Genomic DNA, 56796 nt, shown 5'->3' on the forward strand with positions numbered 1-56796 from the left:
TCCGATGACGATGCAGGATCTGGTCGACCGGGGGGCGCTGAGCGACGAGACCTCCGAGCTGCTCATCGGCTGGGTCAAGGCCAAGTTCAACATGTTCATCTCCGGCGGGACGGGTTCGGGGAAAACCACATTTCTGAATGCGCTGGCCCAGTATGTGCCGGCGGACGAACGCATCATCACGATCGAGGATTCGGCGGAGCTCCAAATCCGCGGCGTGCCGAACCTGGTCAGCCTGGAGACGCGCAATGCCAACACCGAAGGCAAGGGAGAGATCACTATCCGCGATCTCATTCGTTCCTCGCTGCGGATGCGGCCGAACCGCGTCATTGTTGGGGAGGTGCGTGGGGCAGAGGCGCTTGACATGCTGCAGGCGATGAATACCGGGCATGACGGCAGCTTATCGACCGGGCATAGCAACTCGGTGACGGACATGCTGAGCCGTCTGGAGACAATGGTGCTCAGCGGGGCCGCCCTGCCGGTCGAGGTTGTCCGCAAGCAGATCGCCTCTGCGCTGGATCTCATGGTCCATCTGCAGCGCCTCAGGGACCGCTCCCGGCGGGTGACGGAGATCAGCGAGGTGGTCGGAATGGAGGACGGGGAAGTGAAGCTCAATCCGCTGTTCCGCTTCCGAGAAACCGGCGAGACGCCGGAGGGGCGCATTCTGGGAAGCCTCGTACCGACCGGCAATCCCATGATTCATACCTGGAAACAGCAGATGGCGGGACTGCCGGGCAAGCCGGCGGCCACAGGACCTGTATTCCCGTAAGGAGGTGACAACTACGAATATTCTACAACATGCAGCGGTTCGAAGCCGGGCAGACATCGTACTCGGACCGTTTCGCAAGAAAGCATCCGGGCAAGGAAGCGTCCCTAGGCTGCCCGATTACAGCGAATACGAGATGAGCATCGCGCAGGTGCTCGGATCCGCCTGTATCGGAGCCGGCTTGATGTGCCTGGTCGGCTTTATTTTCTTCAAGTCGCCTGCGGCGGTGTTTATGCTCGGAGCGGCCGGGCTGTACGCCCCCCTGCTGCGGCACAAGCAGCTCATCCGGGGACGCAAGGCCCAGCTCAAGCTGCAGTTCAAGCAGATGCTCGCCGCCCTTTCTTCCTCGCTGGGCGCCGGGCGCTCCGTTGAATCGGCCTTTGCCGAGGCACTGCAGGATCTGGGGCTGCTGTATCCGGACCCCGAGACGATGATCGTGAAGGAACTGCGGATGATCCTCCGCCGGATGGAGAACGGCGAGACGGTCGAGAGCTGTCTGCTGAACTTCAGCAGCAGAGCCCACGTGGACGAGATCAGCCAGTTCACGGAAGTCTTCGTTACCTGCAAGCGGACGGGAGGCAGCCTGGTCCAAGTGATCCGGCGTACAGCGCTGGTCATCCAGGACAAGCTGGATATCGAGCAGGAGATCGGCGTGATGCTGGCCCAGAAGCGGTTCGAATCGCGGGTATTGTCGGCCGCACCTGTTGCTTTCATTGGTTTTCTGGTGTGGACAACGCCCGATTATATGGAGCCCCTGTATCACGGCGGCGGTGTGCTCATCATGGCGGCGGCTCTGCTCGTTCTGTTCGGATGCTATCTGCTCACCCAAAAAATCATGGATATAAAGGTGTGACTTCGGACGTGTGGATGTTACTGCTTTTACTGGCGCTGCTCGCCGCTGCCGCCGGCGCTGCCCGGGCTGGAAGGCCGCTGTACGGAACCTGGGTCAGCGAACACCGGGGGCTGAAGCCCTCGGAGCTCATGTACTGGGGAAGCCTCGCGGCGCTCTGGCTAATCGACCGGACGCGGCTCAGCGACAAACTGTCGGAGCCGCTCGGCAAAGTATTCCAGATTATGGTCGGGCTGCACGGGGCTAGGCCGGCGCTTGCTCATACCAAATGGTTCGCAGCCAAAGCGGTGGTGCTGGCTTACGCCATGTTCTGTCTGTCGGTGCTCGGGGGTTGGGCGGCGGGCGGCAATGCCGAGATGCTCATATACGGGTTCGTCCTCATGCTGTTCGTGCCGATCATGATGTACCGCGGGGCAGCCGGAGAACTAACCGCCCGCAAGCGGCAGATGCTCATGGAGCTTCCGGAGCTGCTGAACCGCATTATGCTGCTGGTTGGGGCTGGAGAGACCGTACCCCAGGCCTTGGTACGCACGGTCGAAGCCAATAGGGAGAAGAACAGCCCCCTGTATGAGGAACTGGGACAGACGGTGCAGGCACTCAAGATGAATGCCTCGTTCGCCAAGGCGATGGAGGATTTCAGCAAGCGGTGCCGGATGCAGGAAGTGTCGCTGTTCACGACAACGATTCTGCTGAATTACAAGCGGGGCGGAGACGAGCTGGTGATGACGCTCAAGGAGCTGTCCTTGACGCTCTGGGACAAACGCAAAGCCCAGGCCCGTACATTGGGGGAAGAGGCCTCCTCCAAGATGGTGTTTCCGATGGTCTTGATCTTTTTTGTAGTGATGGTGTTGGTTGCGGCTCCGGCCTTGTTCATGATGCAAAGTTAAGGACGATTTATAAATTACTGGAGGTAATGACGATGTTGACAACGATGAAGAACGCTTGGACCCGGTTTTGGAAGGAAGACGAAGGATTAGGGACTTTGGAAATTCTGATGATTATTGCAGTGCTTCTTATTATTGCAATAGCGTTTCGTAAATGGATCATGAAGTGGATGCAGTCCCTGTTTACAGCGGCCAATGGGCAAATCGATACCGAAACGGGCAGAATCGGATCGGATGCCACCCAGCTCTCCCCAGGCGCATCCTCTCATTAATCATCTATGAAGAGAATGCTGCGGGTGCTCATACGGGCGTTCATACCGATCCGCGCCGTTAACAGCCTCAAGCTTCACCGCCTCCTGAAGGACACTAGGGGACAGTTCACCATCGAGGCATCGCTCACCCTGCCGGCAATCCTGCTCGCTACGGTGCTGCTGATCTTCCTGGCGCTCTACGTCTACCACCAGGCGAATTTGTACCAGACGGCCGCCGTATCGGCGAACCGTACAGCTTACATCTGGGACAATTCCAGCAAGGATTACAGGACCGGCGCAGTGGCGAACGGACAGACGGACGGGCTCTACTGGCGGCTGACGAACGATCATCTCTCGAATCTGTTCAGCTTCATGCTGCCGGTCAGGCCGGCATCGGTCGCACTCCCCGGCGGAGGTGCTGCGGGTGGCAGCTCTCCCGAGAACAAGCTGCAGCGGACGGCAGGAGAGCTTCCTTCTACAGTGGGCGGGGAGCTCTCGTACAGCAACAAGGGGCTGCTGCGCTATGTCGAAGCTTCGCTGCAGAAGGCCGCCCACCTGCCGGGCTTCGCGGTGAAGCTGTGGGGCGAGGACGAAGTGCAGGCGGGCGCCCAGTCGTTCGTGGTCGATCCGGTGGAGACGATCCGGCTGACGGATCTCACCCGCACGTTCATCAGCGAGGTGCAGGGCCGCATCAAGCCCAAGGCGGCGCTGGCGGCCATGGTGGAGCCGAAGGGCGAGCCTAAGGAGCCGGTGCGGATTACGTCTCACGCCCAGGCGGCGAATTATCTGCGGCTGCTCGTAACAGGGGCCGAGCAGGTGATCCAGGTCGATCCGCAGACGAAGCGGACGGTGGATGCATTGGATGCAGGCGGGGTCGCTCACCAAGCTTATTACACCTTCAACGAGAAAAATCTGCGGGAAGTCCAGATGCCGAAGGACGCCGAGCTGCTAAAGCAGGGTACGCAGGTGCGGGGTGTTGTATGGCACTTTTTCAAACTGTCCAAAGCCGACAAAGTCAAGCTGTCCGGCGGGCTGAAGGCGGAGCTGGAACGCCGGGGGATTGTGGTGGTACTGCATGAGTAGAGACGGAGGAGAAAGGGGAGAGAGTGGATGGGGTGGTGTAACAAGCTGTGGAAAGATCAATCGGGGGCCGTATCGACTTATCTGATCCTGATTCTCATTCCGGTATTTCTGCTGTGCGGTCTCCTGATCGATGTCGTCCGGTGGAAGACCGCACAGAAGGAAGCCGAGAATGCGGTGAAAGCGGGCGTGCGATCTTCCATGTCGGCGTTCTCGCCGGCTCTGCAGGCTTACGGATTGTACGGCTTGCCTGAGGAGAGCAAAGCGGGCGATATCTTCGCGCGGACAGTGATGGGCAATCTGACTACCGCAGGAGAGTCGGGCGGCTTCCGGTTCGTGGACCAGCGGCTGGAGGAGGGCTCGGCCAAGGTGACGCCGATGTATTCGCTGGCGAGCCACCAGCAGCTCAAGGGGCAGATCCTGGAGGAGATGAAATACCGGGCTCCGATGATCTATTCCCTCGAAATCAGCGACAAGCTGAAGAAAACGGGCATGGCGGGCAACCTCGGACAGGCAGCGCAGTTTACGGAAAATGCCGCCCATATCGAAAAGGTGCTCAATGAGCGGGACGGTAAGCTGGAGGACGCCTGGAGCCAGTTTCTGCGGATCCGCCAAATGTCGCTTGATGCGCATCCGTTCTATACCGCGCAGCTGCGTGATTTGAACGAGCTCAGCGGCCGGATCGGTATCCATACGATTGAGGAAGTGCGGCAGTCGCTCCAGAATGTGAAGGCGGAGATCGCTTCGCTCAAGGGACAGATTGCATCCATCAACGGTTCGATCGCCTCGCTCGCCATGGCCGGCCCGGCAGCCGCCCAGTCGATTTCGGCGCTGATCCAGGAGAAGGAAGCGCTCCAGATGCAGGTGACGGAGGCGGCTGCGCTGATGGCCGATCTGGAAGCGCTGGTCAAGGATATTCTGCGATATGCACAGCTGATCGCCATACTCAAAGTAAAAGCGCAAAAGGACTATGAGGACCTTGCCCAGCGCAAGGAAGTGTTCCTGACCGCCATGAAATCGGCCAAAGCGTCCAACGACCAGTTGAATACGGAGCTCGGAGGCGTCACGGCATCCGGAGGAGGTACGACATCCGGCGGGGAAGCGGTGTTCGCCAGCGTGCAGCGGTTCGACCGGCAGGAGCTCGAGACATGGGAGGCGGGCGTCAGTGGGGCCATCTCCATGTTCGCCGGACTGAACGCGCAGATCGGGGACGGTCTCATGTTCACGCAGCAAAAATACGCGACGACGACGGCCAGCCTCGACGGCTTCCACCAAGAGGTGGGGGCGCTGTATGCCAAGCACAAGGCTTCCCAGGAAGAGCGGATCGGCCGGACCCAGCGGACCGAAGCGGCCAAGCGGGAAGAGAGAACGAAGACGGGCCAAGTGCTCGACAAAGTCAAGCGGGGCATCGGCGCGTGCAGCGTCATGACTGGCGTCGACCCTCATGAGGTGCAGTATGACTCGCTGCTCGGTAATCCGGCGAAGGCGGGGGATACCGGCTTCTACGGCGCCTATATGGCGCTGAATCAGGCGGGCAGCCCCGACACGTCGGTCCCGGCGGTGGACCTGGATTCCGCCGACGGCGCGGGCCTCAGCGCACTGAAGCTGGTCTCATCGCTTGGGGACCTGCTCACCGATGTCCGCGATGAGTTCTATATTGACGAGTATGCCGTCAGCAAGTTCAGCTACCGGACGCTCGGGCTGCACAAAGACCCGCATGGCCGGGTCATCGTGTCGAAGGAGCTGTCCCAGCCCGAGCAGCATCCGCTGACGAATCAGGAGGTCGAGTATCTCCTCTACGGGGCGCATTCCTGCGCAGGCAATTACTCGCTCGCCTATGCCGAGCTGTTCGCCTTCCGGCTTGCCGTGGGCACGGCAGAAGCGCTGACGGAGCCGCGCAACGAGGCGCTGGCCGCAGGATCCCCGATGCTCGTCGTGCTGGCGGCGGTGACCGAAGGGGCTCTTCGGGCGCAAGAGGATCTCGAGAAGTTGATCCACGGGGAAGCCCTGCCGCTCTCCCGCAAGTTTACGAAGGAATTACTTACGCTGAACTACAAGGACTATATGCGGATCTTTTTGCTCCTCCACAGTAAGGAGCCGGTGCTGCTGTCCCGCATCCAGTCGCTGCTGCAGCTCAACACGGAGCTGGATTTGGCTTCCGCGAGCACTTATGTGTCGGGGAAGGCGGCCACATCGCTGCGTCTCTGGTTCCTGCCGTCGATCATGAAGACGCTCGGGCAGGACGAGTTCGGCGGATGCGTGCCGAGCGGCAGCCGGTGCCTGCTTACGCAAACGGCAGATTTTGCTTATTAAGCCGGAGTGCCATGCAGTGAAGTACAGAAATAGGGAATGGGAAGAGGGAAAAGAGATGAAGAGCTGGAAGAGGCTGGTTCGGGGGGATAAGGGGAGTATGGTGCTGGAGGCGGCGCTGACCTTGCCGTTCTTCCTTGCTTTCGTGATGCTGCTGGTCGGATTCATCCGGATCTCGCTGGCCGAGATGGCGCTGCAGTCGACCGTATCGGAAGCGGCCAAAGTCATGGCTGCGAACATGTACCCTATGCGCCAAATGTACCTGCAGGGCCAAGCCCAGTGGCAGAACTCCCCGACCAGCGCCTGGCTCGACAATGTGGTCACACAGGCGAACACGGCGACTCAGACGGTGACTGACACGGAAGCCTTCGTGGAGAATTATGCCCAGTGGATTCCGGCTCCGCTGGTGCAGCTCGTGGCTTGGGAGAAATCGAAGCGCGAGCAGGTGCAGTCGTGGGGCACAGATAAGGCGGGGGAAGCTAAGGAAGCGGCCCAGCGCCGGATAGCCGAAGGCGCCTCGCCCATTATCGCATCCTTCGCCGATGAGGGGCGTCTCGATAAGGAGCGGATCAAGGTTACGGCACTGCAGTTCCCGAACCTCGAGAACCTGGAGGAGGCTTATATTACCATCGAAGCCGAGTATCCGTATACGTTCCAGGTCCCGTTCTTCAAGAAGACGGTGATCCTGAAGAAAAAGGCGACCGAGCGCGCTTGGGTGGGAGGCGGCGTATGATCGGACTTATCGCAGGGAGCGTGTTTCTTGCCGCAGCGTTCTGTACGGATGTGACCCGCAGCCGGATTCCGAATGGCCTTACGGCCGCGGGCGCGGCGGGCGGGATGCTGCTGCACCTGGGCCAAGACGGTTTCGGCGGTCTCGGGGCGGCGCTTCTCGGGCTGGCCGCCGGATTCCTGCCGATGCTGCTGCTCTATGCGCTGGGGGCAGTGGCTGCCGGGGATGTGAAGCTGTTCGGCGCGCTCGGCGCCCTGACCGGTGCGGCCGTAACGCTGCAGACGATGACGGCCTCTCTGCTGTGTGCGGGAGTCATAGGCGCAGGCATTCTGCTTGTCCGTTCCGACGGCATGTCGCGGCTGAGGACCATGCTGTTCGGCCTGTTCCAGCTCGCTTTCTTCCGCGACTTCGGCCTGCTGCGGCCGGATCAGGGGGAGGGCGGCGGACGGCTCAGGTTTCCGTTTATGTGGGCTGTGCTGCCTGGAGCGGTCTATACGTTCTGGCAGGTCACGCTCGTATGAGAGGAAGCCATAAGTGTGCGGGTTAATACACAAGCCGGATTACCGGGATGAAAGGGGTATACGAGTAATGAACTCCGTATTGTACGGACTGCAAGTCGATTATGTGAGCGAGCACGGGCATTATATGGTCATCAGCTCTCCGGGAGGACTGCAGCAGGAAGAATTGTCTTCTTTCCAGCTCAGCATGCTGTCGGCCAACCGCATTCCAGGTCTGCTTCCTCTCCAGCTCGAAAGCAGGGACGGCCGGGTCTCGCTCTACTACAACATGACGGGCAAGCGTATGCTGACACAGTCGCTGCGCACCGAGAAGCTGACGCTGCGGAGCTACTACCGGCTGCTGCTGGCGATTGTGGAGGTGCTGGGTGATTCAATGGTATACATGCTGCAGCCGGGGCGATATGTGCTGCAGGAAGATTTCATCTACTGCGGCAGCGGTCTGCATGATCTTCATCTGACCTACCTGCCCAAGGAACAGCTGGAAGGCAAAGGAACCGTCGCGGGGGATCTCCGGGAGCTGGCCTCCCGCTGGATCCACCGGGTGACAGAGCTGCAGGGCGGCGGATACCAGGAACTGATGCGTTACCTGCAGCGCGAGGATACATTCTCGCTGGCAGAGCTCAGGGAACTGCTGCTCCGGCAGGCGGGCTATTTGGAAGATGAGCCTGCGATCCAAGCGGAGCCAAGCCGTCTCGGGCGGGAACGGGCAGCCATACCGGCCAGTACTCCGGCATCGGGAGCATGGGGTGGAAGTGCCTTCCAGGCCCCATCAGCACCTCAGACAGGGCCGGCTGGCCGTGAGCGCGGGGCAGCCGGTGGCGCAGGAGCCGAACGGGCAGCGGCTGCCGTGCCACCGTACGGGGGCGGGGATACGCCCGGGAAGATGCCCGACTGGCTCGGCACCCGCAGCGACCCGGATACGGCCTCTAATGCAGGGGTAGACGCCTTGGCAGCTGAGCAGGAAGCCGGTACCAAAAGCAAGAAGCCCTTCTATGTTGCCATGATGGCTGTACTTGCATGGGGCATGGTGTGGAAGGTATATGCGGACGCACCCGGCGAAGCGATGCTCTATATGTGCGGGGGCGCCACGCTGCTGATAGCGGCTGCTGCCCTGCTGCTCATCGGGCGGCTGCGAAAGGCAGAGGCGGAAGGCACGCCTGAAGGGGAGCTGTACTCCCGCACCGGTGAAGCGTTCATCGGCGCTCCGGCGGCAGCGCCGGCAGGCGGCGGCTTTTTGGAGGGGATCGGGCTGGGGACCGGAGTTTCCGCGAGTTCCCGGAGCTCCGTGGGTGATCACGCTTGGGGAGTTCAAGCGGATGCTGCTGTATCCGGCGGAGGATCACCGCTTCGCGAAGCAGGGCGTCCGGCTGCGGGGCAGGTTCGTTCGGCGGTGCCGGCAGGTTTGGAACAGAGGGATACTGCACCTGCGAATTCCCTTATAGATACCTATTTCGCGGCCACGACGTCTCCTTCAACGCTATCTCCTGCTTCGCCCGCCTCGGCTCCTCCTGCTGCGCAGGACTTTGCAGCGCGGACTACGCTGCTTCGTCCTTCCGATGCGACGGTCTTTTTGGGCGGCGCCCAACAGCAGGCTGCGGCGGAGCCGGCCGTACCGAAGCTGGAGTGGGATCGGGAAGGCGCGCGCGAGCAGATCCCTCTGACGAAGACGAGCTTTGTGATCGGCCGGGCGGGCGGCGAGGCGGACTGGGTCCACGATGAACTCGGCGTCTCGCGTCTGCATGCCGAATTCGTGAGGGAAGAGGGAGGCGGCATCGCCATCAAGGACCTCGGTTCGCGCAACGGAACCCTGGTGAATGGGGAAGCGCTCGTACCTTACAAAACCCACGCCCTCAAAGAAGGCGACAAAATCAGGATCGTTTCCGCCGAATTTACTTTCGTTTCCGCCTGACCCAGGGAGCCCCTGGGTTTCTTTTTGCTGCCGTGTAGATTACGTGGGAGTAGAAATGATATAATAAAGCGTCCGTTTTGCCCGGGAGTCTTCCGCGGGGAGCGAAGCCTTCAATCTCGGCTGCTCAAGCTCTATATACAGGAGCGGTCCGTACAACCATTACCTGCCAAAAGGGGAATGTTCCGATGCTAACTCATATTGTTCTGTTTAAGCTGAAAGACCGTCAGCCGGAAGCCGTCGAAGCGACTGCGGCCGTCCTGCGGAACATGGAAGGCAAGATCGATGTTCTTCGCAGCATCGAAGTCGGTATCGATGTCCTGCATCTCGACCGTTCCTACGATATCGCGCTCCTTACGAGGTTCGACTCGCTGGAGGATCTGCAAACGTATAACACGCATCCGTTACATATGGAAGTGCTGGCCCACATGAAACAGGTGCTCGACGGTACAAGCATCTGTGTCGACTTTGTGTCCTAAAGGCTCCCCTGCACCTTCCTGAACGGAAAAAAAGCGTCCTGCGCAGGACGCTTGCAGCCTTCGCCCGGCCAGGCAGACGGCTTACGGTGTTAGGTGGTCAGAAACTCAAACTGCGGCTGTGTAATCATCATCCACAGCATGATGAACAGCACCGTCAGGTAGATGTACAGCGACCGGGTCAGCTTCCGCAGCAGAGGAGCGCGGTCGCTGCCTTCCTGTCTCAGCTTGCGGATCGTGGGCGAGAATGCTCTTGCCATGAAGACCAGCGAAGCGACCAGCACCGCGAACGTGCCGGTGATCCAAGGGGTAGTCCACGGCCAGTCTCCAAGCCACATCAGGAGCACTCCGGAGCCCACGAGAACATGCCCGGTGTGCTTCGACAGGCGGACGACAAAATGAAAGGAATCGAGATACGATTCTTTCAGCGGACCTTCGGCCGTGCGAAGCTTCCGCAGCATGGGAATGAGAACGAAGAACGGGCCGATGGAGACCATGGCCGAGACGGCGTGAATGAAGACAAGCATATCGTACCAGAACATGGGGCGGTGCAACCTCCACTATCGTCAGTAAAGCAAAAACAGTGCAGCCGGTTATTCGCTGCAGGCGTCCCGGCATGATGCGGGGCAGCCGCGAGCGGATGTGCCTGGGCTACACTGTTTTTCCTTGAAAAGCTCCCTAACCACGAACCAAGCTTGTCCCCCTGCAGGGCAGAGGGAGCAGAACCGGGCTTGGTTTATACTTCGCGGAATTCATGGACCCAGACACGCATTTGCGGAAGCCAAGGCATGCCGGCGTGCATGGACATGATATAGTTTTTGTACTCATCGACAGAAGCGTAGCCTTCGGCTTGGATGTTCTCGTCGGTCAGTTCGCCGAGGGACTGGGAGTACACGTTGGTTACTTCGAACTTGCGGCCTTGGAGCTCCATCACTTCGCCGATATCGGCGTAACGGCCGTTGCGGCGGGTAGCGGTTTTTTCGCCGCTGAGCACTTTGGCAACGTCGGCATCAAGGGTAACCAAACGTTCGATACTACATGTTTTCGGTGGCAATGCTTCAGACATGGGTTGACCTCCTAGAATAAAGTTCCAAATGTAGCTTACACGAAATAAGACCGAGAATCAAATAGAAGGAAGGTGTTCCCCGTGCCGCAAAACATCGACAAAGAGTACGTTCTGAACGTCCTGCAGCTGCTTCTCTCAACGCCCAGCCCAAGCGGCTACTGCGGTGAAGTGATGCGCAAGCTGGCGGAGGAGACGCGCCGCCTCGGGTATGATATGACGCTGACGCCCAAGGGCTGCGGCATCATTACCGTTCCGGGAGCGAACCCGGGCCGGGTCATCGGCCTCTCCGGACATGTCGATACGCTTGGCGCCATGGTGCGCTCGGTGAAAAGCAGCGGCATGCTGCGGTTTACTCTGGTGGGCGGCTTCATGCTGGGTGCTGTAGAGAACGAGTACTGCCGGATCCACACGCGGGACGGACGGATCTACGAAGGCACGATTCTGACAAACAAGCCGTCCGTTCACGTCTATCCCGATGCCAAAGAGCTCAAGCGGGAAGAAGCGGTGATGGAGATCCGCCTGGACGAGTTGGTGTCGAGCGCGGAAGATGTGCGGCGCCTTGGGATCGAAGTCGGAGACTTCGTCTCGTTCGATCCGCGGACGCGCGTCATGCCGAGCGGGTACGTCAAGTCCCGCCACCTGGACGACAAGGCGGGCGTCGCGGCGCTGTTCGGCCTGCTCGAGCTGTTGAAGCGCGAGTCTATCGTGCCTGCCTTTACGCTGAAGCTGCTGGTCTCCACTTATGAAGAGGTCGGACACGGCGCCGCCTGGATTCCGGAGGATATCACGGAGCTGATCGCCGTCGATATGGGAGCGATGGGAGAAGACCTGCAGTGCACGGAAGAGGATGTGTCGATCTGCGCGAAGGATTCGAGCGGGCCTTATGACTTCGCGATGACCTCCAAGCTGGTCGAGCTCGCGAAGCGCGAAGGCATCCGGCACGCAGTCGATATTTATCCACAGTACGGTTCAGATGCATCCGCGGCCCTGCGCGGGGGAAGCAATATCCGTGCGGCCTTGATCGGTCCGGGCGTGCATGCCTCCCATGCGATGGAGCGTACCCACATCGATGCGGTAGTGGGGACGGCCTCGCTGCTTGCAGCCTACATAGCGGAGCCGGCCGAGCCATACACGGCGAATTAATACCGTACCTGGGGAGGGAGCCGGGCGGCGCCATGGCCCCGGAAGTGCGGAAAGGAGCAGGATGATGAACATACTGACGGTAGACAATTTACATAAAAGCTACGGCGAGAAGGTGCTTTTCGACGGCATCCAATTCGGGATTAACGAACGGGAGCGGATCGGGCTTGTCGGGTTGAACGGTACCGGCAAATCGACGCTGCTGAAAGTGATGGCGGGGGAAGAGACGCTCGAGCAGGGCAAACTCATCCATTCCAATCATTTTCACGTGGAATACTTGCCGCAGAATCCGGCGTTCGATGCCGAGTCGACGGTGCTCGAGCAGGTGTTCTTCGGCGATACCCCGCTGATGCGGGCGCTGCGGGAATACGAGTGGGCGCTGACAGAGCTGGGGCTTGCCCCCGAGGATGAGAAGCTGCAGGCGAAACTGTTCGCCGCGCAGCAGAAGATGGACGAGACGGGCGCCTGGGATGCGGCCACGACGGCGAAGACTGTGCTGACGCGCCTTGGCATCACGGAGTTCGGCCGGAAGGTCGGCACCTTATCCGGCGGCCAGCGCAAGCGGGTGGCTATGGCCCGGGTGCTCATCCAGCCGGCAGACCTGCTCATCTTGGACGAGCCTACGAACCATATCGACCATGAGACGGTCGAGTGGCTCGAGGAGTTCCTCTCGAAGTGGAAGGGCTCGCTGCTCCTTGTTACCCACGACCGTTACTTCCTCGACCGGGTGACGAACCGCATCTTCGAGCTCGATCGAGGCAAGCTGTACAGCTACGAGGGCAACTATGCGGCGTTCCTCGAGAAGAAGGCGGACCGGCTGGAGCGCGAAGCGGCGGAAGAGGACAAACGGCAGAACCTGCTGCGCCGCGAGCTTGCCTGGCTGCGCCGGGGGGCCAAAGCCCGGACGACGAAGCAGAAGGCGCGGATCGACCGCGTCGTGGAGCTGCGCGACCGCAAGGTGGCGGGTCCGTCCGGCCAGCTCGAAGTATCCCTCGGGGCGTCCCGGCTCGGGAAGAAAATCCTGGAGCTGGAGCACCTCACGAAGGCTTTCGAGGACCGGAAGATCGTCGAGGATTTCAGCTACATCGTGCTGCCCGAAGACCGGATCGGCATCATCGGCCCGAACGGCACAGGCAAGTCGACGTTCTTGAATCTGCTCGCCGGGCGTCTGAGCCCGGACAGCGGCACGATCGACACGGGCTCGACAGTCAAGCTCGCTTACTACACGCAGGAGAGCGTGGAGATGGATGACAAGCAGCGGGCCATCGATTACATCAAGGAAGCTGCCGAAGTCATCCGCACATCGGATGGCGAGTCGATCACGGCGGGACAAATGATGGAACGCTTCCTGTTCTCCCCGGCCCAGCAGTGGACGCCGATCGGCAAGCTGTCCGGCGGGGAAAAGCGCCGTCTCTACCTGCTTCGCACCTTGATGGGCGAGCCGAACGTGCTGCTGCTCGATGAGCCGACGAACGACCTCGATATCCAGACCTTGACCGTGCTCGAAGAATACCTCGACGAGTATCCAGGTGTCGTCATCACGGTATCCCATGACCGCTATTTCCTCGACAGGACGGCAGACCATCTCTTTGTATTCGAAGGGGAAGGCAAGGTCCGGCGGTTCTTCGGGAACTACACCGAGTACATGGAGGCCGTGAAGGGCGAGCGCCAGGCCGAGTCGGCCGCCAAGCGGGAAGAGAAGACGGTGCCGAAGGCGGAAGCTTCTTCCGCTTCAAGCCGGGATGCCGGCAGGCCGAAGAAGCTTTCTTTCAATGATCAAAGGGAATGGGACGGCATCGAGGATAAGATCGCAGGGCTTGAAGAGCGCCTCGCGAAGATCAAGTCGGAGATCGAGAAGGCGGGGAGCGACTACGGCCGGGTCCAGGATCTGTTCCGCGAAGAGCAGGAGGTATCCGGGGAGCTCGAGCGGACGATGGACCGGTGGACCGAGCTCTCCGAGCTCGTGGAGCAGATTGCCGGAGGCAAGTAGGCTATAGAAGCAGCAGAATCGGCAGGGGCAGCGGGACCTCCGTCTGCTGCCCCTGCAGCACATCTGGGCCGCGAATAAAAATTCGGGTCGGCGCACCGTTTTACGCTTGGGGATCGTGCCCTACCTGTGCTATAATATACGTTTGAAAGCACCATATGAAAGATCAGCTTCAGTCTATGGAAGAAAGTGGGTTACTATTTCATGATTACGGTATCGGGTGTCACCCTGAGATACGGCAAACGCGCCTTGTTTGAGGATGTTAATATCAAGTTCACGCCGGGCAACTGCTACGGCCTGATCGGAGCGAACGGCGCAGGCAAGTCCACGTTCCTCAAAATTTTGTCCGGCGAGCTCGAGCCGAACAAGGGGGATGTCGGCATTACGCCGGGCGAGCGTATGGCGGTGCTGAAACAGAACCATTTCGAATACGACGAGATGGAAGTGCTGAAGACCGTAGTGAAGGGCCATACACGCTTGTTTGAGATTATGGAAGAGAAGGATGCCCTGTATGCCAAGGCGGATTTCTCCGAAGAGGACGGCATGCGCGCGGCGGAGCTCGAAGGCGAGTTCCAGGAGCTCGACGGCTGGCAGGCTGAGTCCGACGCGGCGGAGCTGCTCATCGGTCTTGGCATCGGCAAGGATCTGCATGACCTGAAGATGAAGGAACTTGACGGCAACCAGAAGGTCCGCGTGCTCCTCGCGCAGGCATTGTTCGGCAGCCCGAATATCCTCCTCCTTGACGAGCCGACGAACCACTTGGACATCGAATCGATCAACTGGCTCGAGCACTTCCTCTCGCGCTTCGAAGGCACCGTCATCGTCGTTTCCCATGACCGTCACTTCCTGAACCAGGTGTGTACGCATATCGCGGATATCGACTTCGGCAAGATCCAGATGTATGTCGGCAACTACGACTTCTGGTACGAGTCTTCCCAGCTCGCGACGAAGCTGCAGCGCGAAGCCAACAAGAAGACTGAAGAAAAGCGGAAGGAACTTGAAGAGTTCATCCGCCGTTTCAGCGCGAACGCGTCCAAGTCGAAGCAGGCGACCTCCCGGAAGAAACAGCTCGAGAAGCTTACGCTCGATGACATCAAGCCGTCGACGCGCAAGTACCCGTTCATCAAGTTCCAGCCGGAACGCGAAGCGGGCAAGCAGATTCTGACGGTGGATAAACTGACGAAGACGGTCGACGGCGAGACGATTCTCAACAATATCTCCTTCACGGTTAACAAGGGCGATAAGATCGCTCTCGTAGGCCCGAACGGGATTGCGAAGACGCTGCTGTTCCAGATTCTGATGGGCGAGGTCGAGGCGGATGCCGGCGAATACAGCTGGGGCGTCACCACGACGCAAGCTTACTTCCCGAAGGAGAACTCAGCTTATTTCCAAACGGACGAGACGCTCGTCGATTGGCTGCGCCAGTATTCGAAGGACCAGGACGAATCGTACCTGCGCGGCTTCCTCGGCCGCATGCTCTTCTCCGGCGAAGAAGCGCTGAAGAAGGCGAGCGTCCTCTCCGGGGGCGAGAAAGTTCGCTGCATGCTCTCCAAAATGATGATGAGCGGCGCCAACGTGCTGCTGCTTGACGAGCCGACGAACCATTTGGATCTCGAGTCCATCACCGCCCTGAACAACGGCATGATCGACTTCGACGGCACGATGCTGTTCGTCTCCCATGACCATCAGTTCATTCAGACGGTAGCGAACCGGATCATGGAGATCACACCAGCGGGCCTGATCGACAAGGTTATCTCTTATGATGAGTTCCTGGAGAACGATGATATCAAGAAGCAGCGTGATGCGGCCTACGCATAAGTAAGATGAGGGCAGCGGTCCAACAGGGCAGGGGAGGGCGAAAGTCCTCCCCTGCTGCCGGAATCGGGACGGTCCCGGGTGAACGTTAAAAAGGATGAGCCGCAGCCCCTGGGGCTTGCGCTCATCCTTCTTTTGTTCAATCGGCTTGTAAAGGTTCGAAACCTAGAATGTCCAGCGGCTGGACGCCGCAAGACCCCTAGCTTCCGCCGGTACGGCGGCGCTGGTTGTTCGGCTTCTTGTTGTTCTGGCTGCGCATCACGGCGTCGTTGCCCGCACGCATTCCTCCGCCGAGCTTGCCGTCCTTCTGGTCCTGCTTCTTCTGGGCGAGCTTGTTCTTGATCGCATCAGCCAGAGAAACCTTACGAGGCTCCGAGGATTCACCTGCACCGGTGTTCGTTGTTTCATTGTTTTGTTCCGACATGTCTATTTCCACCTGCCCTATGATTGAATAGTTCTATTTTACCGGATTTGTCCATGAAGAAGCAACATTCACTATGCTAAGCGGTTAGGAAAGGAGGGGATCCCCTATGCAGCTGCCGGAGTGGTCCGAGAGTCTGCTGCTCAGCGATACGCCCTTCGGAAAGGGGCGCCGGTACGTCTATGTCTACTCTCCCCTGTGCGGCACATGCCGGGTCGGGATGCGGATGCTCGAGGTGGCTTGCGCTGCCTCGCCGGAGCAGGCGATCGGCATCTGTAACATCAATCTGACGAGGGAGCTGGCCGGAAGGTGGAAGGTCGAGAGCGTTCCGTGCCTCGTCCATCTCGAGGGAGGAGAGGTTCGCCGCAAGCTGTACCGCCTCGGCTCGGTCGAGGACCTGTTGGGCTGGATCCGCAGCGGCGCTCCTTCTCACCGATAGCTTTAAGGCCGGCCTGCCGGCTCACCCAACCCCATAAAGGAGCGGTTCGATATGTTACGTCAAGAAATCACGACACCGGGCACCCTCGTCCGGGCTACGTACAAAACGGGGGATTATCTCGGCGAAACGGTAGAAGTGTCGCCCAGCGGCAAAATTGCGGTGAAAATACTGGCCGTACTGAAGCACCCGACGCAGGGAGACCTGCACAATCCGATGGAGGCGAACGTCGCCTTCTTCCACCAGCGGCGGGCGCTGGCGTTCCAGGAGATTGCCCTGATGCCGGCCCACACGGTTGAGACGTATGGAGGCAGTGTGCCGGAATACCGGGCTTCGCTGCTCGCCGCCCTGGAGGCCCAGCGAAGCGAGCTTCAAAGCACCGTACGATGGGCGCAGCGATGCCTCGAGGAACTGGACGGGCTGGCCCGGGAATATTGATCTTGTGCTGCAATAGACAAGCGGCTATGTAACCGGAGGATGAGAACTCCCGCTTCTGCATCCGCCGCTGTCTATACGCCTTTAGAAACGGAAGTGCTGCCATGCTGTTTGTGCTCATAGGCCTGTGGACGATCGGACTGCTGCTCATCCTGACCGACCCCAAACGGCTGACGACACGCTGGATCTCCTCGATCGCGTTTACCGGGGGCTGCGGAGGATTGTCGGCCGTGATCGCCGACGACTTGTTCCCCTTATTCTATGCGAAGGGCTGGCTGACGCAGAATGTGGCGGCTCTCCTGGCCCAGGCGGAGGTCGTCTCGTCCTTGGCCTGTTATTACGGCCTGCCGTATACCTTTGCGATGTTCAGTATCGTATACTATCCGGACTATCCTTACTGGTCCTGGCAGCGCCGCAGGTGGCTGCCGTATGCGCTGCTTATGCCGCCGGTGCTCTCGTTTGCTTTTGATGCCCCTCCCGATGCTCCGATTCCGTACGGTTACGTTCTCTTCTGGACAGTGCCATATATCTTGAGCGGAATATACCTGCTTGTTGCGGGCATGTGGAAGGAGCGCAACTCGTTCCTGCGGCGCAGCCGTCTTCTGACCACCGCTGCGGCGGCACCCACGCTCTTTTTTGCCCTATTCACGTTATACGTGCTGCCGGCGCTATTCGGGGAGTATGAATGGTGGAGATACAACACCGGGATCATTGCTTTCACGCTGGCCGTGATCGTCGGATCCTCGTTCCGCTACGGCTTCATGGGGCTGCAGATATCGATCCAGAATCAGAAGCTCGACTATACGCTGCGTGCCATCACCTCGGGTACGTCGATCCTGAATCATGCGATCAAGAACGATGTGGGGAAAATCCGTCTCTTCGGTGACAAGATCAAATCGGATGCCGCGGGAGGAGACACGAACCCGGAGGATCTCATACGCGATGTGGAGGTCATCCTCTCGGCGTCACAGCATATCTACGATATGATCTACCGCATCCAGGGCCAGACGCAGGAAGTGGAGCTGGTCATGGAAGAGTTCGAACCGGCCCGTATTCTCCGGCAGTGCCTCGATATGCTGGCTCCTGAATCGCAGGGCGTGCTGGTGGAAGAGCAGTACCACTACCATGGCACGATGTTCGGAGACCGGGCCCAGCTGACGGAGGTGTGGACGAATGTGCTCACCAACGCGCTTGAGGCGATGCCAGAGGGTGGCAGGCTGACTGTGCGGCTCAGCGAGACGAAGCGCAAGCTCGTCGTCGAAGTGAAGGACAGCGGCACGGGCATGGAGAAGCATCAGCTGAAGCGGGTGTTCGATCCGTTTTACACGACGAAGAACGGCAAAAAATTAAATTTCGGCTTAGGTCTGTCCTATTGTTATACTATTGTCATGAAGCATAAAGGCACCATGAACATTCACAGCAAACCGGGACAGGGAACCAGCGTGTTCATGCAGTTTCCGAGGCGGGCCGCCGCGGAAGCCCGGAAGGGAGCGATGGAGAGTGGACAATAACAAGATTCGCGTAGTCATCGTAGAGGACGATTCCGATTGGCTTCGCGGACTAGAGAGCTATCTGAAGAAGGAAGAAGACATCGAGATCGTAGGAAGCGCTTCTTCGGGGGAGACAGGGGTAGAGCTGCTCGAACGCGTGGAGGCGGATGTGGTGCTCATGGATATCATGATGTCCGACAGCCCGGAGGGACTCTGGGCGGCGGCAGAGATCGTGAAGTGCAGCGGCGCCCGGGTCGTCATGCTCTCTTCGATGGAAGAGAAAGAAATGATCTTCGAAGCCTTCAAGGCGGGAGCGGTCGATTACATGGTGAAGTCAAATTTCACCGAGATTCCAGCAACGATCCGCAGCGCGTATGCGAACCGCAGCGCCATTCATCCGAGCGTAGCGGCGCAGATGAGGGAAGAATTCCGGCGCCTGAAGCAGCTAGAGCATGAGGTGCGGGTCCGGGAGCTGAAGAACCTGCTTACACCGACTGAGATTGGGGTGCTGGACCTCATCGAGAAGGGGCATACCCAGACGCAGATCGCCGACAAGTTCGTCGTCTCCATCCGGACGGTCAAGGTTCACGTAGGCAACATTCTCAAGAAGCTCGGCGGCAAGAGCTCCAAGGAAGCGGCCCAGAAGGCTAAGGATATGGGCATCTTGTAGAAGCTGTGGTATAGTTAAAAGCAGTTTGGCAGTGCCCCGAACAAGCGCTGGTTCGCCAGCGGACCAACCCACAGGCAAACGGAGGAATAGGCAAACCATGAGTTCTAACGACAAGCTGCAGATCGGCGTCATCGGCGCCGGCAATATCGGTAACGTACATATTCAGGAATTCCAGAAGCTGCCGGATGTCGTCATTACAGCGGTTACGGACGTATTCCAGCCCATGGCTATCTCCCGGGCGAAAGAGTATGGCATTCCTACCGTCCACGTCAATTACCAGGATCTGCTTCAAGATCCGAATGTGGATGCGGTCGTCGTCGCCGTACCGAACGAATCCCATGCACCGATTGCCATTGAGGCGCTGCGCGCGGGCAAGCACGTCCTGCTCGAGAAGCCGATGGCCGTGAACGCCGCTTCGGCCAAAGAGATCGTCAAAGCCCACCTTAAGAGCGGCAAAGTGCTCATGATGGCCCACCAGATGCGGTGGGAGCCGCTGAATCTGCAGGTGAAAGAGCAGATCGACAAGGGCGCGCTGGGCAAGATCTATAATGTCAAAACCGGATGGCTGCGCCGCAAAGGCATTCCCGGCTGGGGCACCTGGTTCACCCAGATGCACAAAGCCGGCGGCGGCCCTCTTATCGATATCGGCGTACATATGCTGGATCTGTCCCTGCATCTGATGGGATCCCCGAAACCGGTATCCGTATTCGGTACGACCTATGCGGAATTCGGGCCGAAGAAGAAAGGCATCGGCACTTGGGGCAAGCCCGACTGGAACGGCTTCTACGATGTGGAGGATCTGGCGACGGCGCTGATCAAGCTCGACAACGGCAGCACGCTGTCCCTGGACGTCTCTTGGGCGGCGAATACGGGATATATCGGCAATGGTCCCTACGTGTACCTGATGGGATCGGACGGCGGCGCTTCGCTTCAAGGAGACAGGGGAACGCTGCACACCGAGCTCTTCGACCGCACGGCGGACGTGGAACTCGCGATTCCTCAGCATGACGAAGGCTCCCGGGTGCGGATGAGCCGCCACTTTGTCGACTGCGTGCGCGAGAACCGCGAGCCGATCACTTCGGCCATGTCGGGTCTCACCAATTCCCTCGTGCTCGAAGCGATCTACGAGTCTTCCCGTACCGGGAACGTCGTAAAGCTGGATTGGACGCTGGAATAACCCCTTATGGACTCTATTCTTGAAATCAATCTGCACTTATTCAGTGTTATTGGTACGATCGCCTTCGCGGTATCGGGGGCGGTCGTGGCTATGGAAGAAGAATACGATATCCTGGGCGTATTCGTTCTCGCCTTGGTTACGGCCTTCGGCGGCGGGGTCATCCGCAACCTGCTCATCGGCGTGCCGGTAACCACGCTGTGGGAACAAGGAATGTTTCTCAGAACCGCCGTTGTGTCGGCCTTTTTGGTGTTTCTGGTGCCGGTCTCGTGGATTATGCGCTGGAAAACATGGGAGTCGCTGTTCGACGCCATCGGACTCGCGGCGTTCGCTATTCAGGGCGCATTGTATGCGACCCAGAAGGGAGTGCCGCTCAGTGCCGTGATGGTAGCGGCTATGATGACCGGCATCGGCGGAGGAATCATCCGCGATGTGCTCGCAGGGCGCAAGCCCCTCGTGCTGCGCGATGAGATCTATGCCGTGTGGGCGCTGCTCGCCGGCCTTGTCATCGGGCTAGGCTGGTTCCAGGGCTCCTGGGCGCTGCTGGGACTGTTCGCTTTAGTAGTCATTATGCGGATGCTGTCGGTCACCTTCAAATGGCGTCTGCCACGGCGTACGATCCACCTGCAGCAGGAGCTTCCTGCTGCAGGAATCCCACACAGCAGGAAGAGAAAGGAGAAGGCACATGAGTAACCAAGGAACTCCCTCGTGGACGGGGAGCCGCCAGGTGCCTGGCGAGGAACTGCAGGCACGGCTCGAAACCATACGTACGCTGCAGGACAATGGGCTGGAAATGTACGAGATCGCAAAGGACAGTGAGACGGGCGAGCATTATTTGCATTACTCGTATCTTCACCGCAATCTGGCCGGTGCACCCGGAGCGGGGGCCGGCGGGGAAGAGGTGTTTCACCATCTGCTGCCGCTGGGCTCTGACGATGTGCTCGGTATTCTATTCAGCAAGCAGCCCTACACGTATCCGGATCACTGGACACGCGCATTCCTGCGCAACGGACCCGAAGGGCAGTATGTGTGGTTCGATCCGGCATATGCGGCAGCCGAGGCGGAGAATGAAGCCTTCGGCCAGGATCTCGCTTCCCGTCTGGCTGCCTTCAAGCAGCAGGGGAATGTGAGTGAAGAGGCCGTCCGGCGCTTCCTGGAAGAGCTCGAGAAGGGGCCAGGGGATTCGAAGTAACATGCTTTTCGCATATTTTTCGGCGGGTGATTCATCCTAATGGGGAAAGATGGCCGCCCTTGCGCGCCGCTTAAGGAACATCCCTAGGAGGACACCCGATGAAGAACGCAAAGAACCGCAGTCTGTGGATACTGGCCCTGCTGTCCGTTGTCATGCTGAGCACTGCCGCCTGCGGAGGCAACAAGCCGCAAGCCTCGAGTCCTGGCACCGGACTGCAGGATTACCGGCAGCAGCAGCTTTTTGACCGGGACAGCCGCAATAATGAAGACGGGACGCTTGGAGTGAAGGAACGGTACCGGGATCCGGAAGCCGGCGGCAGGGGATCCGAGTACACCGGCCGCAAGCAGCTCGATATGACCAATCGTCATGAAGCGAAATCGATGGGCTTCTCGCCGCTGATCGCAGAGCGGCTGAAGAGCTTGAACGGGGTAGCCGAAGCCCAGGTGCTGCTCACCGAAGTGAACGCTTATGCGGCGATCGTACTGGACGGCCATAGTCCGGATGCCGAGGCGAATCCGGAGATGATGAAGAACGGGGTATCGTCCAAGGGCGGTGCGGGCCTCTTCGGGCAGGGCAGTCCGCTGCGCTTCTCCTGGACAGAAGAGGGCGGTCTCACTTCGAGCAAAGCCGACGAGATCCGCAAGGCTGTGCTGGCGGCGGCCCCGACGAACATTCAAGAGGTGTTCGTTTCCGCGAACCCCAACTTCGTCCAGCGGATCCGGTTCTATGCGAAGGAAGAAGGGGAGAAGGGCTCGTTCTCTCAATATACGAATGAATTCCAAACGATGCTGCAGCACGTATTCCCGGATAACGTGAATACCAGAAGATAGGCCTGCGGTACTAGCAGCGGCACACAACAAAAACGGACCAGCGATTCTACCCGCCTCTAAGACGTGGCGGTAGAAAGCGGTCCGTTTTTGCGTGCTGCAGTAGCAGAGGACGCGTGCAAGCACGGGCGGTGCCTCACTTTAATTCGAATTTGTACCCGACACCCCATACGGTTTTGATATACTTGGGGTCTTTCGGATCCGACTCGACTTTCTTGCGCAGATTCGTAATGTGCACATCCACGGACCGTTCCGTAACGAAGGAATCAATGCCGCGGATTTTGTTCAGCAGTTCTTCACGGGAGAATACTTTACCGGGGTGAAGCCAGAAGTTGCGCATAATCTCAAATTCGGAATAGGTGGTTTCGATGGGATTGCTGTGCAGATAGATGCATCGCTTCTCGAGGTCGAGATCGATATCCTTGGGGTTCGGCACGGGCTGTTCCACGGCGGCGGACTTGACCGACTGGTTGAAGCCGGAACGTCGCAGCAGCGCGGAGGTGCGGGCGGCAAGCTCCCGCATGCTAAAGGGTTTGCACAGATAGTCGTCGGCGCCTACGGTCAGCGCATTGACGCGCTCGGAGACTTCATTTTTGGCCGAAACAATCATGATCGGAACATTCGACAGCGTACGAAAATGCTTGCACAGCTCGATGCCGTTCGTGTCGGGCAGCATGAGATCGAGGATGATGACATCTGGATTCTCCTCTAGGAACAGGTCTTGCGCCTGTTGACCGTCGAACGCACAGGAAACCGCATAATTCTCTTCACTCAGGTAAATGGATATCATATCTGCAATACTATGATCATCTTCCACAAGTAATACTTTAGACATGACATGCCACCTCAACTAGTTGAAATATTAGAATAATGTTAGAAAAATTCATAGTCGATTCTTGCCGAAAAACATACTTTCTAAATGGTTACCCCTCATAATACAAAGTATCGAATGCGGGATCGGGCGCTACCCGGTACATAGCAGTTCGCAATCGCGAACGTCAACCCAAAACGACAGCCGCAACTTACGAGGGGGAGAACAGATATGGAAGTAAAGCCGCAACTCGAACGCCAGATTCAAAGCTGCATTGAGGACCTGGAGGACATGGTAACCGGAAGTGGCTGTGCGCTCACGGACCCGGATGTCGTACGAAAAAGCATGGAACTCGACGAGCTTATTCTCGTTGCCATGCGAAGCCAGCGTGCCCATGCCAAGAAGGTGCATTAAGTTGTTGGGCCCGAAATCTTACGAAATCTGATGGATTTGGGGCAAACTGTAAGTATAATCGGCGGCCCAACGGGCCATACAAGAAGGGGAGAGCCGCAGCTTGATCCTTTCACCCTTATCGGCAAGCCAGTCGAAGCAGGCTCCCGGAAAGGTGTTCCTTTATGGATAACGGTTATAAAGTACGTGCGTTCTGCCAGGCTAACGGCTGCACCAACAGCCAACATAAGGAGATCATGCAGACGATCGATTACCCGACGTCTTTTTCTTTTGCCCTATGGATGAACGGGGATAACGAGCCCCCAGGGTGCATGAAATGTCCTGACTGCGGACGCCGTATGTATTATTATCCGGTTACCTACCACAGCGAACCGGACTATTTTGCATAACTTCTCCTATTATAATCCCCGGGCACATAAAGTCAAAATATCCTAGGTCCTACAACCTCGCTGCATTCGGGGGACTTTAAAAAGAAACGTGTGTCAATTGACCCACGCTTCCCCCCACTGCTGCACTGCATCCATCACCGGTTTGAGCGCCTTGCCTTTGCCGGTAAGCTCATATTCGATCCGAACCGGAGTCTCGGGATACACGTGCCGGGCGATGAGGCCCGCCGCTTCCAATTCCTTGAATCTCTCGGCCAGCATTCTGTCGCTCATTCCCGGTATCATTTCCGATATATCTTTGAAGCGGCACGGACCTCCGAGCAGAGCGCAGAGGATCAAACCGGTCCAGCGCTTGCCCAGAATCTCGAAAGCAGCTTCAAATTTGGGGCACATGGTATGCGGTTGTTGGTCTGCCATCGTATTCACCTCTTCTTCCTTCTATTTTATCATAGAACCCACCTTGAATGTTAGCTTTTTTCTTACTATATACTTGTATTTAGTAAGTATTCCCTCCCTTATTCCATCCATTCGCAGAAGTTAACCTTGAAAAAGTTGGATAAGTGCAGTATAACTGCGATAGGCTATAAATTTTGCGGGATATTAATGGAGGGAATGTTTACATGTACGGAGCACCACTATCAGCCAGAGCCCAAAAAATCATGCTGCTCGGCTCGGGAGAGCTTGGCAAGGAAGTCGTTATCGAAGCGCAGCGTCTCGGGGTGGAGACGATCGCCGTCGACCGGTATGCAGACGCGCCGGCGATGCAGGTCGCACACCGTTCGCATGTCGTTTCGATGCTGGACGGCGCAGCGCTGAGGGAGCTTATCGAACGGGAGAAGCCGGATCTTATCGTACCCGAGATCGAGGCCATCGCGACCCAGACGCTCGTGGAGCTGGAGGCCGAGGGCCACCGCGTCATTCCGACGGCTACAGCCGCCCGTCTGACGATGGACCGCGAAGGGATCCGCCGGCTCGCTTCCGAGACGCTTGGGCTCCCGACGGCCCGCTATGCGTTCGCAGATACGCTCGACGAGCTGAAGGCCGCCGTAGCGGAGATCGGCACGCCATGTGTCATCAAGCCGATTATGAGTTCCTCGGGCAAAGGCCAGAGCGTCTGCAGGACGCTTGATGATGTGGAAGCTTCTTGGAATATCGCAATGGAAGGCGGAAGGGCGAAGAAGACGCGCGTGATCGTGGAAGAATTCATCCAGTTCGATTCGGAGATTACGCTGCTCACCGTCCGCTCGGTGTCCGGAACGTCGTACTGTGCGCCGATCGGCCATATCCAGAAGGACGGGGACTATATCGAATCATGGCAGCCGCACTTCATGAGTGCCGCCCAGTTGAAGGAAGCCCAGGAGATCGCCGGCAAAATCACGGAAGCGCTCGGCGGCGCAGGCTTGTACGGGGTCGAGCTGTTCCTGGCGCCGGACAAAGTAATATTCAGTGAAGTGAGCCCGCGCCCGCACGATACGGGGATGGTGACGATGGCTTCCCAGGATCTCTCGGAATTCGCGCTGCATGTGCGTGCCATTCTCGGGTTCCCGGTTCCGACGATCCGTCTGCTGACACCGGCCGCATCGTATACGCTGAAGGCGGACCGCGATGCGGACAGCTTCCGCATCGGCGGGCTGGAGGAGGCGCTCTCCGGGCCGAACACGCAGGTGCGAATCTTCGGCAAGCCGGAGACGAAGCCCGGACGCCGGATGGCGGTAGCGCTCAGCTCGGGAGAAACGGTCGAAGAGGCCCGCGAGCTGGCCAAAGCGGCGGCATCCTCCCTGCGCATTGAATACCTTTAATGAGGAAGAGCTTCGCGGCAAAGCTTGTAACTAAGACAGCCGAGGGAACCTAAGCGGTCGCCATGCGTAGTGACTCGGGTATCCGAAAGGCGCGGGAGGGGATTATGGTATGAATGCACATGAAATCGATTATGAAGTACACGGGTCGGAGATGCAGTACGTCGAGATCGAACTTGATCCGGGCGAGAGCGTCATTGCCGAGGCGGGCAGCCTAATGATGATGGACCAGAATATCCAGATGGAGACAATCTTCGGGGACGGCAGCGACCAGGGGGGCAAGGGCTTGATGGGCAAGCTGTTCGGCGCAGGCAAGCGGCTGCTGACCGGCGAGAGCCTCTTCATGACTTTGTTCACTAACCGCGGCCACGGCAAGGAGCGAGTCAGCTTCGCTTCTCCTTATCCTGGACGCATACTGCCGATGGATCTATCGGATCTTGGCGGCAAGATCATCTGCCAGAAGGATTCGTTCCTCTGTGCGGCCAAAGGCGTGTCGGTAGGCATCGATTTTCAGCGCAAGCTGGGAGCGGGCTTCTTCGGCGGCGAAGGCTTCATCATGCAGAAGATCGAAGGGGACGGACTCGCCTTCGTGCACGCCGGCGGAGCGATCTGTGAGCGGGAACTTCGTCACGGCGAAGTGATCCGCGTGGACACGGGATGTCTTGTCGCCATGACGCAGGGCATTGACTATGACATCGAATTCGTCAAGGGCGTCAAGACGGCGATCTTCGGCGGCGAAGGTCTCTTCTTCGCTACCTTGAGGGGACCGGGGCGCGTATGGATCCAATCGCTGCCGTTCAGCCGCTTGGCTGACCGGGTACTGACGGCCGCCGGTCCCAACGGACGCAAGGAAGAGGGCAGCCTGCTCGGGGGTCTTGGGAACCTGCTTGACGGAGACCGTTAAAAAACGATATTATTTAGAGTACGGAATTTGCAAGACGCATGCCGAGAATTACATACGTGAAAGAGGTGCTGTAGTCAATGGCATATAATCCTCAAGTCATCGATGCCAAAATTGTCAGTCACAATCCAAAGAACGGATTGTTCGAAGTCGTTGCCAGCCTGAAGGACCGCACGGTTTGCCGCCTGACCTTCGAGACCGACGAGTCGGGTACCGCGAAGGCTACCCACATCTCGCGGCTTCTGCAGGAACCGTGTCCGATTTGCCGCAAAGATTTTCTTTGCAACTGCATGGACAAGTTCATCGACAAGATTTCGGTACAGGCACTGGATCAAGCCGGTACGCCGACTGCGTAGAACTTCGTAGACGTAAGATCCGCTTGACCCGCAGTGCTTTACATGCGGACAGAGGTAAGCGGCAAGCCCATGAGCGGGATGCTCATGGGCTTTTTTGCTGTCGCTGCCGGCGGAGTGGAGGATTATGACCAGGTACTATGCAAAGATAGTACTTCTCTAACTGGGGAATCCCCGTATAATTAGGGAATAAGAAGCAGGCCCATCGTCATGGTTCCTGCACAACCTACACAATAGAGGGGTAATCATCATGAGAAAAAGAAACACATCCGCGTTCACATTCTTGGCTTGGACTTCCTTCGCTTCGGCTCTGCTCGCCATGTTCATCGGCATCTCGACGCTCGAAGAAACCTTATCGGTAAAAGGCTATTATGCCGTCAGCGCCTTGTATCTCACAATGGCTTCTTTCGTCCTCCAAAAAACCGTACGCGATAACCAGGAGGACGGCAGCGGAGCTCGCAAACGGAACACGGGCGCCTTCACGTTCCTGTCCTGGACTGCCTTCTCGACCGCGCTGCTGGCCATGTTCATCGGCATCGTCAATTTGGAACAGCCACTCTCCGTGCAAGGCTATTATGCGGTAACAGCGCTATTCCTCACGATGTCCTCCTTTGTGCTCCAGAAGACTGTGCGGGACAACAAGGAAGACGGCGAGCGGTACATCGAAACCGACTTGCACGAATAAAGCTGGAGTCGGCAAGAAGCAAGGGCGGCCTCGGGAGATCCCGATGGCCGTTTTTTGGCTCTTTTCCGTAGGCTCATTTGTTAAGAACGCGTGTTTTTTCTTTTGGCGGAGACTATGGTAAAATAAGAGAACGAACCTAGAAGCCAAAGGAGCGTGACTTCCCATGCGGATTGGCGTCGTATCCGATACGCATATGTTCGGCCGCGGGGCGGCTCTCCCGGCTGCGCTGGTGAGCGGTCTGCAGGGCATCGACCTGCTGCTGCATGCCGGGGACTGGATGGATGAGCGGGTCATTGCCTTGTTCGAAGCGATTGCGCCGGTCGATGGCGTGGCAGGCAACAATGACGGTCCGGAGATCGTACGCCGGTTCGGCAGACGCAAAGTGCTCGAGCTCGCGGGATTCCGCATCGGTCTGGTACACGGTGACGGAGGCCGGTCGACCCCGGAGACCGCCTATGCTTCGTTCCGCGGAGAAGGCGGGGAGGCGCGGGCGGATGTGATCCTCTTCGGCCACTCGCATGCTCCTTACCACGAGGTCCGGGACGGACAACTGCTGTTCAACCCGGGCTCTCCGACAGACAAACGAAGGCAGCCGCAGTACTCTTACGGGATCTTGACTCTTGGGGAACGAGCCGAAGCGCAGCTTTTTACTTACGACGACAAATCGCCATAATCCCCTCGCACAGTCGAAAGCCGGCCCCCAAAGTCATGCAGCCCATGCAAATCAAGACAAGAAATTGTTCTCAAAAAACGAATCCAGAGACGGAGGAATGGAAGATGACGAAGTGGAAAGAAATTACAACGAAGGAAGAATGGGAGAACTATTATGAAGGAAGCGGCACCAAGCCGTTCGTGGTCCTGAAGCACAGCACGGCCTGCCCGGTCAGCTTCAACGCACTGCAGGAGTATGAGACCTACCTTGGCAAGACGCCAAGCGAGGATGTGGATTATATCCTTGTCAAAGTGATCGAGTCCCGTCCGGTTTCGAACCAGATCGCCGAAGAAACCGGCGTGAAGCATGCTTCCCCTCAAGTTCTCTATATCAAGAATAAAGAAACGGTATGGAACACATCGCATTGGGCCATCACGGAAGAGCATCTGACCGCCGTATTGAACTAAGGCTTGAAGCGGCAGCATAAAGGGAGTGTAAGCCAATGGGCGTGGTATCGTTTTCGTTTTTTTCGGGGGCTCTCTATGCCCGTAAAGTGTGTCAAGTGTATTTGCCGCGGAGCTATGACGCATCGGAGGATAACCGGTATCCGGTCATCTATCTGCTGCACGGCTTGAACGGGGATGAGACCTCCTGGACCGTCAAGGGCGGTGCAGAGGAGACGCTCGACCGTCTCATGGCGGACGGCACGCTGAGAGAGAGCATCGTCGTCATGCCGAGCGACGGCGGCTATGGCCACGGCACGTTCTACGTGAACTGGTATGACGGCACAGGCCGGTTCGAGGACTACTTCTTATATGATCTCATGCCGTCGATTGACCGGGAATTCCGGACGATTGCCGACCGGAGCTCCCGGGCGCTGTGCGGCCTCTCGATGGGCGGCTACGGGGCGATGGTGCTTTCGCTGCGCAATCCCGAGCTGTTCACCGCCGCGTCTTCCATCGCCGGTGCCATGATGTCTACGGGACTCATGACGGATCAGTTCCTGCGTTCGGAGGTCAGCCGTCTGGTCGGTCCGGTTCACGGGCCGTTTGCCCGGGAGCTCGACCTCCATGTGCTGGCTGCACGCCGGCTTCGCGAAGAGCTGCGGCCCGAGCTTCACTTCAACTGCGGGGTATCCGATTATTTATACCCGCTGAATTCCGCCTTCAAAGCGCTGCTGGATCAGCTCGGCTATCCGCATGAATACATGGAATACGAAGGGGAGCACGACTGGACTTATTTCGGCGGCCACCTGCCGGAGGCCTTGGCATTCATCGAGCGCGCGTTCGCAGGAACGCCGCTGAACGGAGCGCCTGCCGAATTGAGCCTCGAATAGAGAGGTCGTCTGCTATCCGCTCGCAAGAACTTGCTCTATTGGACTCGCATGGATCAAAATAAAGGTATACTCTCCGCCCCATTCCCTGGTGGAGAGTATACCTTTATTTGTTGTATTCTTACGGACGAAGCGGCCGAGCATGGCTCGAAGTTAGTTATTCGTCTTGTTTAGTCTACGATGAATAACTTGGCTCCTGTGTTGGTATATGATCTATGTGGATTAGCATCATCAGCCACTTGATAACTGACTCCTGGTGTTAGTTTGAATTCTCTTCCATCGGATAGTTCGGTATACAGTTCTCCTTCAAGAACTAACAGAACATGGCCCCTATTGCACCAGTGGTCTGCCATATAACCAGGACTGTATTCTACCATTCTCACTCTAATATTCCCCAATTCAAATGTCCGCCAATACGCACACCCTTCAATGCCAGGGTGCTCGGTAGCGCTTATTTCACTCCAGTCGATGGTACAGAATGGAACATCGGTTATTTTCATCGTAGGGTCCCCCTCTTATAATCAATACCGGTCGAGCCCTGCAGCCGCCGCCTCGAATGGCGGGCTTTCGCTGGCGGCCTGTTTGCGCAGCAGAATGGTATGCGTGGTGCCTGCTTCTTCGCAGCGGGTATGCATTTCACCGCCATAGTGATGAAGATAGTTCTGCACGATATGCATTCCCAGCGCAGGATGAGGCTCCTCAGCCTTGGGCGGACCGCCCATCGGAACAATCCGGGAGAGCGAATCGTCTTCCGTAGACGAACCCGTATGGAAGACCGCCAGGCTATAGTGCGTATCGCTCTCCTCGAGCGTAAGACGGACGATCCGCAGGGGATCATGAGGCGGAACCGCTTCTACCGCAAGCCTAAGCAGGGTATGGACGATGCTCGAGAAGTAGGGAACCGGAAGGTCCATCCGCTCGAAGAGACACTCCAGCATCCCGTCCACCTGCAGATCGATTTGGGACGCGAGGCAGACCGGCGACAACTGGCTGAGCACCACGCCCAATACAGGGGAAGCGACGGAATTTACAACGGACTCCTGGACGAGCTCTTTGCACCAATCCGCGATAAATTGTTTGGCGGCATCGTATTTATTCATGGTCAGCAGGGCGTGAACGGTTTGGACACGATGGATGAGCTCGTGCCGGGCCTTGCGGATGCTCTGCATGGTCGCTTCCGATGATTGAACCCAGTGCGCTTCTTCGCCGAGCTGCTGCCGGCTGGCTCTCTCCTGTTCCTGAAGCAGGCGCAGGATGTAATCCTTATACTCCAAGTGGGCGTACCACTTGGTGTTCTCGATCAGCGACGTGACTTCAGCCGCCAGAAGCTTCAGCGTATGGAAGTGCTCTTCGCGGAAGGAACGGCCGGGCATCCGGTTCTCGAGGTAGAGCAGGCCGATGATCCTGCCGCTCTTGCGGACCGGAAGGCACAGCAGCGAATGCGGCCGGACTTCACGGATATAGGGATCCTGGCCGAACAGGCCGCTAGCCGGCGTCTCCTGCAGCAGCAGGGTATCGCCGGTCCGTGCCGCATACTGCACGACCGTAACCGGGACGCTCGTACTCGTGTCGAGCGGAGCGGAGTGCAGGACGCGGAAGGGATCATGAAGCGACTTCTCCGCTTCCAGGTGGAGCCGCCCGTCTTTGTCAAGCAGGAGCACGCCCTTGTCGGCGCCCGCATTCTCCAGTACAATCCCCATAATGCTCTCCAGCATATGCTGGAACACTTCTTGATGGGAGAGCGCTGGAAGGTCTTTCATGACGGAATCGGCCCCAAGTGCCGCAGCGCCCTCCGGCATGCGCCCAAGCAGACCCGGGTACAGCCTCTCCAGCTGGGCGACCTTGCGGACGCCGCCCCAGCGCTCGTAGAGACTGCGGGCATCTTGGAGATAGGCTCTTGCGATCTTGAGCCGGCCGGTCCGCAGGTAGAAGATGGCCGCCCTCTCGTTGGCCATCGCCTCCCGGGGCAGGAACCGGGAACGGGCGGCTGCCTGAACCGCCAGATCATACGCCTCGGCCGCCTGTGTGCGCTGTTCGAGAATCCGGTGGTACTCGGCCCGGAGCAGCAGATGCAGGTGCCGGTAGTTGCTGGGCGAGTGGTCTGCCCATTTGTTCAAAATCCGAAGGCTCTTGCGGATCCGGTGTTTATACTTCTTCTGTGCCGGGGCAGAAGCGCTCTCATAGAGGGAGGCGAGTACCATGCCGTATTGAAAATGATGAATCTCGATATGCGGAAAACCGAACATTTGGCTGAGATTCGCTTCCGTCTCCTCGCACATCCGGAGGGCCTCCCCCAGCTCGTTCATCAGATAGAACGCCTGGATCTGCAGGGAGTAGTACGTATGCACGACGGCCTTGTTGCTGAGCCCGCGTACGAGCTGGGCTTCCTCGGGCTGCAGCAGTCCTTCGGAGGCACTGTATTCTGCGCTTCCGGGCTGGGAGGCTTTCTCCATGAAACGAATGAACCGCTGGATAACCGTATAAATCCAGATGACGTCCCGATCCTGTGCCTTATGGACGAATTCCCGGTATTCCTCGGATACCTGCAGCACGTCCGGCAGGGTATCGCCTTTGAGCAGCTGCATGAAGAAAGAAAAGGCGATCGAATACCCCGCGTAGACGAGATCGCCCGATTCCACGCCGTATTGATATGCTTTGCGCAGATGCCCGACGTTCGCCTCGATATGCTCGCGGATGTTGTTCGAGAATCCGCCATAGGCAAAGTAAACCTTGCTCTTGATTGCCGGATTCGTATACATGTCGCTGAGCTGTATGCTGAGCCTGCCGTACTCCCAGCCGGCCTTCAACCGCCCGAACAGCGCGCTGACAATAACGCCATACGTCGAGTAGGCATAAGCCGAACCGTCCGAATGCCCGTGGGTCAGTGAATAATTGAACATCCGAAGCATGAGGTACACATAGAGATCCGCGTTCAGGAAGTAGGCCGATGGAATGAGATTGACCAGGAACCGCATGACCGCCTTGTGTTCGGGCTCCGTCATTTGGTAATGGTCGAGCAGATCTTCACGCGAACGCAGGCCGAGATGGAGCTGGGATTTGAACATCTCGAGAAGAATCCGTCCCTTGCCAATCTTCGGACTCAGCGTCATCCCCAGCAATCTCAGGCCTTGAAGGCCCAGCCGCACGGCTTCCGCATGGTCGCCGATATGCGTATGGAGAATGATCAGGAGCGTATAGACGTCGGCCTTCTCCAGTTTTGTCCTTGAATGGCGCAGGACGATATCGAAGGAAGCCTTCGCTTCGTCGAACCTGCCGCACAAATACTCGAGTTCGGCCCGCTCGAGCTGGAGCGAATACATAAGCTCGAACCGGGAAGCCCAGTCGCCCGGATCCAGGAGGCGCAGCCCCTGGACCGCATAACGGTAGGCGGTATCGTAAGCGGAGTTGCCCTTCGCCTTCCGGGCGGCGGCCAGATTCTTCTGGGCGAGCGCGGCTTTCTCCCCGGGGTCATGGATTCCCTCGGCGCCGAGATTGAGCTGGTCTGTGACTTCGAAGAGCGGCATATCGTGCTCTTCCTCCGCATAGAGGGCTTGAAGCGTACGCCCGGTGTGCAGGTGAATCCGTTGTTTGTCTTCTTCGGAGAGCAGGGAATAGACGGCTTGGTAGACGCGGTCATGCATGAATTTGTAAGAACTCCCCGCGGATCCTGCGGCTTCCCTGCGGCCGCCCCCCACTTGGAGAAAGAGGCTGTCATCGACGGCTCTCACCAGCAGGGCGGTTATGCTCTCCTCGTCGAGTCCGGTAACGAGCGCCAGAACCTCCGGTGTGAACTGCTGGCCGATACAGGCGGCGTGCATGAGCAGGTGCTGCATGGACTCGCTTAACCGGCGGATCTTGCCCATCATGAAATCCACTACGTTGTCGGTAATGTGAAGCTCCTTGATCCGTTCGGTATCCCACTCCCAGCTGTAGGCCCCTTGGTCGAACCGCAGCAGCTGGTGGTCGTACAGCGAGCGGAAGTACTGCTTCGTGAAGAAGGGATTGCCCTTCGTCTTGCTCATCATGAGTCCGGCCAGCTCACGGGGATCCTGCTTCGCAGGCCGGAGCGTGTCTTCCAGCAGCCGGGCAATGTGGGACTCGCTGAGCGGCTCCAGCCGGATCTCCAGGGGGGCGCTGCGGCTGCGGCCGAGCTTATCCAGCAGGGAATGGAGCGGGTGCGTGCCTATCACCTCCCGGTCGCGGTATGAACCGATGAAAAGCAGGTGGAGGCTCGGCAGGCCAAGGAGAAGCTCCGCAATCAGCTGCAGGGAGGCCGGGTCAGCCCACTGCAGGTCGTCGAGGAACAGAACCAGCGGGTGTTCCTGCGACGTGAAGACGCTCACGTACTGCCCGATCGTCAGAACAAAACGGTTGTGCATCTCGGCGGGGGGCAGCTTCGGAAGCGGCGGCTGCGTTCCGATGACCGCTTCGATATCGGGATTCATCTCGGTGAGAATCTGTCCGTTCGGTCCCACGGCCTGCAGAATCCGCTGCCGGCATATCTCGAAATCGCGGGGGGAGAGCTGGTGCAAATGCTGGAGCAGCCCCCTGCCCACCTGACGGATGGCATAGTACGGCGACTCCCGTTTGTATTGGTCGAATTTGCCTTGCACGAACAGGGCGGTGCCCTGCACGATGCCTTTCTGGAACTCGTGGATCAGATACGACTTGCCGATGCCGGAGAGTCCGGAAACGAATACACTCTCAGCCTGTCCGGTAAGGCAGCGGGCATAGGCTTCACGAAGGAGTCGCAGCTCCCGCTCCCGGCCATAGATCGTCTCGGAGATCAGGAAGGGGTGCGCCGTATCCGCGGAGCCGATCGCGAACGCTTCAATCGTGCCGCCGGACTTCAGCATGCCGAGGCACCGCTCCAGATCACGCTGCAGGGCATAGGCGCTCTGGTAGCGTTCGCCGGGGACCGGGGCAAGCAGGCGGCCTAAGATGTCCCCCAGCGTACCGTTCAGGGGAGCAGCAGGCTTCGAGTGGAGGCGGTCCCCGCCAGGCAGCGTACCGGTAAGCATGCGGTGAAAAAGCACGCCAAGGCTGTACAGGTCGGTGCGGTAATCTACTGCGGCGCCGGTGGGGCCGTGCAGCTCCGGTGCCAGATACGCGAGACAGTCGGCGCCGGCCGGATATTCCGGCCCTGCAGCTGCAGCGGTGAGGGCGTTCCGGTAGGTCAGGCTGTGAAGCTCCGTCAGCCGGACGGCCGCCTGCCGGAAATCCACGAAGAAGGCATACGGCGACAGGGCGGTATGGGCCAAGTGGAGGCCGTGCAGCTGCCGCAGGGCATCTGTCATGAGGAGGGCGAGCTCCAGGAACGGAGCAGGCTCCATAGGGGAGGATGCCAGCAGCGACGTCAGCAGCTCTCCGTCCGTCTCCTCGGTCACAAGGGCGGGGGCTCCCCGGAAGGAGGCAAGGGCTATCGGCAGCAGGAGCGCCGGCGCCTCCGACAGGCGGCCGCCTCTCTCCAGTTCCAGTGCCAGCAGCTGCGCTTCCCGGGGGGTGTTGTATTCCGGTTTCAGCACTTTGACGAGACGCTTCGGTCCGCCAGCTTCTTCGGTACGGTACCATATGGCGGATGCCGTTTCGTCCAGCCGCTCTGCGGCGCCTTCGTTCAAGTTCAAAGCCACGAGATATTCCTCCGATTCGGGCACTTCATTCCCTTTATTGTACTTTCACCGTGTAGCAGAAGCAACCGCCAAACCATCCGAATCCCCTTGGTGATTCGTCCAAGAGGGCTGCGGATTTTTCAAGCAGGCGCCGTTTCGCTATAATGAAAGGGAAGACGGAGGGAAAAGATCGGAGGAGTGCCTGATGAAAGTCGCTATTGCCGGCGGGACCGGGTTCATCGGCGGGCATTTGACCCGGTATTATACGCAGCGGGGGACGGAGGTTATCCTGATCTCAAGATCTTCCCGCGAATCGGATGACAGGCTGGTAAGCTATGTTACCTGGTCAGAGCTCGAGCAGGACGCGTCCATGCTCGAAGGGGCTGACGCCATCATTAATCTCGCGGGCGAGTCGATCAACCAGCGGTGGACAGCAGCGGCGAAGGCCCGCATTCTGCAGTCGCGCCTCGATTCCGTCCAGAGGGTAGGGCGCATCGTGCAGCGGCTGGAGCGCAAACCCGTTCTTGTCAATGCATCCGGCATGTCGGTATACGGCTTGTCGGAGACCGAATCGTTCACGGAGGAGAGTCCGCACCGGCTGGATCACTTTCTGGCCGAGGTTGTCGAGAAATGGGAAGCCGAGGTGGGCAGGGTGCCTGCTGCGCGCACCGTGATGCTGCGTGTAGGGGTTGTGCTCGGCAACGACGGCGGCGCCTATCCGAAGATGCGGCTGCCGTTCCTCTTCGGCGCAGGCGGACGGATCGGAAGCGGCAGGCAATGGCTCTCGTGGATCCATGTGGATGATATGGTCCGGCTTATCGATTACTGTGTATCGAACAGGCAGATGCAGGGGCCAGTCAACGCCACAGCGCCGGAGCCGGTGAGGAGTGACAGCTTCGGGCGGAGCCTGGCGAAGGCGATGGGCCGGCCGTACCTGTTCCCGGTGCCGGCATTTGTGATGAAGCTGGTATTCGGCGAGATGTCGATGCTGCTGCTCGAGGGACAGCGGGTACTGCCGCAGGCGGCGCTGAAGGACGGATTCCAATTTACCTATCCGGCCATCGACGAGGCGCTGCGCCATCTGGTGCAGACGGCCAAAGGAGGATAAGGAGGCACCTATGCTGATCTATGGAAGTACGGACATTCACGAGCTCCGCTTCGAAGAGTTCACAGCCCGCGCGGAACGCCGCGACGAGCAGTGGATCGACGTGGAGGTCGAATTTAAGGTGGCCGGGCCAAGCGCTGTGCCGGACGGCATCAGCCGTCTGGGCGCGCTGCTGGTCTGCACGGCCCGCGGGGATATCGCGGAGATCGCCCCGCAGGACGAAGGGCGGGACTGCGAGTTCCAGTTCACGGAGAGCGAGAAGAGCCAGCTGCGCGAGTATTACGAGCGCGAAGTGAGAGCGTTGGTTCTGCAGGAGGCTGCGGGGCGCAGCGGAGCGTGACACCCCGCCTCCGTTATTCCCGGTTCCACGGCAGCGTGGTACCGGTTTTTTTTGTGTGCGCAGTGTAAAGAAAATATTAACAAAGTTGGGTTCTGATTACATGGATGGTCCGCTGGGGTAATACAGGCTAGTTCGTAAATTTCACGCATGCGAAAGAAGGAGTGTGAAACAGGTGAGGCTGCCTGTAAGTATGAGAACGGTACCCGGGAGGCTGGGGAGAATGCTGCCCCTTATGGTGGCGCTGTCCTTGGGAACCTTAACCCTGCCGGCCGACCGCGTCTGCGCAGATCCGGATGGGAAGGGAATGACCCCGGCCCAAGAGGCGGAGGCGTTCGCCGACCGTTTTTTTGAGAAGCCGGAAGTGAACCAAAGCTTGGCGGGTGCCGTCGTGGTCATCGTTCAAGACGGGGAGGTCGTGCTCCAGAAAGGGTACGGGTATGCGGATCTCGAGAAGAAGACGCCGGCTGACCCGGAGAAGACCGTCTACCGGATGGCCTCGCTGTCGAAGCCGGTAACGGCTACAGCGCTAATGCAGCTGGCCGAACAAGGGAAGATCGATTTGGAGGGGGACGTGCAGGACTATCTCGGCGGGCTGTCCGTCCCGAACCGGACCGGGGAGCCCTTGCGGGTGAAGCATCTGCTCACCCACACTACGGGGTTCGACTATACGGACCGGGCCGGCACGCTGACGGGACCCCTGAGTCTGGAGGCGTATATCCGGACGTATATGCCGACGGTCATCCGCCGTCCCGGCGAAGCATACCGGTACGACAACTTTGCCTCGGCTCTCCAAGGGTACATCGTACAGCGGGTATCGGGCCAAGGGTTCGGCGCGTATGTGAAAGACCACATATTTAGTCCGCTAGGGATGGCGAACAGCGATTTTGTCCTGACGCCTCAGCTGCTTCCGAAGCTGGCTCCGGCTTATGACAGCCGCAACCGCCTCATCCCTCCTTATGAGGTCGTGCCTACCGAGATGCCGGAAGGGGGGATGCTGTCGACGGGCGCGGATATGGCCCGGTTCATGGTCGCTCATCTGAACGGCGGACAGCTGGGCGGCGCCCGGATTCTCCGCAAGGAGACGGCCGCCTCTATGCACACGTTCCAGAAGGCGATCCACCCGGATATCCCCCAAATGACGTATGGCTTCGAATCGTTCATCCATCAATATCACAACGGACAGCGGGTGATCTCGAAGGGCGGGGACATCGAGGGCTACCATTCTTGGATGTGGCTGCTGCCCGATCACCGGTCCGGCGGGTTCATTGTGTATAACAATGAAGTGTCCGAGCTCCGGGTTCCCTTCTTCCAGGCCTATATGGACCACTATTATCCCCTAAGGGGGGGAGGGGCAGAGGAGAAAGAAGCCCCAGCCTCCCAAGAGATGCTGAAGAGGCTGGAAGGGCGGTACCAGGAGCTGCGGAGCCCGAGCACCCTCTACACGGTGAAGGCGGAGGACGGGCGGCTCACCGTCCGCGATTCATCGGGGAGCCATACGCTGAAAGGGGACGCTTCCCTGCTCTTCCATGACGAAGAGGGCGTCCCGGCGGCGTTCCGGGAGGAGGGAACAGGCGAGACTTACTTCTATTCCAGCAGCCATCCTTCCAGCTGGGCCCGCAAGCTGAGGGAACCGGAACCCTACCAGGATGTGCCGGAGAGCGATCCGGATGCCGGGGCGATCTACCTCCTGCGGCAGCTGGGCGCCTTCGGTGATGAGGGACAGACCCGCTTCCGGCCGGACGAGACCCTTACCCGTGCGGAGTTCACGGCGATGCTCGTGCGGCTTAGCGGCCTGCAGCCTTCGAAGGAGCCTCCCGCCTTCAAGGATACGGCCGGCAGTCCTTATGCTGCGCAGATCCAGAGCGCCTATGAGATGGGGGTAGTGCAGGGAGAAGGACCGGGGATCTTTGCTCCGGAGCAGCCCCTTACCCGGCTGGAGGCGGTGTCGATCCTCGCCCGGCATGCCGAAGGATCGCCGGGCGAGGGGGAGGGGGCACCGCCCGTGGCCGGGAAGGCGGAGGAAGGCGCCGGAGGCGATGCCGCCGGCCAGCCGGAATCGGCAGCAACGCCGCCGGAGGCGTGGGCGGAGCAGGGCGTGCGGTTTGCAACCGCCGCCGGATTATGGCCTGCAGCAGCGCGGGAGGAGGCGGCGCAGCGGCAGTGGCTGGCGCAGCCGATGTCCCGCCGCCAAGCCGCCGCCATGATCGGTTCGCTGCTCCTGCAGCGAATGGAGGCTGAAGCTTGGGCGGCCCTGCTGCAGGTGTAAGCCCCGAACAAAGAGGATGGTCCGCGTCCGTAAGACGCAGCCATCCTCTTTGTTTGGGTGAAAGCTATGCGGCAGCCCGCGCCGGCGGGCGGGCTGATCCAAGCCGCTGCAGCCAGGCGGTCCCGGGCGGTTCGGCTGTCGGGGCCGCAGCGGCCACGGAGCCTAGCTTGTGAGTGCTATTCGGCATCCGGACCAGCCGAGCCTTTGCCCAGTGCCGCCTTCAGCGCTTCTTCGAGCGCCGAAGGCATCTTGGCGTTATCGCTGAACTGCTCGGCCAGCTGGCTCTGCTGCCGCTTGCCTGCCCGTCCCCGGCCGCCTGGGCCGCCGGTGTCGTTCAACATCTCGATGACGTTGCAGGGACGGCACTGCGCATACTTGCCGGCCTTCCCGGTGTGGATCTCCATCTTCTTGCGGCATTGCGGGCAGCGCTTGTTCGACAGCTGCGCTTCTGCGGCACGCTTATAATTGCACTCGCGCGAGGAGCATGCGAGCATGCGGCCCCGCTTGCCCTTGATGTCCTGCAGCGGCGAGCCGCAGTCCGGACACTTCGAGTGGGTGAGGTTGTGCGGCTTGTATTCCGCCGAGGAGGTTTTCACTTCGCGGACGATCGCCTCGGTCTGCTTGCGGATGCCCGCCATGAAGGCGTCAGCGTCGCCCTGCCCCTTGGCGATGCGTTCGAGCTCCCGTTCCCAGGCAGCGGTGAGCTCGGATGTACGGAGCTCCGGCACGACGAGCTCCATGAGCTGGGCGCCCTTGCCGGTCGGCTGCAGCGTGTTCATCCGGCGCTCGATCGTGTCGGTCGAGAGCAGCTTCTCGATGATATCGGCCCGGGTTGCCGGCGTGCCAAGGCCATGCTTCTCCATGACGGACAGGAGGCCGGCTTCCGTGTAGCGGCCCGGAGGCTTCGTCGTGCCCTTCTGCTGGCTGAGACGCAGGTCCTTCAGCTCCATGCCCTGCTGCAGCGCTGGCAGCGTCTGCAGGGAGGATGGCTCCTCCTCAGGGGCATCGTCGTCATCTGAATCGGGTGGTGCGCTGCTTCCGTCATAGATGGACTTCCAGCCAGCTTCCTTGACGATGCGCCCCTTCGCATGGAAGGCTTCGCCGGCAATATCGAGCGTCACGGCTGTCTCGTCGTACCGGAACGCCGGGTAGAAGAGCGAGAGGAACCGGCGCACGATCAGGTCATAGAGCCGGCGCTCGTCGGCTCCGAGCAGCTGCAGCTGCGGCCGCTCGTCCGTCGGGATGATCGCATGGTGGTCGGTTACCTTGCTGTCGTCGACGATGCGCTTCGTAACCGGCAGCGGCTTGCCAAGCAGCGGCTTCGCCGAGGCGCCGTACGGCGTGCCGAGCAGCGCCTTCAGGCGGTCCGGCAGCGTGGAGACCATGTCGGAGCTTAAGTGGCGCGAGTCGGTCCGCGGGTAGGTCACGAGCTTATACTGCTCGTAGAGCCGCTGCAGCACGTTCGACGTCTGTTTGGCGGTGAAGCCGAGCCGCTTGTTCGCGTCCCGCTGCAGCTCGGTGAGGTCGTAGGCGAGCGGGTGAGGCTCGCTCTTCTCCGACACCTTCAGCGCGGACACCTTCGCCGACCGTGCCGCCTTCAGCCGCTCCAGGAGGGCATCGGCCGCCGCCTTGTCGAACAGCCGGCCGTCGGGATGCGCCTGACTGCGCCACAGCGCTTGGAACGAGCCCAGCTGGGCGCGGAGCATCCAGAAGTCCTTCGACTGGAAGGAGCGGATCTGCGCTTCGCGGTCCATCATCGCGGCGAGGGTCGGTGTCTGCACCCTGCCGGCGGCGAGCTGGGCGTTGTGCTTGACGGTGAGAGCCCGCGTGATGTTCAGGCCGATGAGCCAGTCGGCCTCGGCGCGGCATACGGCGGAGCGGTAGAGCGGGTCATACGCCTGGCCGGGCTTCAGCGAGGCAAAGCCTTCGCGGATCGCCTTGTCGGTCTGCGATGAGATCCAGAGCCGCTTGTAGGGCTTCTTCCACCGGACGAGCTCCATAATCCAGCGGGCGACGAGCTCGCCTTCCCGTCCGGCATCTGTCGCGATGATGAGCTCCTTCAGGTCGCCGCGCTGGGCGAGTTGGGAGATGGCCTTGAACTGGGGCGTCGTCTCGCGGATCACCTTCAGCTTCATCTTCGGGGGAAGAAGAGGGAGGTCCTCGAGGTTCCAGGTTTTATATTTCGGATCGTATTCTTCAGGCTCGGCGAGCGTGACGAGGTGGCCGAGCGCCCAGGTGACGACATACTGGGGGCCTTCCATATAATGTTTATGTTTCTGCTGGCAGCCGAGCACGCGGGCGATTTCCTTGGCGACGCTGGGCTTTTCGGCCAGAACGAGTGATTTCATGCGGATGGTGCTCCTCTCGGGACAAAAATAGCGTTTTCCTGCTTCCTTGGCATTATTGACGCTGGGAGGACGTTTGTCAAGCCGGCGGGCCCCCGGTTACTCCTTGCGGTACAGCTGCCGGTAATCCGTCGGCGTCATTCCTTCCTGCTCCAGAAACCGCTTGTTGAAGTAGCTTACGCTCGGATAGCCGGTCCGCTCCGCGATCTCCTTCACGGTGAGGTCGGTGTGCTCGAGCAGCAGCTGCTTGCCCGTCTGCAGGCGGCATAGGGTGATGAAGGTCATGGGGGTCATCGAGGTCGCCTTCTTGAACAGCCGGCAAAAATAGTAGGAGCTGACGCCCGCCCGTCCGGCCCATGCCCCCAGGTCGAACGGCTGGCAGGCTTCGGCGCGCATGGCCGGCAGCAGATCCAGGACCCGGCTGCCCGGATCGGCCCCCCGGGGATCGGACCAGGGGAGCGCCTCGCTGACGAATTCGGCGAGCACTGCATAGGTCAGGGTGGAGAGGCGCGTGAGCTGCAGGAAGCCGTGCGCCTCCGCCTCCTCAAGGAGCCGGTCCATCGCTTCCTCCACAGGCTTCAGCTGCCGCACCTTCCAGAGCGTCGACCGCCCGAAGCCCCGCTCCAGCAAATATTCACGCAGGCCGCTGCCGTAGAAGTGCAGCCACCTCACTTCCCACGGATCCTGCTTGTCTGCATAGTAACGCTGCTCGGACAAGGGGAAGTACAAGAAGGCGTCTCCGCGCTGCAGCGTGTGGATCCCCCGCTCATCCTCCACGCAGCCTTTGCCGCCGAGCACCACATGGATGCTGTAATTATTGAGGACGCCGGCCTTGCGGCTCACCTCGTGGTCGGGCATGCTGCTGTACCAGCCTACCGATTCGGGGAGGATCATGCAGTCGTGCCGGTTCAGGGTTGGAAGCATGGACTGTCGTTTCATCCGTCTACCGCCTTAGGACAATATTGTGTCAGCCAACTGCAAAAAGCTGTTATTTTCATTTTAGATAGGCTTCCTTATAATAGCAATATCGTAGAAGAAAACAGTCGAAGGAGCGAAACGTAAAGATGAGCGAGAAGAAGATCAGATGGGGAATTCTGGGCTGTGCCAACATTGCTGTACGCGCGGTCATTCCAGGAACGCAGCAGTCGGAGACGGGCGTGGTGGCGGCCATTGCGAGCCGGGGGATCGGCAAGGCGCAGGAAACCGCGGAGAAGATGGGCATTCCCACATCCTATGGAAGCTACGAAGAGCTGCTCGCCGATGAAAGCATTGATGCCGTTTACATTCCGCTGCCGAACCATCTCCATAAGGAGTGGACGATCAAAGCGGCCGAAGCGGGCAAGCATGTGCTGTGCGAGAAGCCGGCGGCGCTGAATGCCGAAGAGATGCGCGAGATGGCGGCGGCCTGCGGGAAGGCAGGCGTGATCTTCGCGGAAGCGTTCATGTACCGCTACCATCCGCGGTACGCGATGATGAAGGAGATCATCGCCTCCGGCGAGATCGGCGAGCTTCGGGGCATTCACGGCGCCTTCACGTTCAACAACGCGAAGGATACGGAGAACGTGCGCTACAAGCAGCACATGGGCGGCGGCTCGATCTACGATGTCGGCGTGTACCCGATCAGCGCAGCCCGCTACATTCTCGGGCAGGAGCCGGAAGCGGCTACCGTGCATGCTTTCCTGTCACCGGAGCATGACGGGGTAGACATGATGGCCTCCGGCCTGCTGGAGTTCCCGGGCAGCGTCGCGTTGACCTTCGACTGCGGCATGTGGGCCGCCGGACGCAATGTGCTCGAGATCCTCGGCACTGACGGCCGGATCGAAGTGCCGTCCGCCTTCGTCACCGCAGGAACCGAAAGGGATCACTTCTTCGTGCATGCGAAGGGCGGGCGCCGGGAAGTAGAGGTGCCGTATCATAATCAATATGCGCTGCAGGCCGACGCGATCGGGCGCAGCATTCTGTACGGGGAACCGCTGCCTTTCGGCCCGCAGGATGCCGTGAACGGCATGCGTGTCGTCGATGCGTGCCTGAGCTCCGCGCGCGAACGCCGCCGGGTAGAGCTGTAATCCGGTTGGAGCAGCGAGTGAGATAACCGGTGTGGGCAGGGACCTTTGTGCGAAGCACAACGGAACGCCAAACGTTATAACCGAATGATATGAGGAGGAACAGGAGCCATGAGAACAATTACCATTCAGGGACTGGATAAGCCCGTATCTTGTTTGATCAAGGGATCCGACTATTTCCGCGAGGACGTGTACGACAAGGCGGCCCGCAACCTCGACGCTTACTTCGCGATCGGCGGCAATACGATCGACACGGCCTACATCTACTGCGGCGGGGAGAGCGAGAAGACGATCGGACGATGGATGGCGGAGCGGGGCAACCGGGAGCAGGTCATCATCCTGACGAAGGGCGCACATCACAATAAGGATGGGCCCCGGGTCACACCGGAGGATATCGAGGCGGACCTGCAGGAGAGCCTGCAGCGTCTCGGAACGGACTACGTGGACCTGTACGCGCTGCACCGCGACGATCCGTCCGTTCCAGTCGGCGTGATCATGGATGCGCTGAATGAGCACATCCAGGCCGGACGCATCCGGGCCATCGGCGGCTCCAACTGGACGACCGCGCGCCTGCAGGAGGCCAATGAGTACGCCTCCCAGCATGGCCTTGTGCCGTTCACCTTCTCTTCGCCGAACCTGTCGCTCGCCAAGGCCAACGAGCCGTTCTGGGCCGGCTGCGTATCCGCCGACAGCAGCGACTGCGCCTGGCATGAGCAGCACCAGCTTCCGCTGCTTTCCTGGTCCTCGCAGGCCCGGGGCTTCTTCACGGGCCGTTTCACGCCCGAGGTGCGGGACAACGCCGACCTCGTCCGCGTCTTCTACAGCGAGGCGAACTGGGACCGGCTGCGTCGTGCGGAGCAGATGGCGGCGGAGCGCGGCGTGACGGCGATCCAGATCGCCCTGGCGTATGTGCTGAACCAGCCGTTCCCGGCCTGCGCGCTGATCGGTGCGCAGACGCCCGAGGAACTGGAATCGTGCCGCCAGGGGGCGGAGATCATGCTGACGCGCGAGGAGCTCGAGTGGCTGGAGCACGGCACGGCGGTGCGGGCTTAAGGAGCCATACAGGCTTCCTCCGTCTGACTGAAGCAGACCAGGCAGCATTTGAACAGCAGGAGACCCTTTCGCAGGGGAGCCTGCTGTTTTATTTTTGCACGGTGCGTTACGCGGACAAACAGGGCAGATTCCCGAGCTGTGGTGGGGAAGGGGATCTGCGGGGGGAAGGAATCGGGCATGGTATAGCCCGCTCCTCTACGTCCTGTGAAGAACGGATTATCATGTCCAACAAAATCAAACCTCATATCTATCGAAGGGGAAGTACATATAGAAAAGAGAGGATGGACAGCATTGATTACTAACTATGACAAAAGATGTCTTAGTCTTGTGGTAAGATACACTTCATACGCAAGAGAAGGAAGGGGCGCAGCCCATGACCAAATCCAAACGGCTGATGGAGCTCATGATCGCGGTGAACAAGCGGCGCAAGTTCACGGTGCGGGAGCTGGCGGAAGAGTTCGGCGTGTCGACCCGCACGATCATGCGGGACCTGCAGGTTCTCGATGAGCTGGGATTGCCATTGTATGCCGAATACGGTCCGCACGGGGGCTACCGGGTGCTGAACGAGCGGATGCTGCCGCCGATCATGTTCTCGGAACAGGAGGCGCTAGCGATGTTCTTCGCCTACCAGTCGCTGCAGCATTACGGGGCGCTGCCGTTCAGCGAGGAGTCGGTGACGGCGCTGAACAAGTTCTACTATTATCTGCCCGAAGACACCAAACAGAAGATCGACCGGCTCAAGGAGCGGGTCGTCTTCTGGACGCCGAAGCGCACGGCGGCGGTGCCGCACCTCCGTCTGCTGCTCGATGCTTCCCTCCGTCAGCGGCCCCTGCGCATTCTCTACGATTCGCGCGAAGGTGCAGGCGAGCGGTCGATCCAGCCGATCGGCGTATATTCCTCCAACGGCCACTGGTACTGTCCCGCTTTCTGCTTCAGCAAGCAGCGGTACCTTCTGTTCCGTGCCGACCGGGTGCTGCAGGCGGAGAGTACGGAAGAGGACCATCCGGCGGTGGATCTCAGCGGATTCACGATCGCGGATTGGTTCGTCCCGCCTTCGGAGCAGACGGACGGCCCGGGAGGGGCTGACCGCGGCTGGCTCGAGCTCGAGGTCCGTCTGACGAAGGACGGCGTCCGGCGCTGCCGGCGGGAAGCTTGGTTCCAGGAGGAGCTTGTGGTGGGCGCGGATGGCGAAGGGGTGATTCGCCTTCGGATCCGGCCGGACGAGACAGACTATTTTGCCGGCTTCTTCCTTAGTCTCGGTGCCGATGCGGTTGTCGTACAGCCGCCGGAGATGGTCTCGCGCCTGCGGGATGCCGTACGGAAGCTGTCCGCCGCCTACGCAGCAGGAGGGGACGGAGAAGGGGATCAATGCGGCCCGGTTACCGGAACGTAGATGTCGAACTCGCTGTCTTCGGACGGGGCGGGCGAATACCGGTGGTCATAGTACTCGATGTCCGGGGCCAGCGCCCGGCCGTACCTCCCGTTGGTGCCGAGCTACTCGTGAATCAACGCATAAGTCTGATCAAGCAGCGCCACGGGTCCCTTGTGGGTGAAGACGGCATAGAGCCGGGGCTCCAGCGTGACGGTGAGCATCCCTGCCGGCAGCTCCGCGGGCACTTCCGTCACGACCGCGCCTGTCACATAGTCGAAGGGCTCGCCGTCTCCCGCATCGACTCCGTAACAGATGCCGAGCGTGGCCGCCCCGCGTCCGGTGATCTCGGAGGTACGGGGCATGAAGGCGTTCCACTGCTCCGTTAGGGTCGGGATGACGCCTTCCGTGAGCCGGTGCTACCCCCTGATTCCTACCGCTTTCCACCCGCTGTGCGCTTCGATTCTTGGTTTCATACATTTGGCCTCCTGAAAGGTAGCGTGCAGCTGAATGTTTACAGGAGAATCTTACCGGAAGACGCTGAAGCAGTAACAACTCCAGCGCACGGACATTCTCAGCTCTTCGCCGCTTGCGATCCATTAATCGGCAACTTCTTGTGCAATACCTGTTTCGGACAAGGATATGTTTAGTAACGAACGAACCTGTTCCAGACGCTAAAATTCCCTATCAGAAAATGTAAGTTACACTATTGACGAAGAACATGGACATTGAGATAATAGTTAAGAAACCGGTTTCCTGAAGTTTCAATAATTATTCAATGAACGACTGGCTGGTGGTTGTTTAAAGAGCGCCGCTTGGTCGAATGCTTCTTTAATAAGCTAGAGCACAATCGGCGACTGGCAACTCGGTACGATAAATTGTACGTACCGAGTTGCTTTTTTACATCTGGCTTCTTCTATGGTTTCGTTGGACAAAGCGTATTCGACTCGTCATGGATAACTTGAACGCGTATACAATTTCGCGACTGTATGAAACGTGGAATACCTGATTTTGTAATAAAACCTATTATGTAAGCGCCCACACATGATGAAACTCTGAAGGGAGGTGAGCGAATGGATGATCCCGTTATGAAGGGAGGTGACAGAACCCGAGAGGTGCGATCGCGTCATGGTATGCAAGAAGGCATGAAGAATAAGCGCCACCGAATAGGCATTCTTTGCACTAATTAGAATGTCGCGTTGCTGATTTATGGAAGCTATGTTTGTATGCCTATACAAAGAGTATGAAATGAGGAGGATGTACACTTGAAAGAAAGCAAATCAAGGAAATGGTTTATTTGGCTGCTTGTATTATCGATGTGTTTGAGTTTGTTTAGCTTTACGGGCGGGGCAATGGCCGCTACTAATACGAATTATACGGTTACATATGAAAATACGACAGCGTCAGCTGTTACGCTGCATTGGTCGCTGAACAATTGGACGACTTCGGTGGATACGGCAATGACGAAGAACGGGACTACGTTTACCGCAAATCTCAGTGTTCCCGAGGGTTCCACCATAATCTATTGTTATCACATTACGGCTCCGACGGATAAATGGGATAATAATGGCGGTAAAAACTGGACGGCGGCGATTTCGGCCAATGGAAAATACGAGGCAGAGAATGCCGCATTATCTGGCGGCACGAAGCTGAACACCAATCACAGCGGGTATTCCGGAACGGGCTTTATCGGTGGATACGAAACGGCCGGCGCAACAACGACTTTTACCGTGCAGGCTTCTTCAGCGGGAAGTTATGATGCAACGCTCCGCTATGCCAATGCGACAGGCAGCGCCAAAACGATTTCGATCCTCGTCAATGGATCAGCCGTCCAAAAGACGACTCTGCCAAACTTGGCCAATTGGGATACGTGGGGGGACAAAACGGAATCTCTTACGTTACATGCAGGGGTTAATACGATCGCATATAAATATGATTCTGGAGACAGCGGGAATATTAACATCGATTATCTGACCGTTGTGTCAGGGGGAACATCCCCTAAAACTCCTGTGATTTCGGTCTCGCCTGAGCCGAAAACATACAGCACCGCCCAAACGGTAACGTTAACCAGCACTAGCGCCGGAGATAAGATTTACTACACGACGGACGGCTCTACGCCTACGACATCGTCAACACTATACACCTCGGCGATTCAAGTGTCATCGTCGATGACCATCAAGGCGTTCGGAGTGAACGCAGACGGTCAAGCAGGCAGTATAAACAGCTTCGCTTATGTTATTGAGCCGAAGGCAACCGGGTTAACGGTGCATATCAAAAAACCTTCGACCTGGAATTCAGCGGTCAGAATCCACTATTGGAACTTGGTTCCGGCATCGGTTCCAACGAGCGGCGCATGGCCGGGTATTCTGATGAATTCGGACGGCAACGGCTGGTACAGCTATACCATTGCCGGAGCCACAAGCACAAGCCTGATTTTTAATGACGGCAGCGGCAAACAATCGGCGGATTTGTCCCGCAGTGCCAAAGAGGGCTGGTATTACAACGATAACGTCTGGTACGATGTCAATCCGGAGAGTCCTAAAATTCCAGCGATTACCGTCTCGCCTGAGCCCAAAACATACGACTCCGCCCAAACGGTAACGTTATCCAGCACCACCAATGGAGATAAAATTTACTACACGACGGACGGCTCTACGCCTACGACATCGTCGACCTTATACACATCTGCGATTCCAGTTGCTTCATCGAAGACTATCAAAGCATTTGGAGTCAATTCAGCCGGTCAAGCAGGAAGCGTAAGCTCCTTCTCTTATGTGATCGACCCGAATGCCGATACGCAGCCTCCCAGCATCACGCCGAATTTGCCAGTGGGACGCTCCGAGACAGCGGTAACCGTATCCTTTACCGTGAAAGATAATAAGGCTGCAACAACAACAGCCTACTATACAATGGATGGCACCGAGCCGACAAAAAGCTCCCCGACGTATATTTCCGGTAATGCATCGGCCGGCTTGACCGGACCATCGATCCTGATTTCCAAGTCAACGACTTTGAAATTCCTGGTGGTTGACGGCGCTGGCAATCAGACAACGCAAAGCTTCGTCTATAACATTGGAAAAAACAGCGGCGATTTCCGCGAGGACACGATTTATTTCGTTCTTCCTTCCCGATTCTATGATGGCGATCCGAGCAACAACGTGCATGCCTGGGATGATGCCAAGGCAAAGAATCCCGATTCAGACCCAGCATGGCGCGGTGACTTTAAGGGGCTAATTCAAAAGCTGGATTACATTAAAGCCCTTGGCTTCAGCGCGATCTGGGTTTCGCCGGTCGTGCAAAATGCCAGCGGTTATGATTATCATGGGTACCATGCGATTAATTTTGCCAAGGTGGACCCGCGGTATGAATCGGCTGGTGCTTCTTACCAGGATCTGATCCATGCGGCTCATGCCAAAGGGATCAAAATTATTCAGGATATCGTGCTCAATCATACCGGCAATTTCGGTGAAGAGAACCTGTTCCCCCTGTTCAAGAAAGACCCGACTAAACCGGACACAGTCAATAACATGATCAAAATTACCGATAAGCTGCCGGCAAACTACGATTCCATGACACCCGATCAGCAGTATCAGGCAAGAATCGCTTTGATGAAGACTGAGGGAATGAACAACAATATATACCACACCGAGAAAAGTCTTTCCTGGGAATCTTACACTGTACAAACAGGGCAGATTGCAGGGGATTGCGTGGATTTGAATACGGAAGAACCGAAAGTTGCCCACTACTTGACAGACGTTTACAACAAGTATATCGATATGGGAGTTGACTCTTTTCGAGTCGACACGTTGAAACATGTGAGCCGTTATGATTTTAATAAATATTTCTTGCCTGCATGGAAGGAAAGAGGCGGCTCGAACTTCTTTATCTTCGGCGAAGTGGCTACCCGCTATCGGGATGTATGGAACAGCGGCATTCCAGCGATTTCGACGCCATTCTATACGTGGAAAGAATCGAAATCCTATCCGGGCGACGGCAAGGATGACTACGCTTCCAATAAGGCGTCCGTTGAACAACAATGGGCCGATAACTCAACGACGGCAGGACAACCGACATCGAACAACGCGTTCTTGAACGGCAACAACTATCATACACCGGACTACTCGAAGAAATCGGGCATGGATGTGATCGACTTCCCGATGCATTGGGCATTTAAGACGGCAAGAGAAGCATTCGCCATGAAAAGCGGAGACCAATACTACAATGATGCAACCTGGAACGTAACGTACGTCGATTCGCATGACTATGCGCCTGACCAAGCTCCGGAGAATCAAAGATTCGCCGGAACGCAGGATACTTGGGCGGAGAATCTGAACCTCATGTTCACTTTCCGGGGCATACCGACGATTTTCTACGGCAGTGAAGTAGAATTCCAGAAAGGCCAAGTGATTGATGTAGGTCCGAACGCTCCGTTAAGCACGACGGGCCGCGCTTATTTTGGAGACCGCATCGAAGGCAGCGTGACGGTAACAGACTACGGTAAGTATACGAATGCGACAGGCACGCTTGCGGAAGCGCTTCAATATCCTCTGGCGCAGCACATCAGAAGCTTAAACCTGATCAGAAGAGCCGTTCCGGCCCTGCAAAAAGGCCAGTACTCCACGGAGAATGTAAGCGGCGATTTGGCGTTCAAAAGAAGATTTACAGATACGTCTAAAGGGATCGACAGCTTTGTCCTGGTGACGATTTCTGGAAATGCGACTTTCACGGGAATTCCGAACGGAACCTATGTCGACGCAGTTACCGGCGATACCAAAACAGTATCCAACGGCAGTATCACGCTAAACTGCTCCGGCAAAGGAAATGCAAGAGTGTACGTACTTAACGGCAAAGGTAAAATTGGGGAAACAGGTACTTATTTGAAATAAGATGAATGAAGAGGGCCTTCGAGCCCTCTTTATCAATATATAAGAGTTTATATCTCGCCAGGGCTCGATCCTGTAATCTTATATATCTTATAAACGCGCATCGTCCCTCGTCTTCCTTTCAAACACGAGAGAGAACAAAATGTGAAACACGGCCAAAGAAGGGAGGCCAAACGACTTTCGTATGCCTGCATCCCGCAGAAGTTTGCTTTGAGTTGGTTAAGTTTCACAAGACGCGCCGGGAGAAAGGCTTGGGCCAGCGCTCCATCAGTCCGTCAGCCCGCTTACAGGCGAATGCAGATTTTGCCGAAGTGGGCGCCCTGCTGCAGGTAGCGCAGCGCCTCCACCGACTCGGCGAACGGGAATACACGGTCGATGACCGGCCGGATCCGGCTTGCACGCAGTGCCCGGTTCATATCCTCGAACATCTCGCGGCTGCCCACATTCACCCCCTGCAGGGTCACTTTCTTCTGAATGGCAGCGATGAGATCCACGCCCTCTGCGGTCGTACCCGAGAGGACGCCTATGATGCTGACGCGTCCACCTGGACGCACGGCTGCCAGGGCGGCGTTCAGCGTAGCGGCCCCGCCGAGGTCCAGTACATGGTCCGCCCCGATCCCCCCGGTCAGCCGGAGTACCTCCTGCTCCCACTTCGGGTGCGTCTTGTAGTTGATCCCGAAGTCGGCGCCGAGCGTCGCGGCCCGCTCCAGCTTGGCGTCGCTGCCCGAGGTGATGATCACGCGAGCCCCGTGCAGCTTCGCGAACTGGAGCGCGAACAAGGCTACGCCGCCGGTGCCTTGGATGACCACGGTCTCGCCGGCCCGGATCCGGCCTTCGGTTACCAGTGCATGCCAGGCGGTCAGTCCGGCGATGGGCAGGGCGGCGGCTTCCTCGTCCGTGAGGTACTCGGGCACAAGCACCAGCGCTTCTTGCGGGAACACCGCATATTCCGCTAGCACGCCATCCCTGGGCCCGCCCAGGGTGGAACCCAGCATTTGCCGTGAAGGGGTTCCGCTCACCCATTCCTGCACGAAGATGGGGCAGACGCGGTCGCCCGGCTTCACGCGCGTCACGCCTTCGCCTAAGCCTTCCACCACCCCGGCCCCGTCCGAGACCGGGATGAGAGGCAGCGCCTCCGCTCCCACATAGAATCCCCCGACCACCCCGAGATCCCTGGCGTTCAGCGAGACCGCTTTGATGCGTACCAGCACTTCTCCCGGTCCCGGTACTGGCTTAGCCCGTTCCCCCGCCCGGATGCCTTCCAGTCCAAAAGTGTCCTTCAATTCAAATACGTTCATGTTCATCGCTCCTGTTCATTCCCTATATAAGGGGATAATGGGTATCTGTTTGGCATTTCTTGCTAGACAAACGATACCTCATCCACTAAATTAAAGTAAGAAGGCACTTTGGAGTGGGTAAGGCACCCCAAGGTGCGCCATGGAGGGATGAGCATGAGAGTGGACGGGAAGCCGGAGACCGATATCTCCGCCGCAGCGTGCAGCTACAGCCTGGCACTGGATGTGATCGCGACCAAGTGGAAGCCGCTGATCATCTACGCGCTGGAGAACGGCAGCCAGCGGTACGGGGAGATGAAGCGCCGGATCGAGGGCGTGTCCCAGAAGATGCTGACCGAGACGCTGCGGGGTATGGAGAGGGACGGACTCATCGTCCGCACCGTGCATCCTTCCGTTCCCCCGGCCGTTGACTATGAGCTGACCCCGCTCGGCAGGACCCTGATCGAGCCGCTTCAGGCGCTGCATTTGTGGGCGAAGGCCCACCACCAGGAAGTGGTGGAAGCCAGGGAAAGGTTCGAAGGGGCGGTCTTGGGCGGAACGAGCAGGAACGGTTAAGACCGGCAGACAGGTAGGACGGATACAAGCGGGAACGCCGGCATCCTGGCGCCTTTTCCTCCCCTAAATGGAATTGGGCCTTCCTGCGCATGCTATACGGCAAAGGGGCGGCTATGTCGTTCGGAAGAGGGAGGAGCGGTGCGGGATGTCCACCGTACAGAGCAAGGACAATGCGATGATAACGGCCCTGGCGGATCCGCAGCGGAGGCAGCTGATCGGGCTGCTGAACGGTGCGCCCGGAAGCACGGTGAGCGTCCTCGCGGAGGAGCTGGAGGTCCAGAGGGCTTTGGTGCTGAAGCAGCTGAAGCACCTCGGCGAGGCCGGGCTGCTGACCTCCCGGCAGATTGGCCGGGAGAAGCTGTATTACGCGGACACGAGGCAGCTGCGGACGCTGCTCGAGCCGCTGCTTGGACGACCTGCGGACACCCGGGAAGGCAGGCTCAGCGAGCTGAAGAAGCAGCTGGAGGAGGAGAAACGGCGCAGCGCCGTCAAGCTTCCCAGGCTGACGTATGGCACGCTGATCCGCTCCGGACCCGGTGAGATCTGGGAAGCGCTGCGGAGCCCGGAGCGGACAGCCTCCTACTGGAGGAGCTGCCGGCTGGTGATGGACGGACCGCCTCCTGCGACATACCGACTCGAACGGGCGGACGGCAGCCTGGCCGCGGCCGGAACCGTCCTCTCGGCTGAGCCCTCCCGCCGGCTCGAACTGACTTGGGGAGAGAGTCCGGAGGCGCCAGCGGGAGGGCTTCCTGAGGTTGAGGGTCGTCTGCTATGGGAGTGGGAGCCGCTTTCAGGCCGGCCCGGCGTCTGCCGGGTCACCATAACGGTCACCGGCGAACTTCGCACGGAGGATTCGATCCGGGGGACGGACGGAGGATGGCCGGGGATCCTGGCGGGACTGAAGACCCTGCTGGAGACGGGAGAAGAGCTGTAGGCGGGAGTGGACCGCGGACGGCTCTTTTTTCTTGAGATACAAGAATTGATACCTCACCAGAGCTCGATGCTGTCTTCTTATATTTCTAAGTAAACGCGCATGGTCCGTAAAGGATAGCGAAGCCGTCTATCTGGCTTCCGAGGTTCGCACGGCAGTCCCCTCCTTCGCGGCTCCCCGCCCGGTATACCGTGGTGTTCGGGCCCTCCCGGTGGTATAATAATCCTCGATCAACGCCAACATTTGGAGAGTGAGTGAGCCGGAGCATGAACGTGCGCGAGCATTTCGGAGAAATCGACATCTATTTGTTTGACCAGCTGCTCAAAGGGCGGATCCAGCCCGGCATGCGGATTCTGGATGCGGGCTGCGGCGGGGGGCGCAACCTGGTCTTCTTCCTGCGGGAGGGCTATGACGTCTACGCCGTGGACCGCAGTCCGGCGGCCGTTGAAGAGGTCCGGAAGCTGGCAGCGGGGCTGAGCCCCCGCCTGCAGGAAGAGCGCTTTCGTGCCGAGGGGCTCGAGAAGCTCAGCTTCGCCAACGATACCTTCGATGTCGTGATCTGTTCCGCCGTGCTTCATTTTGCCGAAGACGACAGGCATTTTGGCGAGATGGTCGGGGAGCTCTGGCGGGTGCTGAAGCCCGGAGGCCTTCTCTTCACCCGGCTCGCGTCGGATATCGGGATGGAGGCGCACGTGCGGCCGCTGGGAGACGGACAGTATCTGCTGCCGGACGGCACACAGCGGTATTTGGCGAGCGCCGCGCAGCTGCACCGGATGACGGAGAAGCTCCACGGCCAGTTCCTGGAGCCGCTGAAGACCGTGCAGGTGGAAGGGCTCCGCTGCATGACGACCTGGTGCGTGAAGAAGCCGCATATTCTGTTCTTCGATCCGATTGCCGAAGGGGCCGCGGAGCATGCGCAGGAGAACGACCATACGGATATGAGGGAGAATACCCCATGAAAATACGAGTATCTGCCGTGCAGTATCATCTCCATACGATCGGCAGCTTCGAGGAGTTCGCCGCGCAGGTGACCCATTATGTCAAGACCGCTGCGGAGTTCGAGGCCGACTTTGTCCTCTTCCCGGAGCTGTTCACCACGCAGCTCATGTCGGTCGGCCGCGGAGACGGCACCGGGGAAGCGCTGTCCATCGACGAGCTGCCCTCGTATACCGAGCGGTATCTGGCGCTGTTCGGGTCACTGGCTGCGGACACCGGCATACACCTGATCGGGGGCACGCACATCATCTCGGAGAACGGGCGGCTCTACAATACGGCGTTCCTCTTCTATCCGGACGGACGCGTCGCCGAGCAGCGCAAGCTGCACATTACGCCGACCGAGGTCAAGGAATGGAACATGGCGGCGGGTAATGCCCTCCATGTATTCGATACGGACAAGGGCCGTATCGCCGTGCTGATCTGTTACGACATGGAATTCCCGGAGATCGTGCGGATGGCGCGGGCCCGGGGGGCCGACGTTATCTTCTGTCCTTCCTGCACGGACGACAAGCACGGGTTCCACCGCGTGCGCTATACGTGCCACGCCCGGACCATCGAGAACCAGATTTACGTCGTGACGACCGGGACCGTCGGATCGCTGCCAACCGTCGACTTCATGCGCGGCAACTACGGGCAGGCGGCGATCCTTACGCCCAACGACGTGCCGTTCCCTCCCGCAGGTGTCATGACGGCCGGGGAGATCAACGGGGATATGGTCATTACCGGGGATCTCGATCTGTCGCTGCTTCACGAGGTGCGGGAGAAAGGGTCGGTCACGACGTGGCGGGACCGCCGGACGGACCTCTACACGGACTGGTCCTAAGGGGCCGGCCGGGCAAAGGAGGCGCGTAAGGCACATGACAACCCCGTTCTACCGCAAGGAGATGTACGTCTTTGACGGGGACAAGCCCGTGCATGCCGTCATCCGTTCTTATACGGAGGAGGACTTTGCCGGATTGATCCGCATCCAGCAGGAGAGCTTCCCGCCTCCGTTCCCCTCGGAGCTGTGGTGGAATGAAGAGCAGCTTCGCCACCACGTGACGCTGTTCCCCGAGGGCGCTCTGTGTGTTGAGATTGGCGGCGAGCTGGCCGCCTCGGTGACCGGGCTGCGGGTCGATTACGATCCGGAGGACGGGGACCATACGTGGCAAGCGATCACGGATGGAGGCTATATCCGCAATCACAAGAGGGACGGCAACACGCTCTACATTGTCGACATCTGCGCCAGGCCCGCGTACCGCAAGCTGGGGCTGGGCCGGTGGATGATGCTGTCGATGTACGAAGTGGTTGTGCGGCTTGGCGTGCAGCGGCTACTTGGCGGCGGCCGGCTGCCGGGATATCACCGCCATGCGGATGCGATGAGTGCCGAAGCGTACGTGAATCAGGTGCTGGACGGGACGCTGAAGGACCCGGTGATGACGTTCCTGCTCCGCTGCGGCCGGACGCCGGTCAAGCTCGTCCCGGGCTATCTCGAGGATGAGGAGTCCTTGAATTACGCGATGCTGATGGAGTGGCGCAACCCGTTCCTTAGCGGACCGCCGCCGGATGCGCGTTTGAAAGACTGAGAGATGGCGATACAGGAAAGGGAAGGCTCCGCTGCTTCGGCGGGGCTCTTTTTTGCGTTGTCCGGGCGCGGTCCCCGGCAGCAGTGCCGCCGGACGCATCGTCACGCAAGCGGATGCGGGTTCAGCAGCGCGCTTCTCTAAGGCATGCCGATCCCGCATCCGCCGGGCAGGGTTTAGCTCTCTTTCTTTTGGCAACAATGGGAGGTGTAAGGTTCTGGAAACCGAAGGAGGAAAAGAGAGTGAAAGGTTACACAAGCGCAGGAGTTCTCCTGTCCGCGATGCTTCTGGTGAGCGCCTGCGACGGCGCCCCCGGGACTTGGTTCGGATCCGGCGGCAAGGCGGACTCCAGCCATTATCACGAACCGGTGCAGAAGAGCGGGAGCGAAGCCGTCATGGCCTATGAGTCCAAAGAAGTCCGCGAGGTGGAGCTGATTGGTATACGCGGCACGTCCATCGGCAAAGCGAAGCTGAGCCAAGCGGCCGACGGTGTGCGGATCCAGCTCGATGCGGCCCACCTGCCGCCGGGAGTGCACGGATTTCATGTGCATGAGAGCGGCAAGTGCGAAGCCCCGGACTTCAAGAGCGCCGGGGCCCATTTTAACCCGGGTGGCCGCAAGCACGGCACGGAGAATCCGGAAGGCGCCCACGCAGGCGATATGCCGAATATCGAGG

Annotated in this window: 54 protein-coding genes and 2 pseudogenes (2 of these 56 running past the window's edge); 44 read left to right on the forward strand and 12 right to left on the reverse strand. The window is 58.9% G+C overall.

What is annotated here, in order from left to right:
* From O9H32_RS18640 to O9H32_RS18685, 10 genes are all read left to right on the forward strand, one after another.
* A protein-coding gene (locus O9H32_RS18640) for a CpaF family protein (protein ID WP_269867636.1) crosses the window boundary here: on the forward strand, positions 1-766 show its 3' portion. It extends 515 nt beyond the left edge of the window; only the last 766 of its 1281 coding nucleotides appear in the window; the start codon falls outside the window, past its left edge; it ends in the stop codon at positions 764-766.
* A gap of 4 nt (positions 767-770) precedes the next feature.
* Positions 771-1616 (forward strand): type II secretion system F family protein, encoded by an 846-nt coding sequence (locus tag O9H32_RS18645; protein WP_269867637.1) that lies wholly within the window; start codon positions 771-773, stop codon positions 1614-1616.
* A gap of 14 nt (positions 1617-1630) precedes the next feature.
* Positions 1631-2500, forward strand: a complete 870-nt coding sequence (locus tag O9H32_RS18650) for a type II secretion system F family protein (protein WP_269867638.1) — start codon at positions 1631-1633, stop codon at positions 2498-2500.
* Between the two features lie 32 nt (positions 2501-2532).
* Positions 2533-2769, forward strand: a complete 237-nt coding sequence (locus O9H32_RS18655) for a Flp1 family type IVb pilin (RefSeq protein ID WP_269867639.1) — start codon at positions 2533-2535, stop codon at positions 2767-2769.
* A gap of 6 nt (positions 2770-2775) precedes the next feature.
* Positions 2776-3831: a TadE/TadG family type IV pilus assembly protein gene (locus O9H32_RS18660; RefSeq protein WP_269867640.1), complete on the forward strand. Its 1056-nt coding sequence runs from the start codon at positions 2776-2778 to the stop codon at positions 3829-3831.
* 27 nt (positions 3832-3858) lie between these two features.
* Positions 3859-6141: a TadE/TadG family type IV pilus assembly protein gene (locus O9H32_RS18665; RefSeq protein WP_269867641.1), complete on the forward strand. Its 2283-nt coding sequence runs from the start codon at positions 3859-3861 to the stop codon at positions 6139-6141.
* 55 nt (positions 6142-6196) lie between these two features.
* A complete protein-coding gene (locus O9H32_RS18670) occupies positions 6197-6871 on the forward strand; it encodes a TadE/TadG family type IV pilus assembly protein (protein ID WP_269867642.1) in 675 nt (224 codons plus the stop codon).
* Positions 6868-7389 (forward strand): prepilin peptidase, encoded by a 522-nt coding sequence (locus O9H32_RS18675; RefSeq protein WP_269867643.1) that lies wholly within the window; start codon positions 6868-6870, stop codon positions 7387-7389. The genes O9H32_RS18670 and O9H32_RS18675 overlap by 4 nt, the downstream gene beginning before the upstream one ends.
* 67 nt (positions 7390-7456) lie before the next feature.
* Positions 7457-9295, forward strand: coding sequence for a DUF6382 domain-containing protein (locus tag O9H32_RS18680; RefSeq protein ID WP_269867644.1), 1839 nt, complete (start codon positions 7457-7459; stop codon positions 9293-9295).
* 185 nt (positions 9296-9480) lie between these two features.
* Positions 9481-9771 carry a Dabb family protein gene (locus O9H32_RS18685; protein WP_269867645.1) on the forward strand — a complete coding sequence of 97 codons (291 nt, stop codon included), beginning with the start codon at positions 9481-9483 and terminating at the stop codon, positions 9769-9771.
* 89 nt (positions 9772-9860) lie between these two features.
* On the opposite strand, the gene O9H32_RS18690 is transcribed toward O9H32_RS18685, so the two are convergent.
* Both O9H32_RS18690 and O9H32_RS18695 read right to left on the reverse strand, forming a co-directional pair.
* Positions 9861-10310 (reverse strand): hypothetical protein, encoded by a 450-nt coding sequence (locus O9H32_RS18690; protein WP_269867646.1) that lies wholly within the window; start codon positions 10308-10310, stop codon positions 9861-9863.
* Positions 10311-10504: 194 nt separating this feature from the next.
* On the reverse strand, positions 10505-10834 hold the full coding sequence (locus O9H32_RS18695) for an ASCH domain-containing protein (RefSeq protein WP_269867647.1): 330 nt from the start codon (positions 10832-10834) through the stop codon (positions 10505-10507).
* 81 nt (positions 10835-10915) lie between these two features.
* Here O9H32_RS18695 and O9H32_RS18700 point away from each other — a divergent pair, with 81 nt between their 5' ends.
* The 3 genes from O9H32_RS18700 (at position 10916) to O9H32_RS18710 (ending at position 15779) form a co-directional block, all read left to right on the forward strand.
* Positions 10916-11977, forward strand: coding sequence for a M42 family metallopeptidase (locus O9H32_RS18700; RefSeq protein WP_269867648.1), 1062 nt, complete (start codon positions 10916-10918; stop codon positions 11975-11977).
* A gap of 64 nt (positions 11978-12041) precedes the next feature.
* The gene (locus tag O9H32_RS18705; RefSeq protein ID WP_269867723.1) at positions 12042-13964 is read left to right on the forward strand and encodes an ABC-F family ATP-binding cassette domain-containing protein; all 1923 of its coding nucleotides are present in this window, start codon (positions 12042-12044) and stop codon (positions 13962-13964) included.
* A 201-nt stretch (positions 13965-14165) separates the two neighbouring features.
* Positions 14166-15779, forward strand: a complete 1614-nt coding sequence (locus tag O9H32_RS18710) for an ABC-F family ATP-binding cassette domain-containing protein (RefSeq protein ID WP_269867649.1) — start codon at positions 14166-14168, stop codon at positions 15777-15779.
* A 196-nt stretch (positions 15780-15975) separates the two neighbouring features.
* Here the strand turns inward: O9H32_RS18710 and O9H32_RS18715 are convergent, their stop codons facing one another.
* On the reverse strand, positions 15976-16200 hold the full coding sequence (locus O9H32_RS18715; protein ID WP_269867650.1) for a hypothetical protein: 225 nt from the start codon (positions 16198-16200) through the stop codon (positions 15976-15978).
* A gap of 106 nt (positions 16201-16306) precedes the next feature.
* Between O9H32_RS18715 and O9H32_RS18720 the strand changes: the two genes are divergently transcribed.
* From O9H32_RS18720 to O9H32_RS18755, 8 genes are all read left to right on the forward strand, one after another.
* The gene (locus O9H32_RS18720) at positions 16307-16636 is read left to right on the forward strand and encodes a thioredoxin family protein (RefSeq protein WP_269867651.1); all 330 of its coding nucleotides are present in this window, start codon (positions 16307-16309) and stop codon (positions 16634-16636) included.
* Positions 16637-16687: 51 nt separating this feature from the next.
* Complete coding sequence (locus O9H32_RS18725; RefSeq protein ID WP_269867652.1) at positions 16688-17071, forward strand: kinase-associated lipoprotein B; 384 nt, start codon at positions 16688-16690, stop codon at positions 17069-17071.
* 101 nt (positions 17072-17172) lie between these two features.
* A complete protein-coding gene (locus tag O9H32_RS18730; RefSeq protein WP_269867653.1) occupies positions 17173-18579 on the forward strand; it encodes a sensor histidine kinase in 1407 nt (468 codons plus the stop codon).
* Positions 18569-19228 (forward strand): response regulator, encoded by a 660-nt coding sequence (locus O9H32_RS18735; RefSeq protein WP_269867654.1) that lies wholly within the window; start codon positions 18569-18571, stop codon positions 19226-19228. Before O9H32_RS18730 ends, O9H32_RS18735 begins: the two co-directional genes overlap by 11 nt.
* A 97-nt stretch (positions 19229-19325) precedes the next feature.
* Complete coding sequence (locus O9H32_RS18740; protein ID WP_269867655.1) at positions 19326-20405, forward strand: Gfo/Idh/MocA family protein; 1080 nt, start codon at positions 19326-19328, stop codon at positions 20403-20405.
* A 6-nt stretch (positions 20406-20411) separates the two neighbouring features.
* Complete coding sequence (locus O9H32_RS18745) at positions 20412-21095, forward strand: trimeric intracellular cation channel family protein (protein ID WP_269867656.1); 684 nt, start codon at positions 20412-20414, stop codon at positions 21093-21095.
* Entirely contained in the window at positions 21088-21594 is a 507-nt protein-coding gene (locus O9H32_RS18750; RefSeq protein ID WP_269867657.1) for a hypothetical protein, read from the forward strand. Before O9H32_RS18745 ends, O9H32_RS18750 begins: the two co-directional genes overlap by 8 nt.
* A 98-nt stretch (positions 21595-21692) precedes the next feature.
* Positions 21693-22424: a YhcN/YlaJ family sporulation lipoprotein gene (locus tag O9H32_RS18755; RefSeq protein ID WP_269867658.1), complete on the forward strand. Its 732-nt coding sequence runs from the start codon at positions 21693-21695 to the stop codon at positions 22422-22424.
* Positions 22425-22557: 133 nt separating this feature from the next.
* On the opposite strand, the gene O9H32_RS18760 is transcribed toward O9H32_RS18755, so the two are convergent.
* Positions 22558-23256 carry a response regulator transcription factor gene (locus tag O9H32_RS18760; RefSeq protein WP_269867659.1) on the reverse strand — a complete coding sequence of 233 codons (699 nt, stop codon included), beginning with the start codon at positions 23254-23256 and terminating at the stop codon, positions 22558-22560.
* A 207-nt stretch (positions 23257-23463) separates the two neighbouring features.
* Here O9H32_RS18760 and O9H32_RS18765 point away from each other — a divergent pair, with 207 nt between their 5' ends.
* Together O9H32_RS18765 and O9H32_RS18770 are read left to right on the forward strand one after the other, a co-directional pair.
* Positions 23464-23646: an aspartyl-phosphate phosphatase Spo0E family protein gene (locus O9H32_RS18765; protein WP_269867660.1), complete on the forward strand. Its 183-nt coding sequence runs from the start codon at positions 23464-23466 to the stop codon at positions 23644-23646.
* Between the two features lie 161 nt (positions 23647-23807).
* Complete coding sequence (locus tag O9H32_RS18770; protein WP_269867661.1) at positions 23808-24032, forward strand: hypothetical protein; 225 nt, start codon at positions 23808-23810, stop codon at positions 24030-24032.
* Positions 24033-24125: 93 nt separating this feature from the next.
* Here the strand turns inward: O9H32_RS18770 and O9H32_RS18775 are convergent, their stop codons facing one another.
* Complete coding sequence (locus tag O9H32_RS18775; protein ID WP_269867662.1) at positions 24126-24446, reverse strand: winged helix-turn-helix transcriptional regulator; 321 nt, start codon at positions 24444-24446, stop codon at positions 24126-24128.
* A gap of 203 nt (positions 24447-24649) precedes the next feature.
* On the opposite strand from O9H32_RS18775, the gene purT reads away from it, so the two are divergent.
* From purT to O9H32_RS18815, 8 genes and pseudogenes are all read left to right on the forward strand, one after another.
* Complete coding sequence (gene purT, locus O9H32_RS18780) at positions 24650-25828, forward strand: formate-dependent phosphoribosylglycinamide formyltransferase (protein WP_269867663.1); 1179 nt, start codon at positions 24650-24652, stop codon at positions 25826-25828.
* A gap of 109 nt (positions 25829-25937) precedes the next feature.
* On the forward strand, positions 25938-26729 hold the full coding sequence (locus O9H32_RS18785) for a TIGR00266 family protein (protein WP_269867664.1): 792 nt from the start codon (positions 25938-25940) through the stop codon (positions 26727-26729).
* A 77-nt stretch (positions 26730-26806) separates the two neighbouring features.
* Positions 26807-27082: a hypothetical protein gene (locus O9H32_RS18790; RefSeq protein ID WP_269867665.1), complete on the forward strand. Its 276-nt coding sequence runs from the start codon at positions 26807-26809 to the stop codon at positions 27080-27082.
* 247 nt (positions 27083-27329) lie between these two features.
* A pseudogene (locus O9H32_RS18795) lies at positions 27330-27524 on the forward strand (YiaA/YiaB family inner membrane protein); the annotation flags it as partial.
* A 42-nt stretch (positions 27525-27566) separates the two neighbouring features.
* Positions 27567-27764 carry a YiaA/YiaB family inner membrane protein gene (locus O9H32_RS18800; RefSeq protein WP_269867724.1) on the forward strand — a complete coding sequence of 66 codons (198 nt, stop codon included), beginning with the start codon at positions 27567-27569 and terminating at the stop codon, positions 27762-27764.
* Between the two features lie 163 nt (positions 27765-27927).
* Complete coding sequence (locus O9H32_RS18805; protein ID WP_269867666.1) at positions 27928-28437, forward strand: metallophosphoesterase family protein; 510 nt, start codon at positions 27928-27930, stop codon at positions 28435-28437.
* A 104-nt stretch (positions 28438-28541) separates the two neighbouring features.
* Entirely contained in the window at positions 28542-28883 is a 342-nt protein-coding gene (gene ytxJ, locus O9H32_RS18810) for a bacillithiol system redox-active protein YtxJ (protein ID WP_269867667.1), read from the forward strand.
* Between the two features lie 35 nt (positions 28884-28918).
* Positions 28919-29752 carry an alpha/beta hydrolase gene (locus O9H32_RS18815; protein WP_269867668.1) on the forward strand — a complete coding sequence of 278 codons (834 nt, stop codon included), beginning with the start codon at positions 28919-28921 and terminating at the stop codon, positions 29750-29752.
* A 167-nt stretch (positions 29753-29919) separates the two neighbouring features.
* On the opposite strand, the gene O9H32_RS18820 is transcribed toward O9H32_RS18815, so the two are convergent.
* Together O9H32_RS18820 and O9H32_RS18825 are read right to left on the reverse strand one after the other, a co-directional pair.
* Positions 29920-30249, reverse strand: coding sequence for a DHCW motif cupin fold protein (locus O9H32_RS18820; RefSeq protein WP_269867669.1), 330 nt, complete (start codon positions 30247-30249; stop codon positions 29920-29922).
* A gap of 21 nt (positions 30250-30270) precedes the next feature.
* On the reverse strand, positions 30271-35379 hold the full coding sequence (locus O9H32_RS18825) for an AAA family ATPase (RefSeq protein WP_269867670.1): 5109 nt from the start codon (positions 35377-35379) through the stop codon (positions 30271-30273).
* A gap of 184 nt (positions 35380-35563) precedes the next feature.
* Here O9H32_RS18825 and O9H32_RS18830 point away from each other — a divergent pair, with 184 nt between their 5' ends.
* The 3 genes from O9H32_RS18830 to O9H32_RS18840 all read left to right on the forward strand — a co-directional run bounded on the left by O9H32_RS18830 (position 35564) and on the right by O9H32_RS18840 (position 39069).
* The gene (locus O9H32_RS18830) at positions 35564-36466 is read left to right on the forward strand and encodes a TIGR01777 family oxidoreductase (protein WP_269867671.1); all 903 of its coding nucleotides are present in this window, start codon (positions 35564-35566) and stop codon (positions 36464-36466) included.
* 10 nt (positions 36467-36476) lie between these two features.
* Positions 36477-36803: a hypothetical protein gene (locus O9H32_RS18835; protein ID WP_269867672.1), complete on the forward strand. Its 327-nt coding sequence runs from the start codon at positions 36477-36479 to the stop codon at positions 36801-36803.
* 190 nt (positions 36804-36993) lie between these two features.
* Positions 36994-39069, forward strand: coding sequence for a beta-lactamase family protein (locus tag O9H32_RS18840; protein WP_269867673.1), 2076 nt, complete (start codon positions 36994-36996; stop codon positions 39067-39069).
* Between the two features lie 176 nt (positions 39070-39245).
* On the opposite strand, the gene O9H32_RS18845 is transcribed toward O9H32_RS18840, so the two are convergent.
* Both O9H32_RS18845 and O9H32_RS18850 read right to left on the reverse strand, forming a co-directional pair.
* Positions 39246-41417, reverse strand: a complete 2172-nt coding sequence (locus O9H32_RS18845) for a DNA topoisomerase III (RefSeq protein WP_269867674.1) — start codon at positions 41415-41417, stop codon at positions 39246-39248.
* 96 nt (positions 41418-41513) lie between these two features.
* Complete coding sequence (locus O9H32_RS18850; protein WP_269867675.1) at positions 41514-42353, reverse strand: AraC family transcriptional regulator; 840 nt, start codon at positions 42351-42353, stop codon at positions 41514-41516.
* Between the two features lie 125 nt (positions 42354-42478).
* On the opposite strand from O9H32_RS18850, the gene O9H32_RS18855 reads away from it, so the two are divergent.
* The 3 genes from O9H32_RS18855 to O9H32_RS18865 all read left to right on the forward strand — a co-directional run bounded on the left by O9H32_RS18855 (position 42479) and on the right by O9H32_RS18865 (position 45923).
* Entirely contained in the window at positions 42479-43480 is a 1002-nt protein-coding gene (locus O9H32_RS18855; protein WP_269867676.1) for a Gfo/Idh/MocA family protein, read from the forward strand.
* Between the two features lie 108 nt (positions 43481-43588).
* On the forward strand, positions 43589-44530 hold the full coding sequence (locus O9H32_RS18860; protein ID WP_269867677.1) for an aldo/keto reductase: 942 nt from the start codon (positions 43589-43591) through the stop codon (positions 44528-44530).
* A 373-nt stretch (positions 44531-44903) separates the two neighbouring features.
* Entirely contained in the window at positions 44904-45923 is a 1020-nt protein-coding gene (locus O9H32_RS18865) for a helix-turn-helix transcriptional regulator (RefSeq protein WP_269867678.1), read from the forward strand.
* A 101-nt stretch (positions 45924-46024) separates the two neighbouring features.
* Here the strand turns inward: O9H32_RS18865 and O9H32_RS18870 are convergent, their stop codons facing one another.
* Together O9H32_RS18870 and O9H32_RS18875 are read right to left on the reverse strand one after the other, a co-directional pair.
* On the reverse strand, positions 46025-46297 hold the full coding sequence (locus tag O9H32_RS18870; protein WP_269867725.1) for a GyrI-like domain-containing protein: 273 nt from the start codon (positions 46295-46297) through the stop codon (positions 46025-46027).
* Between the two features lie 144 nt (positions 46298-46441).
* Positions 46442-46543 (reverse strand): annotated as a pseudogene (locus O9H32_RS18875) (DNA alkylation repair protein); the annotation flags it as partial.
* A gap of 621 nt (positions 46544-47164) precedes the next feature.
* Here O9H32_RS18875 and O9H32_RS18890 point away from each other — a divergent pair.
* Complete coding sequence (locus O9H32_RS18890) at positions 47165-50785, forward strand: chitobiase/beta-hexosaminidase C-terminal domain-containing protein (RefSeq protein ID WP_455072785.1); 3621 nt, start codon at positions 47165-47167, stop codon at positions 50783-50785.
* A 281-nt stretch (positions 50786-51066) separates the two neighbouring features.
* Here the strand turns inward: O9H32_RS18890 and O9H32_RS18895 are convergent, their stop codons facing one another.
* Positions 51067-52080 carry a zinc-dependent alcohol dehydrogenase family protein gene (locus O9H32_RS18895; protein ID WP_269867679.1) on the reverse strand — a complete coding sequence of 338 codons (1014 nt, stop codon included), beginning with the start codon at positions 52078-52080 and terminating at the stop codon, positions 51067-51069.
* A 153-nt stretch (positions 52081-52233) separates the two neighbouring features.
* Here O9H32_RS18895 and O9H32_RS18900 point away from each other — a divergent pair, with 153 nt between their 5' ends.
* The 6 genes from O9H32_RS18900 to O9H32_RS18925 form a co-directional block, all read left to right on the forward strand.
* A complete protein-coding gene (locus O9H32_RS18900) occupies positions 52234-52632 on the forward strand; it encodes a winged helix-turn-helix transcriptional regulator (RefSeq protein ID WP_269867680.1) in 399 nt (132 codons plus the stop codon).
* A gap of 145 nt (positions 52633-52777) precedes the next feature.
* Positions 52778-53566, forward strand: coding sequence for an ArsR/SmtB family transcription factor (locus O9H32_RS18905; RefSeq protein WP_269867681.1), 789 nt, complete (start codon positions 52778-52780; stop codon positions 53564-53566).
* Between the two features lie 263 nt (positions 53567-53829).
* A complete protein-coding gene (locus O9H32_RS18910; RefSeq protein ID WP_269867682.1) occupies positions 53830-54522 on the forward strand; it encodes a class I SAM-dependent methyltransferase in 693 nt (230 codons plus the stop codon).
* Positions 54519-55382 carry a carbon-nitrogen hydrolase family protein gene (locus O9H32_RS18915; protein WP_269867683.1) on the forward strand — a complete coding sequence of 288 codons (864 nt, stop codon included), beginning with the start codon at positions 54519-54521 and terminating at the stop codon, positions 55380-55382. Before O9H32_RS18910 ends, O9H32_RS18915 begins: the two co-directional genes overlap by 4 nt.
* Before the next feature lie 34 nt (positions 55383-55416).
* Positions 55417-56124, forward strand: a complete 708-nt coding sequence (locus tag O9H32_RS18920) for a GNAT family N-acetyltransferase (RefSeq protein WP_269867684.1) — start codon at positions 55417-55419, stop codon at positions 56122-56124.
* Between the two features lie 239 nt (positions 56125-56363).
* A protein-coding gene (locus O9H32_RS18925; RefSeq protein WP_269867685.1) for a superoxide dismutase family protein crosses the window boundary here: on the forward strand, positions 56364-56796 show its 5' portion. It continues 185 nt past the right edge of the window; only the first 433 of its 618 coding nucleotides appear in the window; the start codon lies at positions 56364-56366; its stop codon lies off the right edge, out of view.

This window comes from Paenibacillus caseinilyticus (assembly GCF_027533645.1).
Lineage (GTDB): Bacteria > Bacillota > Bacilli > Paenibacillales > NBRC-103111 > Paenibacillus_G > Paenibacillus_G caseinilyticus.

Excerpts from the sequence above, each read along its gene's own strand:
- O9H32_RS18650 (WP_269867638.1), top strand. The coding sequence starts at position 1,631 with ATGTTACTGCTTTTACTGGCGCTGCTCGCCGCTGCCGCCGGCGCTGCC.
- O9H32_RS18655 (WP_269867639.1), top strand. The coding sequence starts at position 2,533 with ATGTTGACAACGATGAAGAACGCTTGGACCCGGTTTTGGAAGGAAGAC.
- O9H32_RS18660 (WP_269867640.1), top strand. The coding sequence starts at position 2,776 with ATGAAGAGAATGCTGCGGGTGCTCATACGGGCGTTCATACCGATCCGC.
- O9H32_RS18665 (WP_269867641.1), top strand. The coding sequence starts at position 3,859 with ATGGGGTGGTGTAACAAGCTGTGGAAAGATCAATCGGGGGCCGTATCG.
- O9H32_RS18670 (WP_269867642.1), top strand. The coding sequence starts at position 6,197 with ATGAAGAGCTGGAAGAGGCTGGTTCGGGGGGATAAGGGGAGTATGGTG.
- O9H32_RS18675 (WP_269867643.1), top strand. The coding sequence starts at position 6,868 with ATGATCGGACTTATCGCAGGGAGCGTGTTTCTTGCCGCAGCGTTCTGT.
- O9H32_RS18680 (WP_269867644.1), top strand. The coding sequence starts at position 7,457 with ATGAACTCCGTATTGTACGGACTGCAAGTCGATTATGTGAGCGAGCAC.
- O9H32_RS18685 (WP_269867645.1), top strand. The coding sequence starts at position 9,481 with ATGCTAACTCATATTGTTCTGTTTAAGCTGAAAGACCGTCAGCCGGAA.
- O9H32_RS18690 (WP_269867646.1), bottom strand. The coding sequence starts at position 10,310 with ATGTTCTGGTACGATATGCTTGTCTTCATTCACGCCGTCTCGGCCATG.
- O9H32_RS18695 (WP_269867647.1), bottom strand. The coding sequence starts at position 10,834 with ATGTCTGAAGCATTGCCACCGAAAACATGTAGTATCGAACGTTTGGTT.
- O9H32_RS18705 (WP_269867723.1), top strand. The coding sequence starts at position 12,042 with ATGAACATACTGACGGTAGACAATTTACATAAAAGCTACGGCGAGAAG.
- O9H32_RS18710 (WP_269867649.1), top strand. The coding sequence starts at position 14,166 with ATGATTACGGTATCGGGTGTCACCCTGAGATACGGCAAACGCGCCTTG.
- O9H32_RS18715 (WP_269867650.1), bottom strand. The coding sequence starts at position 16,200 with ATGTCGGAACAAAACAATGAAACAACGAACACCGGTGCAGGTGAATCC.
- O9H32_RS18720 (WP_269867651.1), top strand. The coding sequence starts at position 16,307 with ATGCAGCTGCCGGAGTGGTCCGAGAGTCTGCTGCTCAGCGATACGCCC.
- O9H32_RS18725 (WP_269867652.1), top strand. The coding sequence starts at position 16,688 with ATGTTACGTCAAGAAATCACGACACCGGGCACCCTCGTCCGGGCTACG.
- O9H32_RS18730 (WP_269867653.1), top strand. The coding sequence starts at position 17,173 with ATGCTGTTTGTGCTCATAGGCCTGTGGACGATCGGACTGCTGCTCATC.
- O9H32_RS18740 (WP_269867655.1), top strand. The coding sequence starts at position 19,326 with ATGAGTTCTAACGACAAGCTGCAGATCGGCGTCATCGGCGCCGGCAAT.
- O9H32_RS18745 (WP_269867656.1), top strand. The coding sequence starts at position 20,412 with ATGGACTCTATTCTTGAAATCAATCTGCACTTATTCAGTGTTATTGGT.
- O9H32_RS18750 (WP_269867657.1), top strand. The coding sequence starts at position 21,088 with ATGAGTAACCAAGGAACTCCCTCGTGGACGGGGAGCCGCCAGGTGCCT.
- O9H32_RS18755 (WP_269867658.1), top strand. The coding sequence starts at position 21,693 with ATGAAGAACGCAAAGAACCGCAGTCTGTGGATACTGGCCCTGCTGTCC.
- O9H32_RS18760 (WP_269867659.1), bottom strand. The coding sequence starts at position 23,256 with ATGTCTAAAGTATTACTTGTGGAAGATGATCATAGTATTGCAGATATG.
- O9H32_RS18765 (WP_269867660.1), top strand. The coding sequence starts at position 23,464 with ATGGAAGTAAAGCCGCAACTCGAACGCCAGATTCAAAGCTGCATTGAG.
- O9H32_RS18770 (WP_269867661.1), top strand. The coding sequence starts at position 23,808 with ATGGATAACGGTTATAAAGTACGTGCGTTCTGCCAGGCTAACGGCTGC.
- O9H32_RS18775 (WP_269867662.1), bottom strand. The coding sequence starts at position 24,446 with ATGGCAGACCAACAACCGCATACCATGTGCCCCAAATTTGAAGCTGCT.
- purT (WP_269867663.1), top strand. The coding sequence starts at position 24,650 with ATGTACGGAGCACCACTATCAGCCAGAGCCCAAAAAATCATGCTGCTC.
- O9H32_RS18785 (WP_269867664.1), top strand. The coding sequence starts at position 25,938 with ATGAATGCACATGAAATCGATTATGAAGTACACGGGTCGGAGATGCAG.
- O9H32_RS18790 (WP_269867665.1), top strand. The coding sequence starts at position 26,807 with ATGGCATATAATCCTCAAGTCATCGATGCCAAAATTGTCAGTCACAAT.
- O9H32_RS18805 (WP_269867666.1), top strand. The coding sequence starts at position 27,928 with ATGCGGATTGGCGTCGTATCCGATACGCATATGTTCGGCCGCGGGGCG.
- ytxJ (WP_269867667.1), top strand. The coding sequence starts at position 28,542 with ATGACGAAGTGGAAAGAAATTACAACGAAGGAAGAATGGGAGAACTAT.
- O9H32_RS18815 (WP_269867668.1), top strand. The coding sequence starts at position 28,919 with ATGGGCGTGGTATCGTTTTCGTTTTTTTCGGGGGCTCTCTATGCCCGT.
- O9H32_RS18820 (WP_269867669.1), bottom strand. The coding sequence starts at position 30,249 with ATGAAAATAACCGATGTTCCATTCTGTACCATCGACTGGAGTGAAATA.
- O9H32_RS18830 (WP_269867671.1), top strand. The coding sequence starts at position 35,564 with ATGAAAGTCGCTATTGCCGGCGGGACCGGGTTCATCGGCGGGCATTTG.
- O9H32_RS18835 (WP_269867672.1), top strand. The coding sequence starts at position 36,477 with ATGCTGATCTATGGAAGTACGGACATTCACGAGCTCCGCTTCGAAGAG.
- O9H32_RS18840 (WP_269867673.1), top strand. The coding sequence starts at position 36,994 with ATGAGAACGGTACCCGGGAGGCTGGGGAGAATGCTGCCCCTTATGGTG.
- O9H32_RS18845 (WP_269867674.1), bottom strand. The coding sequence starts at position 41,417 with ATGAAATCACTCGTTCTGGCCGAAAAGCCCAGCGTCGCCAAGGAAATC.
- O9H32_RS18850 (WP_269867675.1), bottom strand. The coding sequence starts at position 42,353 with ATGAAACGACAGTCCATGCTTCCAACCCTGAACCGGCACGACTGCATG.
- O9H32_RS18855 (WP_269867676.1), top strand. The coding sequence starts at position 42,479 with ATGAGCGAGAAGAAGATCAGATGGGGAATTCTGGGCTGTGCCAACATT.
- O9H32_RS18860 (WP_269867677.1), top strand. The coding sequence starts at position 43,589 with ATGAGAACAATTACCATTCAGGGACTGGATAAGCCCGTATCTTGTTTG.
- O9H32_RS18865 (WP_269867678.1), top strand. The coding sequence starts at position 44,904 with ATGACCAAATCCAAACGGCTGATGGAGCTCATGATCGCGGTGAACAAG.
- O9H32_RS18895 (WP_269867679.1), bottom strand. The coding sequence starts at position 52,080 with ATGAACGTATTTGAATTGAAGGACACTTTTGGACTGGAAGGCATCCGG.
- O9H32_RS18900 (WP_269867680.1), top strand. The coding sequence starts at position 52,234 with ATGAGAGTGGACGGGAAGCCGGAGACCGATATCTCCGCCGCAGCGTGC.
- O9H32_RS18905 (WP_269867681.1), top strand. The coding sequence starts at position 52,778 with ATGTCCACCGTACAGAGCAAGGACAATGCGATGATAACGGCCCTGGCG.
- O9H32_RS18910 (WP_269867682.1), top strand. The coding sequence starts at position 53,830 with ATGAACGTGCGCGAGCATTTCGGAGAAATCGACATCTATTTGTTTGAC.
- O9H32_RS18915 (WP_269867683.1), top strand. The coding sequence starts at position 54,519 with ATGAAAATACGAGTATCTGCCGTGCAGTATCATCTCCATACGATCGGC.
- O9H32_RS18920 (WP_269867684.1), top strand. The coding sequence starts at position 55,417 with ATGACAACCCCGTTCTACCGCAAGGAGATGTACGTCTTTGACGGGGAC.